46 protein-coding genes (1 of these 46 running past the window's edge) are annotated in these 57,671 nt (G+C 71.9%); 29 read left to right on the plus strand and 17 right to left on the minus strand.

Going from position 1 to position 57,671, the window contains the following annotated elements; all coding sequences use genetic code 11:
* Positions 1-160 precede the first annotated feature (160 nt).
* Positions 161-1,090 (minus strand): RNA polymerase sigma factor SigF, encoded by a 930-nt coding sequence (locus ACIRQH_RS40215; protein WP_388874306.1) that lies wholly within the window; start codon positions 1,088-1,090, stop codon positions 161-163.
* 240 nt (positions 1,091-1,330) lie between these two features.
* Between ACIRQH_RS40215 and ACIRQH_RS40220 the strand changes: the two genes are divergently transcribed.
* The 6 genes from ACIRQH_RS40220 (at position 1,331) to ACIRQH_RS40245 (ending at position 6,959) form a co-directional block, all read left to right on the plus strand.
* Positions 1,331-1,699, plus strand: coding sequence for an STAS domain-containing protein (locus tag ACIRQH_RS40220; protein WP_164373056.1), 369 nt, complete (start codon positions 1,331-1,333; stop codon positions 1,697-1,699).
* Positions 1,700-1,975: 276 nt separating this feature from the next.
* Positions 1,976-2,539, plus strand: a complete 564-nt coding sequence (locus ACIRQH_RS40225) for an ATP-binding protein (RefSeq protein ID WP_358821208.1) — start codon at positions 1,976-1,978, stop codon at positions 2,537-2,539.
* Positions 2,540-2,737: 198 nt separating this feature from the next.
* Complete coding sequence (locus tag ACIRQH_RS40230; RefSeq protein WP_388930805.1) at positions 2,738-3,463, plus strand: LPXTG cell wall anchor domain-containing protein; 726 nt, start codon at positions 2,738-2,740, stop codon at positions 3,461-3,463.
* A gap of 30 nt (positions 3,464-3,493) precedes the next feature.
* The gene (locus ACIRQH_RS40235) at positions 3,494-4,480 is read left to right on the plus strand and encodes a hypothetical protein (protein WP_404230466.1); all 987 of its coding nucleotides are present in this window, start codon (positions 3,494-3,496) and stop codon (positions 4,478-4,480) included.
* 23 nt (positions 4,481-4,503) lie between these two features.
* Complete coding sequence (locus ACIRQH_RS40240) at positions 4,504-5,607, plus strand: hypothetical protein (protein ID WP_388930887.1); 1,104 nt, start codon at positions 4,504-4,506, stop codon at positions 5,605-5,607.
* Positions 5,608-5,669: 62 nt separating this feature from the next.
* Entirely contained in the window at positions 5,670-6,959 is a 1,290-nt protein-coding gene (locus ACIRQH_RS40245; protein ID WP_388874493.1) for a hypothetical protein, read from the plus strand.
* A 470-nt stretch (positions 6,960-7,429) separates the two neighbouring features.
* On the opposite strand, the gene ACIRQH_RS40250 is transcribed toward ACIRQH_RS40245, so the two are convergent.
* Positions 7,430-8,926: an oligopeptide:H+ symporter gene (locus ACIRQH_RS40250; protein WP_358821205.1), complete on the minus strand. Its 1,497-nt coding sequence runs from the start codon at positions 8,924-8,926 to the stop codon at positions 7,430-7,432.
* A 523-nt stretch (positions 8,927-9,449) separates the two neighbouring features.
* On the opposite strand from ACIRQH_RS40250, the gene ACIRQH_RS40255 reads away from it, so the two are divergent.
* The gene (locus ACIRQH_RS40255) at positions 9,450-10,127 is read left to right on the plus strand and encodes a response regulator transcription factor (protein WP_235457590.1); all 678 of its coding nucleotides are present in this window, start codon (positions 9,450-9,452) and stop codon (positions 10,125-10,127) included.
* 200 nt (positions 10,128-10,327) lie between these two features.
* Complete coding sequence (locus ACIRQH_RS40260) at positions 10,328-11,611, plus strand: ATP-binding protein (protein ID WP_358821204.1); 1,284 nt, start codon at positions 10,328-10,330, stop codon at positions 11,609-11,611.
* A gap of 33 nt (positions 11,612-11,644) precedes the next feature.
* Here the strand turns inward: ACIRQH_RS40260 and ACIRQH_RS40265 are convergent, their stop codons facing one another.
* Positions 11,645-12,184 (minus strand): GtrA family protein, encoded by a 540-nt coding sequence (locus ACIRQH_RS40265; protein ID WP_358821203.1) that lies wholly within the window; start codon positions 12,182-12,184, stop codon positions 11,645-11,647.
* A 196-nt stretch (positions 12,185-12,380) separates the two neighbouring features.
* Here ACIRQH_RS40265 and ACIRQH_RS40270 point away from each other — a divergent pair, with 196 nt between their 5' ends.
* From ACIRQH_RS40270 to ACIRQH_RS40285, 4 genes are all read left to right on the plus strand, one after another.
* Positions 12,381-13,541, plus strand: a complete 1,161-nt coding sequence (locus ACIRQH_RS40270; protein ID WP_388874295.1) for a 5-(carboxyamino)imidazole ribonucleotide synthase — start codon at positions 12,381-12,383, stop codon at positions 13,539-13,541.
* Positions 13,538-14,062 carry a 5-(carboxyamino)imidazole ribonucleotide mutase gene (gene purE, locus ACIRQH_RS40275; RefSeq protein ID WP_355872220.1) on the plus strand — a complete coding sequence of 175 codons (525 nt, stop codon included), beginning with the start codon at positions 13,538-13,540 and terminating at the stop codon, positions 14,060-14,062. The genes ACIRQH_RS40270 and purE overlap by 4 nt, the downstream gene beginning before the upstream one ends.
* Before the next feature lie 5 nt (positions 14,063-14,067).
* Positions 14,068-15,282, plus strand: coding sequence for a dipeptidase (locus tag ACIRQH_RS40280; protein WP_404230470.1), 1,215 nt, complete (start codon positions 14,068-14,070; stop codon positions 15,280-15,282).
* A 383-nt stretch (positions 15,283-15,665) separates the two neighbouring features.
* Positions 15,666-16,820 (plus strand): dipeptidase, encoded by a 1,155-nt coding sequence (locus tag ACIRQH_RS40285; protein ID WP_388874288.1) that lies wholly within the window; start codon positions 15,666-15,668, stop codon positions 16,818-16,820.
* 40 nt (positions 16,821-16,860) lie between these two features.
* Here the strand turns inward: ACIRQH_RS40285 and ACIRQH_RS40290 are convergent, their stop codons facing one another.
* Positions 16,861-17,220: a VOC family protein gene (locus tag ACIRQH_RS40290; RefSeq protein WP_388874285.1), complete on the minus strand. Its 360-nt coding sequence runs from the start codon at positions 17,218-17,220 to the stop codon at positions 16,861-16,863.
* A gap of 94 nt (positions 17,221-17,314) precedes the next feature.
* Between ACIRQH_RS40290 and ACIRQH_RS40295 the strand changes: the two genes are divergently transcribed.
* Positions 17,315-17,872, plus strand: coding sequence for a CGNR zinc finger domain-containing protein (locus tag ACIRQH_RS40295; protein ID WP_404230472.1), 558 nt, complete (start codon positions 17,315-17,317; stop codon positions 17,870-17,872).
* A gap of 127 nt (positions 17,873-17,999) precedes the next feature.
* Here ACIRQH_RS40295 and ACIRQH_RS40300 read toward each other — a convergent pair whose 3' ends face one another.
* Positions 18,000-19,343 (minus strand): UDP-glucose dehydrogenase family protein, encoded by a 1,344-nt coding sequence (locus ACIRQH_RS40300; RefSeq protein WP_388874279.1) that lies wholly within the window; start codon positions 19,341-19,343, stop codon positions 18,000-18,002.
* Positions 19,344-19,532: 189 nt separating this feature from the next.
* On the opposite strand from ACIRQH_RS40300, the gene ACIRQH_RS40305 reads away from it, so the two are divergent.
* Positions 19,533-20,690, plus strand: coding sequence for an acyl-CoA dehydrogenase (locus ACIRQH_RS40305; protein WP_388874276.1), 1,158 nt, complete (start codon positions 19,533-19,535; stop codon positions 20,688-20,690).
* A 95-nt stretch (positions 20,691-20,785) separates the two neighbouring features.
* Here the strand turns inward: ACIRQH_RS40305 and ACIRQH_RS40310 are convergent, their stop codons facing one another.
* Positions 20,786-22,084: an LCP family protein gene (locus tag ACIRQH_RS40310; RefSeq protein ID WP_358821196.1), complete on the minus strand. Its 1,299-nt coding sequence runs from the start codon at positions 22,082-22,084 to the stop codon at positions 20,786-20,788.
* A 119-nt stretch (positions 22,085-22,203) separates the two neighbouring features.
* Between ACIRQH_RS40310 and ACIRQH_RS40315 the strand changes: the two genes are divergently transcribed.
* On the plus strand, positions 22,204-22,755 hold the full coding sequence (locus ACIRQH_RS40315) for an acyl-CoA thioesterase (protein WP_358821195.1): 552 nt from the start codon (positions 22,204-22,206) through the stop codon (positions 22,753-22,755).
* A 78-nt stretch (positions 22,756-22,833) separates the two neighbouring features.
* Here the strand turns inward: ACIRQH_RS40315 and ACIRQH_RS40320 are convergent, their stop codons facing one another.
* On the minus strand, positions 22,834-24,201 hold the full coding sequence (locus ACIRQH_RS40320; RefSeq protein ID WP_388930821.1) for an LCP family protein: 1,368 nt from the start codon (positions 24,199-24,201) through the stop codon (positions 22,834-22,836).
* A 315-nt stretch (positions 24,202-24,516) separates the two neighbouring features.
* On the opposite strand from ACIRQH_RS40320, the gene ACIRQH_RS40325 reads away from it, so the two are divergent.
* Complete coding sequence (locus ACIRQH_RS40325; protein WP_358821193.1) at positions 24,517-25,581, plus strand: glycosyltransferase family 2 protein; 1,065 nt, start codon at positions 24,517-24,519, stop codon at positions 25,579-25,581.
* An 88-nt stretch (positions 25,582-25,669) separates the two neighbouring features.
* On the opposite strand, the gene ACIRQH_RS40330 is transcribed toward ACIRQH_RS40325, so the two are convergent.
* The 4 genes from ACIRQH_RS40330 to ACIRQH_RS40345 form a co-directional block, all read right to left on the minus strand.
* Positions 25,670-27,403 (minus strand): LCP family protein, encoded by a 1,734-nt coding sequence (locus ACIRQH_RS40330; protein ID WP_388874269.1) that lies wholly within the window; start codon positions 27,401-27,403, stop codon positions 25,670-25,672.
* A gap of 125 nt (positions 27,404-27,528) precedes the next feature.
* Positions 27,529-29,280, minus strand: coding sequence for an LCP family protein (locus ACIRQH_RS40335; RefSeq protein WP_358821191.1), 1,752 nt, complete (start codon positions 29,278-29,280; stop codon positions 27,529-27,531).
* A gap of 245 nt (positions 29,281-29,525) precedes the next feature.
* Positions 29,526-30,800 carry an LCP family protein gene (locus ACIRQH_RS40340; protein WP_404230480.1) on the minus strand — a complete coding sequence of 425 codons (1,275 nt, stop codon included), beginning with the start codon at positions 30,798-30,800 and terminating at the stop codon, positions 29,526-29,528.
* Positions 30,801-30,936: 136 nt separating this feature from the next.
* Positions 30,937-31,692: a TIGR03089 family protein gene (locus ACIRQH_RS40345; protein ID WP_388874261.1), complete on the minus strand. Its 756-nt coding sequence runs from the start codon at positions 31,690-31,692 to the stop codon at positions 30,937-30,939.
* Between the two features lie 128 nt (positions 31,693-31,820).
* On the opposite strand from ACIRQH_RS40345, the gene ACIRQH_RS40350 reads away from it, so the two are divergent.
* Positions 31,821-33,185, plus strand: a complete 1,365-nt coding sequence (locus ACIRQH_RS40350) for a peptidoglycan recognition protein (RefSeq protein ID WP_388874258.1) — start codon at positions 31,821-31,823, stop codon at positions 33,183-33,185.
* A gap of 187 nt (positions 33,186-33,372) precedes the next feature.
* Entirely contained in the window at positions 33,373-34,455 is a 1,083-nt protein-coding gene (locus tag ACIRQH_RS40355) for a sugar phosphate nucleotidyltransferase (RefSeq protein WP_404230483.1), read from the plus strand.
* A 216-nt stretch (positions 34,456-34,671) separates the two neighbouring features.
* Here the strand turns inward: ACIRQH_RS40355 and ACIRQH_RS40360 are convergent, their stop codons facing one another.
* The 4 genes from ACIRQH_RS40360 to ACIRQH_RS40375 all read right to left on the minus strand — a co-directional run bounded on the left by ACIRQH_RS40360 (position 34,672) and on the right by ACIRQH_RS40375 (position 38,666).
* Positions 34,672-35,673 carry a DNA-3-methyladenine glycosylase family protein gene (locus ACIRQH_RS40360; RefSeq protein ID WP_388930827.1) on the minus strand — a complete coding sequence of 334 codons (1,002 nt, stop codon included), beginning with the start codon at positions 35,671-35,673 and terminating at the stop codon, positions 34,672-34,674.
* A gap of 93 nt (positions 35,674-35,766) precedes the next feature.
* Complete coding sequence (locus ACIRQH_RS40365) at positions 35,767-37,110, minus strand: coenzyme F420-0:L-glutamate ligase (RefSeq protein ID WP_404230511.1); 1,344 nt, start codon at positions 37,108-37,110, stop codon at positions 35,767-35,769.
* 5 nt (positions 37,111-37,115) lie between these two features.
* Positions 37,116-38,099: a 2-phospho-L-lactate transferase gene (gene cofD / locus ACIRQH_RS40370; RefSeq protein ID WP_404230486.1), complete on the minus strand. Its 984-nt coding sequence runs from the start codon at positions 38,097-38,099 to the stop codon at positions 37,116-37,118.
* A 42-nt stretch (positions 38,100-38,141) separates the two neighbouring features.
* Entirely contained in the window at positions 38,142-38,666 is a 525-nt protein-coding gene (locus ACIRQH_RS40375; protein WP_388874246.1) for a cysteine dioxygenase, read from the minus strand.
* A 733-nt stretch (positions 38,667-39,399) separates the two neighbouring features.
* On the opposite strand from ACIRQH_RS40375, the gene ACIRQH_RS40380 reads away from it, so the two are divergent.
* The 3 genes from ACIRQH_RS40380 (at position 39,400) to ACIRQH_RS40390 (ending at position 45,121) form a co-directional block, all read left to right on the plus strand.
* Positions 39,400-39,663, plus strand: a complete 264-nt coding sequence (locus tag ACIRQH_RS40380) for a WhiB family transcriptional regulator (RefSeq protein WP_010986447.1) — start codon at positions 39,400-39,402, stop codon at positions 39,661-39,663.
* A gap of 275 nt (positions 39,664-39,938) precedes the next feature.
* The gene (locus ACIRQH_RS40385) at positions 39,939-43,634 is read left to right on the plus strand and encodes a glycosyltransferase (protein ID WP_404230490.1); all 3,696 of its coding nucleotides are present in this window, start codon (positions 39,939-39,941) and stop codon (positions 43,632-43,634) included.
* Complete coding sequence (locus ACIRQH_RS40390) at positions 43,631-45,121, plus strand: DUF5719 family protein (RefSeq protein WP_404230493.1); 1,491 nt, start codon at positions 43,631-43,633, stop codon at positions 45,119-45,121. The genes ACIRQH_RS40385 and ACIRQH_RS40390 overlap by 4 nt, the downstream gene beginning before the upstream one ends.
* A 72-nt stretch (positions 45,122-45,193) precedes the next feature.
* Here the strand turns inward: ACIRQH_RS40390 and ACIRQH_RS40395 are convergent, their stop codons facing one another.
* A complete protein-coding gene (locus ACIRQH_RS40395) occupies positions 45,194-45,643 on the minus strand; it encodes a metallopeptidase family protein (RefSeq protein WP_358821210.1) in 450 nt (149 codons plus the stop codon).
* 261 nt (positions 45,644-45,904) lie between these two features.
* Between ACIRQH_RS40395 and ACIRQH_RS40400 the strand changes: the two genes are divergently transcribed.
* The 7 genes from ACIRQH_RS40400 (at position 45,905) to ACIRQH_RS40430 (ending at position 54,072) form a co-directional block, all read left to right on the plus strand.
* The gene (locus tag ACIRQH_RS40400) at positions 45,905-46,384 is read left to right on the plus strand and encodes a DUF3499 domain-containing protein (protein ID WP_358821181.1); all 480 of its coding nucleotides are present in this window, start codon (positions 45,905-45,907) and stop codon (positions 46,382-46,384) included.
* A 278-nt stretch (positions 46,385-46,662) separates the two neighbouring features.
* Positions 46,663-48,279 (plus strand): L-lactate permease, encoded by a 1,617-nt coding sequence (locus ACIRQH_RS40405; RefSeq protein WP_358821180.1) that lies wholly within the window; start codon positions 46,663-46,665, stop codon positions 48,277-48,279.
* A 160-nt stretch (positions 48,280-48,439) separates the two neighbouring features.
* Positions 48,440-49,801 (plus strand): phosphomannomutase/phosphoglucomutase, encoded by a 1,362-nt coding sequence (locus tag ACIRQH_RS40410; protein ID WP_404230497.1) that lies wholly within the window; start codon positions 48,440-48,442, stop codon positions 49,799-49,801.
* Between the two features lie 192 nt (positions 49,802-49,993).
* The gene (locus tag ACIRQH_RS40415) at positions 49,994-50,164 is read left to right on the plus strand and encodes a Trm112 family protein (RefSeq protein ID WP_078943765.1); all 171 of its coding nucleotides are present in this window, start codon (positions 49,994-49,996) and stop codon (positions 50,162-50,164) included.
* Between the two features lie 293 nt (positions 50,165-50,457).
* Positions 50,458-51,585, plus strand: coding sequence for an SIS domain-containing protein (locus tag ACIRQH_RS40420; RefSeq protein WP_358821178.1), 1,128 nt, complete (start codon positions 50,458-50,460; stop codon positions 51,583-51,585).
* 213 nt (positions 51,586-51,798) lie between these two features.
* Positions 51,799-52,950: a mannose-6-phosphate isomerase, class I gene (gene manA / locus ACIRQH_RS40425; protein ID WP_404230500.1), complete on the plus strand. Its 1,152-nt coding sequence runs from the start codon at positions 51,799-51,801 to the stop codon at positions 52,948-52,950.
* Between the two features lie 141 nt (positions 52,951-53,091).
* A complete protein-coding gene (locus ACIRQH_RS40430; RefSeq protein WP_388874227.1) occupies positions 53,092-54,072 on the plus strand; it encodes a cation diffusion facilitator family transporter in 981 nt (326 codons plus the stop codon).
* Between the two features lie 102 nt (positions 54,073-54,174).
* Here the strand turns inward: ACIRQH_RS40430 and ACIRQH_RS40435 are convergent, their stop codons facing one another.
* Positions 54,175-56,271 carry a fructose-specific PTS transporter subunit EIIC gene (locus ACIRQH_RS40435; protein WP_404230503.1) on the minus strand — a complete coding sequence of 699 codons (2,097 nt, stop codon included), beginning with the start codon at positions 56,269-56,271 and terminating at the stop codon, positions 54,175-54,177.
* A 462-nt stretch (positions 56,272-56,733) separates the two neighbouring features.
* On the opposite strand from ACIRQH_RS40435, the gene ahcY reads away from it, so the two are divergent.
* Positions 56,734-57,671 carry the 5' portion of an adenosylhomocysteinase gene (gene ahcY, locus ACIRQH_RS40440; protein WP_358822667.1) on the plus strand. It continues 520 nt past the right edge of the window, so the window shows 938 of its 1,458 coding nt (coding positions 1-938); it begins with the start codon at positions 56,734-56,736; its stop codon lies off the right edge, out of view.

Raw genomic sequence — 57,671 nt, forward strand, 5'->3', positions numbered from 1 at the left:
GGGGGGGGGGGGGGGGGGGCGGGGGGGGGCGGCCCGGGGGGGGGGGGGGGGGGGGGGGGGGGGGGGGCCCGCGCCCCGCGGGGGGGGGGCCGGCGGGGGGGGGGGGGCGCGGGCCCCCCCCACCGCTCCGATGCGCGGCCGCACGGGCCGCGAAGCCCTGTCACTCCTCGACGGTCAGTCCCCTGCGGAGTCGCACGAGGGTGCGCGACAGGAGCCGGGAGACATGCATCTGGGAGATGCCGAGTTCGTCGCCGATCTCGGACTGGGTCATGTTCGCCACGAAGCGCAGCGAGAGGATGTGCCGGTCGCGCTGCGGGAGTTCCGCGATCAGCGGCTTGAGGGACTCCACGAACTCGATGCCCTCGAGTCCGTTGTCCTCGTAGCCGATGCGGTCCGCCAGCGCGCCCTCGGAGTCGTCCTCCTCGGGCTGGGCGTCCAGCGAGCTCGCCGTGTAGGCGTTGGACGCGGCCATGCCCTCGACGACCTCGTCGTTGCTGATGCCGAGGCGTTCCGCCAGCTCTCCCACTGTCGGAGCGCGGTCCAGCTTCTGCGCGAGTTCGTCGCCCGCCTTGGCCAGGTCGAGCCGGAGCTCCTGAAGCCGGCGGGGGACCCGCACCGACCAGGAGGTGTCACGGAAGAACCGCTTGATCTCGCCGATGATGGTTGGCATGGCGAAGGTGGGGAACTCGACGCCACGGCTCAGTTCGAACCGGTCGATCGCCTTGATCAGGCCGATGGTGCCGACCTGGATGATGTCCTCCATCGGCTCGCTGCGGGAGCGGAAGCGGGAGGCGGCGAACTTCACCAGCGCGAGGTTGAGTTCGACGAGGGTGTTGCGGACGTACGAGTAGTCGTGCGTGCCCTCTTCGAGGGACTCGAGACGCGCGAAGAGCGTCTTGGACAGGGCCCGTGCGTCCACCGGCCCCACCTCGTCGTACGGGGGGATCTCCGGGAGTCCAGCGAGTCCCACGAGTGCGTCGACTCCGTCGGTGCCGGGGCCGTCGAGGTGCTCCGGGCCCACCGGAGAGGGTGTCGACGTCGCCGTCTGGGTATGCGATGCGTCGAGCCGGGGTGACATGGTGTCCTCCATCGTTCTCGGCATATGGCCGCCGATGCCAATACGTGCACTGTGCGGTGTGCGGCGCCTCCAAAGCCGGCCGGGTCGGATAGGTGTCTCTACTAGCCCTACCCGCTTTTGTGAACTTGTCGCAAGTGCCTTCTGTGACGAAATGTCCGTTTGCGGGGGGTTGTTCGGGTGTCAGGTGACGTAGAGAAGGCGTAGTGTTCGAGTGCGTACATCAGCAGTCGCGACGCTCGGGAGAGAGACGGCATGGACCGCGGGACGGTCGGCAGCGCACAGTCTGGCCGGCTTCTTGTCGAGGTGCGGGAAGAGGGCACTAGTGCCGTCGTGACCCCCGCGGGTGAGTTGGATCACCACACGGCCGATTTGTTGCGTGAGCCACTCGAAGGGTGCCTCGAAAAGGGGTACTCGCGGCTCGTCGTCGACTGTTCGCGCCTGGAGTTCTGTGACTCCACCGGACTGAACGTGCTGCTCGGTGCCCGGCTGAAGGCCGAGGCCGCGGGTGGCGGCGTCCATCTGGCCGCGATGCAGCCGGTGGTCGCACGGGTCTTCGAGATCACCGGGGCGGAGGCCGTCTTCACCGTGCACGACACGCTCGAAGCGGCTCTCGCCGACTGACCGGGCGGCCCGTCGATCATGTCGGCGTCCCGTCCCAGTCGCCCCCGCGTGACCGGCGCGTTACTCGCGTCACAGTTTCCGTGCCGAATAAGTGGGTGTTCGGACGGTTCCGTCGGGCAGGAGACATCCTGGATGCGTCGGCAGCGAGCGGGCCGGCCTCCGGTGCGGCGAAAGTCGTCCGGTCCACACGCGGTGAAAGCCGTTGATCCATCCGTACTGAGTACTGCGTACCGAGTCTTGAATTGTGAACCGGTGAATCGGTGAGGTGAAGCGCTGATGAGCACCACCCGGCCTTGCCCGCCGGGCGACCGCGGCCCTGAGTCGGGCGACGGCGGCGCTTCCGGGGCGTCCGTGGACGACGCGGCGCCCGTGGACGGCGGACCGCCCGGCGACGGAGCCTCTCCGGACGGCGCGGTCCTCGCTGCCCCGGGCCGCCAGGCCCGCAGACTGGGTTTCGAGGGGGAGAGCGGCGTCGTACCGCTCGCCCGCGACTTCGCCCGCCAGGCGCTGTACGCCTGGGGCTGGCTGCCCGCGGAGGGCGCCGACCGGCGTGCCGCCGCCGAGGACGTCCTGCTGGTCGTCTCCGAGCTGGTCACGAACGCCTGTCTGCACGCCGAGGGCCCGGACGAACTCCGGATCTCCGTCGACAACAAGGTGCTGCGCATCGAGGTCTCGGACCGCGGCGCGGGCCAGCCCGCACCGCGCACCCCGCACCGCGCCGGCCGCCCCGGCGGCCACGGCATGTTCATCGTGCAGCGGCTCTGCCTGGACTGGGGGGTCGTCCGCAGCCCGGGAGTCTCCGGCAAGACCGTGTGGGCCGAGCTGGGCGCACCCGCCTGACGCGGCTATCTCCCGCACACATCTCCCGACACCCGCCCCGTACGGCACTCTGCGCGTCGGATCCCCCATGGATCCGGCGCGCACTTTGTCTTCCCTCCGTAAGTCCCCGGGCGTACCTTGACGGCCGATCTGATGTTCCGTCAGGAAATCTCGCCGCGTGTCCCGTCGGGGACGACGTCAGGATTGAGGGGCAGGCCCGTGTCGTACCGGACGTACCAGAAACGAACCGCCGCGCTCGCGTGCGCCGCGGCCCTGGCCGGCTCGGCGGTGCTGATGGCCGCCCCGGCAGCCCAGGCCGACGTCGTCGACGTCAACTACCAGTGCAAGACGCCGATCGGGGACAAGAGCGCCGTGTCGCCCATCGACATCAAGGGCGTCAGGAGCGGCAGCGGCTACAAGCTCACCATGTCCTGGCAGAAGGGCGTCTCCTCCAGCCCGGTCGAACTCGGCAAGGGCGCCATGACGCCGAGCGCCGTCATCAAGGTGGGCGGCGCCGACAGCGGCACCGTGGCGGTCACCGGTGCGGCCAACGCGGCCGCGATCCCCGCCAACACGCCCATCAAGATCAGTGACCTGAGCGGCACGTACACACCGAAGAAGTCCGGCAAGGTCACCTTCACCGCCGGCGTCCTCACCATCAAGGCCCTCGGCACCACGACCACGTGCTCGCCCTCGAACAGCCCGAAGCCCTCGCTGACCCTCGACGTGAAGGCGGCGGGCGGGAGTTCGGGCTCCGGCTCGGGTTCGTCCGGCTCCTCGGGTTCGAGCGGGAGCCAGAGCGGCTCGGACTCCGGCGGGCAGCTACCGCAGACCGGCCCCGCGGACTCCGCGATCGCGCTCGGCACGCTCGGCGGCACGGTCCTGCTCGCGGGCGCGGCGGGCGTGCTGTGGCTGACCCGCAGGCATCAGGCGGTACGCCGCTGACCTCCCCGCACGACGACCTGGAGCCGCCGCATGCCCTACGCACTCCCCACCGCCCGCGTGCTGGGCCTGACGACCCTGGTGCTGCTCGGCGCGGCCCCGGCGGCCTCGGCCGCACAGGACTGGTCCGTCGTCCCGGCCGCGGGCGGGGCGGCCGACGGACGGCCCTCCGTGTACGCGGAGGGCGCGCCCGGCACGGTCCTCCAGGACGCCGTGTCCGTGGTCAACCCGGGAGGCGGGCCGCTCACGGTCCGGCTGCGCGGCGCGGACGCGGACAACGCCGCCGACGGCACCTCCACGGTGCGGGAGCGGGCCACCGACACGGGTGCGTGGATCGCCTTCGCCGGGCGCGCCGACGGCCGGCGGACCGCGGCGCGGGCCCTGTCCGTACGCGTGCCCGCGCACACCCGTGCGGACGTGCCGTTCACGGTGGCCGTCCCGGCGGGCGCGGCGCCCGGTGACCATCCCGGCGCGATCGTCGTGAGCGCGGGAGGCCGCACCGCGGCGGTCCGGGTCCAGCTGCGGGTGGCCGGACCCGCGCTGTCGGCCCTGACGGTCGAACACGTCCGGGTGCGGGGCGGCCGGATCTCCTACCAACTGGTCAACCGCGGCACCACGGTCCTCACCCCGCGCCTCGCCGTGCACGCGGACGGCGTCCTCGGCGGTGTGCTGGACCGTGCCCCGCGCACCCTGCCCGTCGACCTCCTCCCCGGCCGCCGCGTCACGCTCCACGAACCCTGGACCGATCCGCCGGTCCTCGACGCGGTCGACGTGCGGCTGACGGTGACCGTGGCGGGCGGGGCGCGCGGCACGGCGTCGGCGTCGGCCCGGTTCGTGCCGTGGTGGGCGCCGGCCGGAGCGGGGGCCGTCCTGGCGGCGGTGGTCGCCTTCTTCGCCGTACGACGTCGGGGGCGTCCCGCGTGGCCGGGTCCGTGGGGGCGCGGGCGCCGGAGTCGGGAGGCCGCCGCGGCGGTCGAACAGCCCGGCACAGAGGTCGAGTTGACGGGAGCGGTGGCGTGAGCGTCCTGCGCGGCAAGATACGGATGGCGGCGCTGGGCGCCGTTCTGGCCCTTCTCCTGATCCCGCTGGCGGCGACGGCCTCGGCAGGCCCGGCGTCCGCCGACGCGGGGCCGGGCGTGAAGCTGTCCAGATCCCAGGCGGGGGCGGGCGGTTCGGTCACCGTGAGCGGCAGCGGGTGGCGGCCCAGGGCCCTGCTGATGATCCTCATCTGCGGCCAGTCGGTGCCCTCGCGCGGCGTGATCGGCGGCACCAACTCCTGCGCCAACGCCGACGGCCGGGCCGTCACCACCGACGCCGAGGGCGCCTTCAGCAAGAAGCTGCCGGTCGCCGAGCCGCCCAAGCCGTGCCCCTGCGTGGTCCACGTCGCCACCGTCACCGGCGCCAAGGCGGAGGCGGACGCCATCTTCATGGTGGCCGGGCACTCGGTCGAACCGCTGCCCAAGGAGGAGAGCGGGGCCCGGCTCTCGGTGCTCACGGACACCCGCCTCGACGGGTCGAGCGGCCTGCTGACCTGGTTCGGCTCACCACCCGCGCGCACCCTCGTCTTCACGGTCGGCAACGTCGGCACCGCCCCCGTGAAGAACCCGGTCTTCCAGGTCGGCACCTCCCACGGTGTGTTCGCCCCGCAGTGGGAGGAGCAGGAGTGGCGCGGCACCGTCGCGCCGGGCCGGAAGGCCCGGATCAAGCTCCCGTTCGAGCTGTCTGCCGGGGCGCACGGCGACTACACGGTCTCCCTCAAGTACGGCGGGAAGGTGCTCGCCGAGCAGCCGTGGGGCGTGGGCCGCCCCTGGGGTGTGACCGTCTTCTGGATCCTGCTCTGCGTGGTCGTCCCGGCCGCGGTGTTCCGCGTCGGCATGGCCGTGGTGGACCGGGTGCGCCCGCACCGGCCGGCCGGGCGGGCGGGCCGGCACCGGGGCCTGCGCCTGACCGACCTCACGCAACGCCTGCCCCGGCCGGCCCCCGCGCCCGCCGCACAGACTCCGGCGAGCGTCTCGGACGCCCCGCCGGCACCGGCCGCCCTGCCGTGGTTCACCCCGGACAGCGATCCGGGCACCGCGACGAGCGGCCGGCTCTCCGCACCGCACGAGAACGGTCCGACGACGCAGACGAGAGAGGGACATACGTGAGGACGCTACGGAGAGTGGTACCGGACACCGGACGCAGAGCGGGCGCGGCCGGAGTCGCGCTGATGCTCGGCGGTGCGGGCATCCTGCTGGGCGTGGCCGCCGTACCGGCGCAGGCCGCCGAGGTGTCGTACAAGACGGAGTGCATTCCGCCCGCGATCTCCGGGCTGCCCGCCGTGCAGGGCACCACGAAGGTGGAGATCACCGCGCCCGCCGAGGCGAAGGTGGGCGACGAGGTCACCATCACCTGGAAGTTCGCGCAGGCCGCGTCGAAGAACCCGGACGTCCTCGATCTCGACAAGGACACGGTGAAGCCCTCGGGCACCCTCAAGGCGGCCGGCGCGCAGACCGCGAGCGTCGCCATGGAGGGACCGCGGCAGAATCCCGCGATCCCCAAGAACAGCGACATGAAGCTGTCCGACATGACGGGCAAGCTCAAGCTGACCGCGCCGGGTGACGTCACGCTGACCCCGGACGCCTACAACATCAACGTCAGCAAGCCGATCTCCACCGACACCAAGTGCACGCCCAAGGAGACGGTGGGCTCCTCCGCGACCATCAAGGTGACGGCCGCCGGCGGGGGTTCGGGCGGCGGGACGGGCGGCTCCACGTCGACCCCGACGCCGACCCCCACCGGCGAGCCGACCGACTCGACCACCCCGTCGCCGACCGGCAGCGGGACCGGGGGGACGACCGGCGGCGACAGCGGCGGCTCCACCGGAGGCGGTGGGCAGACCGACTTCACCGGTAAGGAGGTCTCCGTGGCCTACGCGTGCAAGACGCCCATCGGGGACAAGGACGCCACCTCGCCGGTGCAGATCAACGCCACGAAGAGCGGCGGGAGTTACGGCCTGACCGTCAAGTTCGGGAAGTCCGTGATGGACAGCCCGGCCGACATCCCCGCCGACTCCGTGAAGCCCTCGATGGAGGTCGCTCTCGGCGGCGCCGACAAGGGGACCGTCCATGTCGAGGGCCCGACCAACTCCGCGCCGATCAAGTCGGGCGACCCGATCGAGATCCCGGACCTGAAGGGCACGTACAAGCCGGGCGCGACCGGCAGTTCGACGCTGTCCCCGGGCGTCCTGACGGTGATGGCCCTCGGCACGACGACGACCTGCACCCCGGCCAAGTCCGAGGTCTCGCTCACTCTGGACACCTCCGAGCAGGCGGGCGGCGCGTCGGGGGGCGGGTCCTCCTCGTCCGGCTCGGGTTCCGCGGGCTCGGCGTCCGGCGGCCTCGCCGAGACCGGCTCCGACAGCCACGGCGCCCTCACGGCGCTCGGCCTGGTCGCGGGCACGGTGATCCTGCTGGGCGGCGCGGTCTTCACCTTCATGCCCCACCGCAGAACGAGGTGACCGTCCGTCGCGCACCGGCCCTGCTCCTCACCCGGATGCGAAACGGGGGGTGAGGGGCACGGCCACGCCGACGAGCGTGCCGGAGCGGTGAGAGGACTCCGCTCCGGCGGGCGTCGTGAGCGGGGTCCTCTGCCTGGTGCTCCGTGTTCGCGCCGCAGGTGCGCCGTCGACCGGACGTTCCCGCTCGGCGCTCTCGTTCACGGTTTGCCGACGTCGACCGCCCGCACCTCCGTGCCGGCGTACGCGTGGGGCGTGGCGGTGAGGACCTGACCCTCGACCGCTCCCGTCGCTGCCGCGTGGCCGACCTGTGCTGCCACGGCCGGGAGTCGCAGGCTCGCGGTCACACGGCACGCGGCGGGAACGTGAGCCCGCCGGCCGGGGCCGTCGACCTCGACGACGGCCGGACCGGAGACGCCGAAGGCCGCCGCACCGGGTGGTGCGGCGGCCCTTCGGCGTTGGTGTGGGCTACGTCAGCGGACGTCGCCCATCAGCTGCTTGACCTTCTTGCGGTACATCCACACCGCGACGCCGGCGACCACGGCGAGCGTGGCCTCCAGGGCCACGATGCCCGTCTTGTTGAGGTCGACGTTGGCGATGGAGAGCAGCCCGGTCGTGGCATCACCCGCGGTGACGGCCAGGAACCAGACACCCATCATCTGGGAGGCGTACTTCGCCGGAGCCATCTTGGTGGTGACCGAGAGGCCGACCGGAGAGAGCGTCAGCTCACCGACGGTCTGGACGAAGTAGATGGCCACCAGCCACATGGCGGCCGCCTTGTGACCGCCCTCGGCGATCGACAGCGGGGCCAGGAAGAGGAAGAACGACGCACCGACCAGGATCAGACCGGAGGCGAACTTGGTGGCCGTGCTCGGCTCCTTGCCGCGCCGGTTGAGCGCCAGCCACAGCCAGGCGAAGACCGGCGCGAGCGCCATGATCATGACCGGGTTGACGGACTGGTACCAGGAGACCGGGAACTCCCAGCCGAAGATGGTGTTCTCGGCCGACGAGTCTGCGAAGATCGACATCGTCGACCCGCCCTGGTCGTAGATCATCCAGAAGACGGCCGCGGCGATGAAGAACCAGATGTACGCGGACATCTTCGACTGGTCGGCGCGGTCCAGCGACTTGTCCCGCTTTATGCGCCCGATGACCATGATCGGGATGATCAGCCCGGCGATGGTGATCGGGACCAGCAGCCAGTTGAGCGTGTAGTGGCCCGAGAAGCCGACGATCGCGTAGAAGACGACGGCCACGGCCGCCCAGAGCGCGGACTTGCGCAGCGTCGCGGTCTTCTCCTGCGCGGACAGGGGCGTGGGGACCTCCTGCGAGCGCGGGCTCAGGTGACGGCCGCCGAGCAGGTACTGCGCCAGACCCACGGCCATGCCGAGGGCGGCGATGGCGAAGCCCAGGTGCCAGTTGACGTTCTCACCGACGGTGCCGATGATCAGCGGCGCTATGAACGCGCCCAGGTTGATGCCGATGTAGAAGAGCGTGAAGCCACCGTCACGGCGCGGGTCGTCCGGACCCTCGTAGAGGTGGCCGACCATCGTCGAGATGTTGGCCTTCAGCAGACCGGAACCTATGGCGACGAGTCCGAGACCGGCGAAGAAGGTCCCGGAGGTCGGCAGGGCCAGCGTGAGGTGGCCGAGCATGATGATCAGACCCGCGACGGCGACCGTCTTGCGGGGGCCGAGCACCCGGTCGGCGAACCAGCCGCCGGGCAGGGCGAGCAGGTACACCAGCGACAGGTACACCGAGTAGATCGCGGTCGCGGTGGCCGCGTTCATGTGCAGGCCGCCCGGTGCCACCAGGTACAGCGGGAGCAGTGCCTTCATGCCGTAGTAGGAGAACCGCTCCCACATCTCGGTCATGAAGAGAGTGGCCAGTCCGCGGGGGTGGCCGAAGAAGGTCTTCCCGGAACCGGGGGTACCCGGGTTCACCGAGGCCTTCGTCAGGCTGGACGCCATGGTTGTTCCTTGCTGTCGGGACGCGCTGTGGGGGTCCCCCGGCCGGACCGGAGTCGAAGGCCTGGAGGAGTCGCGCGCCCAGTGGGGGGCGGCCGGCACCGGCGGTTACGGCGTCCGCCCCCACGCCCACGGGGAGTCCGCTCCGGATTGCGAAGCGGTGGACGGCGACCACCGGGATCCACGCCCGGTGCGCATCAGTGCGTCTCGGGCCCGGCCACAGGTCATTCCTTTCGAGGCTGGCGAACACCAGCCCGCACACAAAAGAGACCTTCAGCATCGAGCACGCGCCAAAGGTCCCCATGTGGTGCTACAGGCGTCCAGTCACCATACGACATGGCAATGCACCATATGGAAGGACTTGAGAGATGGATCACAGGCGATCATGGAACCGCCGGGAGCCATTCGAAGGTGTTCCTCAGGATGGCATCCCACACCCGCAGGTAAGAAACACCCGGACGGAGGGTGTGAATCACGGAGGCCGATCGCTGCCCGAGGCCCGTCCGCGGCGGACTACCATCACCCCATGACCCGTGTACTGCTCGCCGAGGACGACGCGTCCATCTCGGAGCCGCTGGCCCGTGCCCTGCGCCGGGAGGGTTACGAGGTCGAAGTCCGCGAAGACGGACCCACCGCGCTCGACGCCGGGATGCAGGGCGGCGTCGATCTGGTCGTCCTGGACCTCGGGCTGCCCGGCATGGACGGCCTGGAAGTCGCCCGCCGGCTCCGCGCCGAGGGGCACACCGTGCCCATCCTCATCCTCACCGCACGCGCCGACGAGGTGGACACCGTCGTCGGCCTCGACGCGGGCGCCGACGACTACGTCACCAAGCCCTTCCGGCTCGCCGAACTGCTCGCCCGCGTCCGGGCGCTGCTGCGGCGCGGCGCGGCCGAGCCCCAGCAGCCGCCCGCCACCCACGGCGTGCGGATCGACGTCGAGTCGCACCGCGCCTGGATGGGCGAGGAGGAACTCCAGCTCACCGCCAAGGAGTTCGACCTGCTGCGGGTGCTGGTGCGCGACGCCGGCCGGGTCGTCACCCGCGATCAGCTGATGCGCGAGGTCTGGGACACCACCTGGTGGTCCTCCACCAAGACCCTCGACATGCACATCTCCTGGCTGCGCAAGAAGCTCGGCGACGACGCGGCGAACCCCCGCTACATCGCGACGGTACGAGGAGTCGGCTTCCGCTTCGAGAAGAGCTGAGGCCTCACCTCGGGGGCCGGACGACCGTCCGGCCCCCGAGGCGTTCCGCGCACCGCGCCGCGGACGGCTCGCTGCCGCCGAGCCGTGCGGGGAACCGACGGACGGCGACGGAAACCCCGTACCCCGGCCCGGCGCCCCGAGGCGGCGGCCCGGCGACCGTGCACACTGGTCCACGTACCGCCACCTGCCCGGAGGGCCCCGTGCGTCGCCGTCTCATCCAGTCCACCCTCGCCGTCGTGCTCGTCGTGATCGCCGTGTTCGGCGTCTCCCTCGTCATCGTCGAGACCCGCACGATCAGCAACAGCGCCCAGGAACGCGTGGACTCCGAGGCGCTGCGGCTGGCCAGCATCGTGGACAGCCGCATCCTCGGCGACGAGAACATCTCCAGCGACACCTTCCGGAACCAGGTCACCGACCAGCGCTACGCCGTGATCAGGATCCCCGGCCGCGAACCCATCGAGGTCGGCAACGAGCCCACCGGCGACGTCATCCACTACACCGCCGAGGGCGAGGAGGGCGAGTCGGTCACCGTCCAGGAGCCCCGCTCCTCGGTGACCCGCGAGGTCGGCCGCACCCTGCTGATCATCGGCGCCGTCGCCCTGCTGGCCATCATCGCCGCGGTCCTGCTCGCCGTACGCCAGGCGAACCGTCTCGCCTCCCCGCTCACCGACCTCGCCGAGACGGCCGAGCGGCTGGGTTCCGGTGACCCGCGCCCGCGCCACAAGCGCTACGGCGTCCCCGAGCTGGACCGCGTCGCCGACGTCCTGGACGGCAGCGCCGAGCGCATCGCCCGCATGCTCACCGCCGAGCGCCGGCTCGCCGCCGACGCCTCCCACCAGCTGCGCACTCCCCTGACGGCGCTGTCGATGCGCCTGGAGGAGATCACCCTCACCGACGACCCGGACACGGTGAAGGAGGAGGCGACGATCGCGCTGACGCAGGTGGAACGCCTCACGGACGTGGTCGAGCGGCTGCTCACCAATGCCCGCGACCCGCGCACCGGCTCCGCGGTCACCTTCGACCTGGACGAGGTCATCAAGCAGCAGCTGGAGGAGTGGCGCCCCGCCTACCGCAGCGCGGGCCGCGCGATCGTCAGCTCCGGCAAGCGCCATCTCCAGGCGGTGGGCACCCCGGGCGCGGTCGCCCAGGTGCTCGCGGCGCTGATCGAGAACAGCCTCATGCACGGCGGCGGCACGGTCGCGCTGCGGACCCGGGTCATCGGCAACCAGGCCGTCATCGAGGTCACCGACGAGGGACCCGGCGTCCCCACCGACCTCGGCGCCCGCATCTTCGAGCGCACCATCAGCGGCCGCAACTCCACCGGCATCGGTCTGGCCGTCGCCCGCGACCTCGCGGAGGCCGACGGCGGGCGTCTGGAGATGCTCCAGGCCCAGCCCCCGGTCTTCGGCCTGTTCCTCTCCCGGACCCCGCTGAAGCGAGGTCCGCTGATCGGCGAGGACGACGAGGAGCGGACGGTCAGGTAGGGGGAAGCAGGGGAGGGGGCGGTCCCGCCGGGATCAGTTCGTCCGCGCCCGGGCCCGCCGGGGCTCCGGCTCCTCGTCCAGGAACGATTCGGCACTGGCCACGGCCTCACGGGCCGGAAGCGAGCGGAACACCCAGGTGCGGTAGGACCAGAAGCGGAACAGCGTCGCGACCCCGATGCCGAGGAACTTGAAGATGTTGCTCTGGAGCGGGCTGTCCCAGCCGAAGCCGTACGTCGCGGCGTAGAGCACGCCGTTCTCGATGACCAGCCCCACCGCGCTGAACAGCAGGAACAGCGTCAGCTCCTTGGTACGGCCGCCCTTGTCACGGTCCCGGTACGTGAAGTAGCGGAAGCCGACGTAGTTGAAGACGATGGAGACGACCGTCGCGATGACACTGGCGCGCACGACCTGGAGGTCCGTGGTGTGGCGCACGAGGTTGAACACGAGCAGGTTGACGGCCAGCCCCGCTCCACCCACCGCGCCGAACTTGGCGACCTCCCGCAGGAGCAGGTCGAAGCGGCGGCGAACCGCGCTGCGGGGCCCCGCCTGAGGCCCCGAGGAAGCACTGCCCATGGTGTCGCCAGCCCCCGTCGGTGGGTACGTCGTCGATCAAGCGATGGAATACGTCAACCCAGCCATGCTAACCAGCGCCCCCGCGCAGTGCCCGTGCATGACTTCACAGGTAAGAAAAGACCCGGTCACCAGCACGGAAAATCGGGCGTATCGGTGCCGAAACCAGCCAGCGTGGCGTGGCCGATACTCTTGGAGCGTGACGTTCCCGGTAGTCGGCATGGTCGGCGGGGGCCAGCTCGCTCGTATGACACACGAGGCGGGCATCCCGCTCGGCATCAAATTCAAGCTCCTCAGTGACACTCCACAGGATTCCGCGGCGCAGGTCGTCGGCGACGTCGTCATCGGCGACTATCGCGACCTCGACACGCTGCGTGACTTCGCGCGGGGCTGTGACGTGATCACCTTCGATCACGAGCAGGTCCCCACCGAGCACCTGCGGGCCCTGGAGGCGGACGGCATCCCCGTCCGCCCCGGACCCGACGCGCTCGTGCACGCCCAGGACAAGGGCGTGATGCGCGCGAAGCTCGACGCGATCGGCGTGCCCTGCCCACGGCACCGCATCGTGAGGGACGTGGCGGACGTCGCCGCGTTCGCGGCGGAGGGCCTGCCCGAAGGCGCCGTGGGCGACGGTTTCCCGATCATCCTGAAGACCGTCCGCGGCGGCTACGACGGCAAGGGCGTCTGGTTCGTCCGCTCCCCGGAGGACGCCGCCGAGCCCTTCCGCGCGGGCGTCCCGGTCCTCGCCGAGGAGAAGGTCGACTTCGTCCGGGAGCTGGCGGCCAACGTCGTCCGCTCGCCGCACGGACAGGCCGTCGCCTATCCCGTCGTCGAGTCCCAGCAGGTCGACGGCGTCTGCGACACGGTCATCGCCCCGGCACCCGGCATCGCCGAGGAGCTGGCCCTCCAGGCGGAGGAGCTGGCCCTGCGCATCGCCAAGGAACTCGGCGTCGTCGGCCACCTGGCCGTCGAGCTGTTCGAGACCCACGACGGACGCATCCTCGTCAACGAACTGGCCATGCGCCCGCACAACTCGGGCCACTGGACCCAGGACGGCGCGATCACCTCCCAGTTCGCCAACCACGTGCGCGCCGTCCTCGACCTCCCGCTCGGCGACCCGCGCCCGCGCGCGAAGTGGACCGTCATGGCGAACGTCCTCGGCGGCGACTACCCGGACATGTACTCCGCGTACCTGCACTGCATGGCCCGCGACCCCCGGCTCAAGATCCACATGTACGGCAAGGACGTGAAGCCCGGACGCAAGGTCGGCCACGTCAACACCTATGGCGACGACCTGGACGACGTCCTCGATCGCGCCCGGCACGCAGCCGGCTACCTGAGAGGCACGATCACCGAATGAGCCCAGTAGTAGGCATCGTCATGGGTTCGGACTCCGACTGGCCCGTGATGGAGGCCGCGGCCCAGGCCCTCGACGAGTTCGAGATCCCCTACGAGGTGGACGTCGTCTCCGCGCACCGCATGCCGCGCGAGATGATCGCGTACGGCGAGCAGGCCGCCGAGCGCGGACTCAAGGCGATCATCGCCGGCGCCGGCGGAGCGGCCCACCTGCCGGGCATGCTGGCGTCCGTCACCCCGCTGCCCGTCATCGGTGTGCCCGTCCCGCTCAAGTACCTCGACGGCATGGACTCGCTTCTGTCCATCGTGCAGATGCCGGCCGGAGTGCCCGTCGCGACCGTCTCCGTCGGCGGCGCCCGCAACGCGGGTCTGCTGGCCGCCCGGATCCTCGCCACCCACGACGAGGAACTCCTCGGCCGGATGCGGGAGTTCCAGCAGGAGCTGAACGACCAGGCCACCGAGAAGGGCAAGCGGCTGCGCGCCAAGGCCGAAGGCAGCACCGGCGGCTTCGGCTTCGGGAAGTGACGCGCATGTCCTCCGAGTCCCCTCGCCCCGCCGGCTCCTCGATCCCCTCCCTCGACCGCGCCCGCGCCCTGCTCGGCGAGTTCCCCGTCGTCGACGGGCACAACGACCTCCCCTGGGCGTTGCGCGAGCAGGTCCGCTACGACCTCGGCGCGCGGGACATCGCCACCGACCAGAGCGCCCACCTGCACACGGACCTGGCCCGGCTGCGCGCCGGCGGCGTCGGCGCGCAGTACTGGTCGGTGTACGTCCGCTCGGACCTGCCCGGTGCGGTCACCGCGACCCTCGAACAGATCGACTGCGTACGGCAGCTGATCGACCGTCACCCGGCCGACCTGCGGGCCGCGCTGACCGCCGCGGACATGGAGGCGGCCCGCGCCGAGGGCCGTATCGCCTCCCTCATGGGCGCCGAGGGCGGCCACTCCATCGACAACTCCCTCGCCGTCCTGCGCCAGTTGTCCGCGCTCGGCGTCCGGTACATGACCCTCACCCACAACGACAACATCGCGTGGGCCGACTCCGCGACGGACGTACCCGCCGTGGGCGGCCTGTCCGCCTTCGGCCGTGAGGTCGTCCGCGAGATGAACCGCGAGGGCATGCTCGTGGACCTCTCGCACGTGGCCGCGACCACCATGCGCGACGCGCTCGACACCTCCGTCGCGCCGGTGATCTTCTCCCACTCCTCGGCCCGCGCGGTCTGCGACCACCCGCGCAACATCCCCGACGACGTGCTGGCGCGGCTCGCCGACAACGGGGGCGTGGCGATGGTGACGTTCGTGCCGAAGTTCGTCCTCCAGGCCGCCGTCGACTGGACGGCCGCGGCCGACGAGAACATGCGCGCGCACGGCCTGCACCATCTCGACACCACCGCCGAGGGCATGAAGGTCCACCGCGTCTTCGAGGAGGCCAACCCCCGCCCCGTCGCCACGGTCTCCACGGTCGCCGACCACCTCGACCACATGCGCGAGGTCGCCGGCGTCGACCACCTCGGCATCGGCGGCGACTACGACGGCACGGCGTTCACCCCGGACGGCCTGGACGACGTCTCCGGCTACCCGAACCTGATCGCCGAGCTGCTCGACCGCGGCTGGTCGACCACCGACGTCGCCAAGCTGACCTGGCGGAACTCCGTACGCGTGCTGGGCGCGGCGGAGGACGTGGCCCGCGACCTCCAGGCCACGCGCGCCCCGTCGAACGCGACCCTGGAGCAACTGGACGGCTGACGCTTCCCGCCCTCGCGAAGGCGCCCGTGCCGTACGGCACGGGCGCCTTCGGCATACGGGGGACCGGGGACGACGGGACCGATGGGGCGAGTGCTCGGGAACCCTCCGCCGGAGTGGCCGCAACGTACCGACGGGGGCAGGATGCGTGCCGCCCGCGGTCCCTGGGAACCGGCCGTCGGCCGGGCGGGCGAGTCGCCGTTCGCGGGCGGTACGAGGGCGGAGCGCGTCCCGCTCCCCGGGCCCCGGCGGCCGCCGGGACGGCCACCGCCGCACCCGTGGGGCGTACACGTACCCCCGAACGCCCCACCCACCAGGAAGCACCCCGGGCTCCGTGCCACGGTGGCGGTACTGCGATCACCGCCGTCCACCCCCCGGAGCCTGTCATGGCAGACCTGCAGGACGAACTGCACACCACCGTCGAGGTGGGAGAGCTCGATCCGCCCGCTGCCTGGTCCCCGTCCGAGCCGCCGGCCCCCGCGGCCCGTCCCCTCGCCGAGGCCGGCCCCGCCGCCCCGGAGAACGAACCCGGCGCGGACCCCCTCGCGCGCGCCCACGCGTTCCTGGCCGACAACCCCGTCGCCGACGGCTACAGCGGCCTGCCCTGGGCGCTGCGCCACCTCCCCTGGTTCGATCTGGAGCTGGGCGAGAGCGCCGTGGACACCGACCTGCCCCGGCTGCGCGAAGGGCACGTGGGCGCCCTGTTCTGGTCGCTGCACCTGCCGGAGGGTCTCACGGGGGACCGCGCCGTCGGCGCCACCATGGAGCAGCTCGACCTGGTCAACACGGTGGTCCACGCGCATCCCGAGGGACTGCGGAGGGCGCGCGGCGCCGCCGAGATCGCCGACGCCCGCAACTGCGGCCGCATCGCCGTCGTCCCCGGCCCCGCCGGAGCCACAGCGCTCGGCGACTCCCTGGGCATCCTGCGCGCCCTGCACACCCTCGGCCTGCGCATCCTCACGCTCACGGGCGTCTCCTGGGCGAGCGAGGCGGGCCTCACCCGGTTCGGCGAGGAGGTGCTGCGCGAGATGAACCGGCTCGGCGTGCTCGCCGACCTCTCCGGCACCTCGGACGCCACCGTCGGCCGCGTCCTCGCCGTCTCCAAGGCCCCGGTCCTGTTCACCCGCTCCGCCGCCCGCGCCCTGCGCCCCCACCCGTCGAACCTCCCCGACGAGGTCCTCACCGAACTGGGCGCCGCCAAGGGCCTGTGCCTCGTCCCGCTCACCGCCGAGCAGACGGGCCCCTCCGTACGGGACGTCGCCGACCACCTCGACCACGTCCGCGCGCTCGCGGGTTCGGAGTGCGTCGGCCTCTCGGGCACCTACGACTCGGGCGCGGCCCACCCCCAGGACCTCGCCGACGCGTCCTGCTACCCCCATCTCGTCGCGGAGCTGATCTCCCGCGGCTGGTCCTCGTCCGATCTCGCCCTGCTCACCTGGGGCAACGTCCAACGCGTGCTGCGCAGCGCGGAGTTCACCGCCCGCGCCGCCCAGCAGCGGCGGGCGCCGTCCTGCGCGAAGATCGCCGACCTGGACGGCTGACCGGGCCCTCACGCCCCCGCCTCCGCCGTGTGGAAGGCGCTCAGCAGGCGCAGAGGCAGAACGGATGCCCGGCGGGGTCCGCGTACACACGGAACGAGCGGGAGCGGTCCTCGGCGTCGAGTGGCCGGGCACCGAGCGCCAGGACGCCCTTCTCCGCGACGTCCAGGTCCTCGACGGCCAGGTCCAGATGGAACTGCTGCGCGCCGTCGGGCCCGGGCCACCGCGGAGGTACGTACGCGGGCGCGGCCTGGAACGCCAGCTTGCGGCCGCCGGGCAGATCGAGGTCGACCCAGTCGCCCTCGTTCCGGACCGTGCCGCCGAGCACCTCGGCGTAGAACCCGGCCAGCGCGAGCGGGTCGGGACAGTCCAGGACGACGACGTCGAGCGTGGCGAGAGCCATGACTTCCTCCGGGAGAGCACTGACGGTTACTGGTACATCGACTCAAGAGGTAACGGTTACCCCATGCTCTCGCACAGGAGGTAACGTCGCAAGCATGAACGACCGAGCGCCCGCACCCGGCGGCCTCGCCCTGATCCAGTCCCTGGTGAACACCCTGGACGTCGCATCGGGTGCCGACTCCCTGGACACGGCCGACGGCCTCGCCCGCCTCGGTCTCACGTCGGACGAGGTGCCCGGCGCGCGCGAACTACGGGAGTCCCTGAGGGCGGCGTGCCTGGCCCACGCGGGACACCCGGCCCACGCCGTGGTCACCCCGCTCGGAGAACTCCTCGCCCGGGCCCCGCTGCGGGTGACCGTGGACGAGCACGACGGCAGCGCGCGCCTGGCCGCCGCAGGGAACCCCGGTCCCTCCGCCGACCCGAGGCCCCCGGCCTCCCCGGACTCTCCGGCCGCCCGGGTACCCCTGCCCTCCCGGATCGCCGTGGCGGTCGCCGAGTCGCTCGTCGAGGGCACCTGGCCGCGGCTGAAGGCGTGCGAGGCCCCGGACTGCCACTGGGCCTACTACGACCGCTCACCGGCCGGACGCGGCCGCTGGTGCTCGATGTCGGTGTGCGGGGCGCGCGCCAAGATGCGCCGCTACCGCGCCAAGTAGCCCCCGGCCAGGGCCCGGAGGGGAGTCGGACGACCACCGTCCACCGCACGGCGAAGTGGTGCAGAATGCAACCGACGCCGGTCCGGCCGACTGAGCCTCGGCCGGACCGGCGTCGTCCCGACATCCCTCAGGCGGTGGGCCGCCCCATCGCCCGGTACGTCCAGCCCGCCCGGCGCCACACCTCGGGGTCCAGCGCGTTCCGTCCGTCCAGCAGCACCCGGGACGTGACCGCCTCGCCCAGCACCGCCGGGTCCAGCTCGCGGAACTCGCGCCACTCCGTCAGATGCAGGACCACATCGGCGCCCCGCACGGCCTGCACCGCGGTGTCGGCGTAGCCGAGCGTCGGGAAGAGACGGCGCGCGTTCGCCATGCCCTTCGGGTCGTAGACGGTGACCTGGCCGCCCTGGAGGTGGATCTGCCCGGCGACGTTCAGCGCCGGGGAGTCGCGCACGTCGTCCGAGTCCGGCTTGAAGGTCGCGCCGAGCACGGCGACCCGCTTGCCGAGGAACGAGCCGCCGCCGAGCGCCTCACGCGCCATCTCCACCATCTGGCCGCGGCGCCGCATGTTGATGGTGTCGACCTCGCGCAGGAACGTCAGCGCCTGGTCGGCACCCAGCTCGCCGGCGCGCGCCATGAACGCGCGGATGTCCTTGGGCAGACAGCCGCCGCCGAAGCCGATCCCGGCCCGCAGGAACTTCTTCCCGATCCGCTCGTCGTGCCCTATGGCCTCGGCCAGCTTGGCAACGTCGCCGTCGGCGGCCTCGCACACCTCGGCCATCGCGTTGATGAAGGAGATCTTCGTGGCGAGGAAGGAGTTCGCGGACGTCTTCACCAGCTCGGCGGTCGGGAAGTCGGTCACGACGAACGGCGACCCCTCGGTGACCGGCGTGACATAGACCTCGCGCAGCAGCTTCTCGGCCCGCTCGCTGCGCACACCCACCACGATCCGGTCGGGGTGCAGGGTGTCGTTCACCGCGAAGCCCTCGCGCAGGAACTCGGGGTTCCAGGCCAGCTCGGCGTCCTCCCCGGCGGGCGCCAGCTCCGCCAGCCGCTCCGCCAGCCGCGCCGCCGAGCCCACCGGCACGGTGGACTTGCCGACGACGAGGGCGGGGCCGCGCAGGTGCGGCGCGAGCGACTCGAACGCGGAGTCCACGTACGACATGTCGCAGGCGTACTCGCCGTGCTTCTGCGGGGTGTTCACGCAGACGAAGTGAATGTCACCGAAGGCCCCGACCTCGGCGAAGTCCATGGTGAAGCGGAGCCGGCCGGTGGAGCCCTCGATCCCGGCCACGTGCTTGCGCAGCAGCTCCTCCAGGCCGGGCTCGTACATCGGGACCTCGCCCCGCTGGAGCATCTCGATCTTTTCCGGCACCACGTCGAGCCCCAGTACCTCGAAGCCGAGTTCGGCCATGGCCGCGGCGTGCGTGGCGCCGAGGTAGCCGGTGCCGATCACGGTGATCTTGAGGGCCATGGGTGCTCCTGGAGTGTGCGGCGTCGGTGCGCGCCCGAGCATATCCGGGGCTTGGGGGAGGGCTTTCACGGGCAGTTTCCCCCCTGTCGCCAAGCTCACGTATCCCTCGCGTGGGCGGGCCCCTAAAATTTGGGTTACTTAACAGTAGTTAGCGTCGCCGTCACAGCATTCCTTGGAGCGTGAGAGACCTTGGCCGGATCGGCTGATTTCGACCTGTACCGCCCGTCCGAGGAGCACGACATGCTCCGGGACGCGATCCGTTCGCTGGCCGAGGCGAAGATCGCGCCGTTCGCCGCGGCCGTGGACGAGGAGGCCCGCTTCCCGCAGGAGGCGCTGGACGCCCTCGTCTCCAACGACCTGCACGCGGTGCATGTCCCCGAGGAGTACGGCGGCGCGGGCGCCGACGCCCTCGCCACGGTCATCGTGATCGAGGAGGTGGCCCGCGTCTGCGCGTCCTCCTCGCTGATCCCCGCCGTGAACAAGCTGGGCTCGCTGCCGGTGATCCTCTCCGGCTCCGAGGACCTGAAGAAGAAGTACCTGGGCCCGCTCGCCAAGGGCGACGGGATGTTCTCCTACGCCCTCTCCGAGCCGGACGCCGGTTCGGACGCGGCCGGCATGAAGACGAAGGCCGTCCGCGACGGCGACTTCTGGGTCCTCAACGGCGTCAAGCGCTGGATCACCAACGCGGGCGTCTCCGAGTACTACACGGTGATGGCCGTCACCGACCCGACGAAGCGCTCCAAGGGCATCTCCGCCTTCGTGGTCGAGAAGTCCGACGAGGGCGTCTCCTTCGGCGCCCCGGAGCGCAAGCTCGGCATCAAGGGCAGCCCGACCCGCGAGGTCTACCTCGACAACGTGCGCATCCCGGCCGACCGCATGATCGGCGAGGAGGGCACCGGCTTCGCGACCGCCATGAAGACGCTGGACCACACCCGCATCACCATCGCGGCCCAGGCCCTCGGCATCGCCCAGGGCGCCCTCGACTACGCCAAGGGCTACGTCCAGGAGCGCAAGCAGTTCGGCAAGCCGATCGCCGACTTCCAGGGCATCCAGTTCATGCTCGCCGACATGGCCATGAAGATCGAGGCCGCCCGCCAGCTGACGTACGCGGCTGCCGCCAAGTCGGAGCGGGGTGACAAGGACCTCACCTTCCAGGGCGCCGCCGCCAAGTGCTTCGCCTCGGACGTCGCCATGGAGGTCACCACGGACGCCGTACAGCTCCTCGGCGGCTACGGCTACACGCGCGACTACCCGGTCGAGCGCATGATGCGCGACGCGAAGATCACTCAGATCTACGAAGGCACGAACCAGGTCCAGCGCATCGTGATGGCGCGCAACCTGCCGTAGTACGCGGCCCGGCCGGCCGGCACGACGAAAGGTGGGAGGCACCCCCCCCGGGGGGGTGCCTCCCACCTTTCGTCGTCAGCGGGTCCGGCGTGGGCTCAGTTGCCCGTGACCGTCACCTTCTCGTCGTTCTTCAGCTGGCTCACCAGCTCCTTCATCTTCGTCTTGTCCCAGACGAGGTTGCCGCCCGTGGAGCCGGAGATCGGCATGTTCATCGACTTGCCGTCGCCGCCGGTGACACCCTTCATGGCCCAGAACATGTCGGCCAGGTCCCACAGGCCCATGTCCTTGTCGACGACGAGGCTGTCCAGGCCCGCGCCCATGGTCGGGTAGAGCTTGAACGGGTTCAGCACCGTCGACGGGGTCGCCACCTGGTGGGCCAGGGCGGCCAGGAACTTCTGCTGGTTCTTCGTGCGCTCCAGGTCCGAGGCGGCGAAGGCGTGCCGGGTCCGGACGAACGCCAGGGCCTGCTCGCCGTTCAGCGTCTGCTTGCCCGCCTTGAAGTCGGCGCCCGAGTACTTGTCCTTGAAGCCCTTGTCGAGGTTCATCTCGACACCGCCGACCGCGTCGACGATGCTCGCGAAGCCGCCGAAGCCGATCTCCACGTAGTGGTCGATGTGCAGGCCGGTGTTGAACTCGACGGTGCGCACGAGGAGTTCGGGGCCGTCCTCGGCGTAGGCGGCGTTCAGCTTCACGTGCCGGCCGGTGCCCTGGTACGTCTTGCCGGAGTCGGAGCCCTTGAACGTGGGGATCTCGACGTCGGAGTCACGCGGCAGCGAGACCAGCGTCGACCCGTTGCTCCCGGTGTGCAGGATCATCATCGAGTCGGTGCGCTTGCCCTCGGCCGAGCCGGTGTGCAGCTTCTTCTTCTCCTCGGCGGACATGCCGGCGCGGCTGTCGGAACCGACGATCAGGTAGTTCGTGCCCTCGCCGGATTCCGGCCGGTCGATGACCTTGGAGAGATCCACGTCACGGTGCAGCTTGGAGTCCGCCCAGAAGTACGTGCCGACGGAGACCACGACCAGCAGCGTGACCAGCGTGATCGCGGTCCACTTGATCCGGCGCCGCCAGTTCGGTGCCTGCCGCGGACGGCCGGGGCCACCGCCGCCGGGGCCCTGCGGACCGCCGGGGCCGCCCGGCGCGCCGTACACGTGTCCCGTGTTGTAGCCGGAGTCGTACCCGTTGTCGTAGCCGTCGTCGTAGCCCTGCCCGTCGACGTACGACGGCTGCCGGGGCACTCCGCCGCCGTACGGCGGAGCGTCCGGGCCCGGAGCGGGCGCCGACGGTCCACGGCGGACCTGGCGCATGACGCGGGCACCCTCAGGCTGCGAGCCTGCGCTGCCGCGTCCGTAGCGGTTGCCGCCGTTGCCGCGGCTGTCGTCGGGCCAATCGTTCATGCGGACCAGTGTGCAGGGCTCCACCATGTGTCTTACAAGAGAGCCGGGAGATCTGGGTCACGCCTGTTGCAGAGCTGATGCAAAACGACCGTCTGTGCCCCCGGCATAAGGTGGACGTCATGACAGACCTGGCCCCCAACCCGGAATCCGATATTCCGGGCAAGCCGACCTCCGCGTCCCGGACCACCCTGAGCCACATCATGACCCACAACGACACCAACCTGCTGGGCACGGTGCACGGTGGCGTGATCATGAAGCTCGTCGACGACGCGGCGGGCGCGGTGGCCGGGCGGCACTCCGGCGGGCCCGCCGTCACCGCCTCGATGGACGAGATGGCCTTCCTCGAACCGGTCCGCGTGGGCGACCTCGTCCATGTGAAGGCCCAGGTCAACTGGACCGGACGGACCTCGATGGAGGTCGGTGTCCGGGTCCTCGCCGAGCGCTGGAACGAGTCGACGCCCGCCCAGCAGGTCGGTTCGGCCTACCTGGTCTTCGCCGCCGTCGACGCCGACGGCAAGCCCCGCCGGGTCCCTCAGGTCCTCCCCGAGACCGAGCGTGACGAGCGCCGCTGCCAGGAGGCCCAGATCCGCCGCACCCACCGCCTGGCCCGCCGCCGCGCGATCATGGAGCTGCGCGAGAAGCGCGCGGCGGAGGGTCTCGACACCCTCTGACACCCCGTGACGGGTGCCGCCGGCCTCAGGCCGGGCGGCGGGCCCGCCGCCCGCACGTCCCGGCCGCCCGCCTGCTTCTCACGGGCACACCACCTGGTCGCCCGTCACCGCGCCGAACTCGCCCTGGCCCGGGTCGTCCGCGCGGACCCGCGTGACCTTCGTGAAGTCCGAGCCGGCGATCACCTTCAGCAGCGGGCCCTGTCCGGGGACCGCGCGCAGTTCGGAGCCGGGCAGCGCCGTCGAGAGGGACTTCGCCGAGCGGTCCCAGCGCGGGTCGTACGCGACGACGGTGCGCTGCACGGTCCGGTCCTGGGCGCTGGTGGGCTGGTGCGTCGTACGGAATCCGGTGGCGGCCAGCGCACCGTCCACCTGGTCGCCGAGCCCCGGGGCGGCGGTCCCGTTCTCCACCTGGACGCGGATCTGCTGCGGGGCCACGTCGACCCGGACCGCCTGCTGCCGTGGCGCGGCCCTGTGCTCCGCCAGCGGCTTGTCCTCGCGCAGCGCCTCGAAGAGCTTCCGCGACTTCGCCGGGTCCCACTTCAGGGTCGAACCGATGCCCTTGACGACGTACCCCATCTGTCCGATCGGCACGGTCGTGAACTCCGACGAGGACGGCGAGAAGTTCCGCATCGCCCGGCCGAGGTCCAGCAGCTCGTCCGTCCCGAAGCCCTTGTCGGCGCGCACCGAGCCCAGCACGGCCCGCGTCACGTCGCGGAACTTCATCGGGTTCAGCAGTACCCCGGACGAGGTGGCCCGGTCGACGAGGGCCGCGAGGAAGCGCTGCTGGCGCTGCATCCGGCCGAGGTCGGAGGAGCCGTCCGCGTGCCGGGACCGGACGAACTGCAGGGCCTGGCCGCCGCCCAGCACGTGCGAGCCCGGCGCCAGGTCGAGACCGGTGTAGCTGTCCTTCAGGGGCTGCACGGTGCAGACCTTCACACCGCCGAGGACGTCCACCGTCTTCATGAAGCTGGTGAAGTCGACCTCCAGATAGTGGTCGATCTTCACGTGGGTCATGTTCTCGACGGTCCGCACGGTCAGGGTCGGGCCGCCCTCCGCGTACGCCGCGTTCAGCTTGAGGGGGTGCGGCTCGTGCCGCTTGCCGGTGACGGCGTCGGTGTGCGCGGGCGTCTCGGCGTACGAGTCGCGCGGCAGGCTGACGACGCTGGCGCGCTCCCGGTCCTCCGAGATGTGCACCATCATGATCGTGTCGGTGCAGTGGCAGGGCGCGCCGCCCAGCCGGTACTTCCGCCGCTCCGCCTCGGTGATCCTGTCCCGGCCGTCGGTGCCGACGAGGAGCACGTTCATGCCGTTCCCGGCCTCGGGCCGGTTCTTCATGTCCTTGAACGGGTCGACCCGGGCGATGTCCGCGTCCAGGCTGGTCACCACCGCGTGCCCGATGCCCGCCGAGGCGAGGACCACCACGGAGACGGTCGTCACCGCCCGCATGGCCCAGCGTGGCTTCTTGCGCCGTACGGGGCGCAGGGGACGCGTGGGGCGGCCGTCGGACCGGACGGCCGGTCGGCGTGCGGGAGACGGCTGCTGGGGGCGCTGAGGGCGTGCGGGGGAGCGGGGCGGCGTGGGCAAGGGGGGACACCTCCGCGAGGCTGGACGGGGGAGGGACGCGTTCCGCGAGGCTGCGCGACGCCGCGTACCGCTGGGCGTGGGGATCCGTGTGAACGGTAGGCCCATACGATCTGCGGCCCGGTCCTTAGACCGGGCGGCGCGCGCCCGTGTCCCCCGTTCGCGGTAACGTGACGTCCGATGAGCGAGAAGTCTGACGTGCGGTCTCCCGCCGTTTCTGTGATCATGCCCGTCCTCAACGAGGAGCGGCATCTGCGCGGGGCCGTCCAAGCGATCCTGGCGCAGCGGTACGACGGCGAGATGGAGGTCGTGATCGCCATCGGTCCCTCAACGGACCGAACGGACGAGATCGCGGCCGAACTCGTCCGAGAGGACCCGCGGGTCCACACCGTGCCGAACCCGACCGGGCGCACGCCCGCGGCGCTGAACGCCGCGATCAAGGCGTCCCGGCATCCCGTCGTCGTCCGTGTCGACGGCCACGGCATCCTCTCCCCGAACTACATCGCCACCGCCGTACGGCTCCTGGAGGAGACCGGCGCGCAGAATGTCGGCGGCGTCATGCACGCCGAGGGCGAGAACGACTGGGAGCACGCCGTCGCCGCGGCCATGACGTCGAAGATCGGTGTGGGCAACGCCGCCTTCCACACGGGCGGCGACGCGGCTCCGGCCGAGACCGTGTACCTCGGGGTGTTCCGGCGCGAGGCGCTGGAACAACAGGGCGGGTACAACGAGGAGTTCATCCGCGCCCAGGACTGGGAGCTGAACTTCCGGATCCGGGAGGCGGGCGGCCTCATCTGGTTCTCGCCCGAGCTGCGGGTGTCGTACCGGCCGCGGCCGAGTGTGAAGGCGCTGGCCAAGCAGTACAAGGACTACGGCCGCTGGCGGCACGTCGTCGCCCGGTACCACGAGGGCTCCATCAACCTGCGCTACCTCGCCCCGCCGACCGCGGTGTGCGCGATCGCCGCGGGCGTGGTCGTCGGAGCGGTGCTGACGCCGTGGGGCCTCGTCGTCCCGGCCGGCTACCTCGCCGCCATCGCGCTCGGTTCGCTGCCCGCGGGCAAGGGGCTGCCGGCGAAGGCCCGCCTCCAGATCCCCGTGGCCCTGGCGACGATGCACATGTCGTGGGGCTGGGGCTTCCTCACCAGCCCGAAGGCGCTGGCCCGCAAGGTCATCGCGTCCCGGCGTCCGGCGGTCCTCAGCGGTCCGGCCGAGCCCTCGACGGAGCCGTCCACCAGCTCCAACTGAACCGTCCCGCACACGCGTCGGGCCCCTCTCGAAACCGAGAGGGGCCCGACGCGTGTGCGGCCCCGGTCCGGAGCCCGCAGCGCTCGCGCTACCAGGTGTAGTCCGGGTTGACGTGCATGCAGGCTTCGGTGTCCGAGCCCTTGTCGAGCTTGGCCGAGGACGGCGTCGAGTCGTCGTCCTCCGGTGCCTTGTACTTCGTACCGTCCCGCCAGTCCGCTCCGACGACGAGCGTGACCCCGGAGACGTCCGCGGACTTCTCCACCGCGGTCGACGGGACGCCGAGGGCCTTGGCGACGCGCAGGGCGTCACCCTCCAGGTCGGCGCTCGGGTAGCGGATCAGCGTGGTGGCCTCGGCGGTCGCCGTCGTCTGGTCGGCGGTGGTCCGCGTGAAGCCCTTGCCGGTGAGCAGCGCGGTCACCGTGCTCGCCCGTCCGCCGACCGGCGCCAGGGTGTCGGTACGGGTGCCGTTCTGCACCTGGACGGCGATCTGGTCGTCGGCCGCGGCCGGGTCCTTCGACGTCCGCTCCTTGGCCTTCTTCTTCCCGTCGCCGTCGAGCGCGATGTCCTCGCGCAGCAGCCGCCAGACCTTGTCGGCGTCGGTCGGCTTGGGGAGTACCCGGTTGCCGTCGGAGGAGTACACCCACGGCATCGTGGTCATGTTGATGCGGTCCGTCGGGACCTTCTTCAGCTCTTTGCTGAGGTCGTAGAGCTTGGTCACCGTGCCCAGCCCGTCGTCGACGGTCAGCGCGTCGGTGGCGGTCTCGGCGAGGTCCTTCAGCTTGCCCGGGTTGCTCAGCGTGGCGTTCTCCCGCAGCTGGCGCACCATCGAGTTCATGTACTGGTGCTGGGCCTTGGTGCGGCCTATGTCGCTGCCGTCCTCGAAGCCGTAGCGCGTGCGCAGCCACTCCAGGGCCTGCTTGCCCTGGACGGACGTCGTGCCCTTCTCCAGCTTCAGGCCGGAGCCGTGACCGTTGGAGGTGTGCGAGTAGATGTTGGCGTCCACGCACACCGGGACGCCGCCGATCGCGTCGGCCATCGACACCACACCCGCGAAGTCGACCATGATGAAGTGGTCGATGTGGATGTCGGTCAGCTTCTCCCACGTGGCGACCGTGCACCCGGGGCCCCCGCGGCCCAGCGAGTCGTTCGTCATGGTGAGCGAAGTGCTCGCGGCATACGTCTTCTTGGTGTGGGGGTCCGTGCACTCGGGGATCTGCAGCAGCGTGTCGCGCGGCATGCTCACGACCGACATGTTGGTGCGGTCCGCCGACAGGTGCAGCAGCATCTGGACGTCGGCGCGCGGCGCCGAGTTGAAGGTGTCCTTCGCGCCCCCGAGCTTCTGGTCCTCTTTGGAGTTACGGCCGTCGGAACCGATCAGAAGGATGTTCAGCGGCGTCTGACCCGCGGCGTTCGGCTTGGGCGCCGGTGCCCGGTTCTTGTCGTTGCCGATGTTCAGGTCGTCCTTCTTGATGTTGCCGTTCAGATGCCGGTAGTAGAGATAGCCCGCGCCGGCGGTGCCGAGTATCAGCAGCGCCAGGACCATCGCCGACCAGCGGAGTATTCGGCGTCTGCGCCGGGGGCGTCCGCCGCCTCCGTGCCGCCGTCCGCCCCGGCCCCCACCGTTGCGGTCCTGCTTCCGCGGTGCCGCCGACGTGTCGTCGTCGGCCCGCCCGGACGTGTCACCCGCGGCCGGCCCGTGCTCGGTGCCGGCCGTACGAACGGGCTCGCCGCCCTCCTCGTACAGGTTCTCGTCCCAGCCCAGTTCGCCGGCCCGCCGGACACGTGGTCGTGCACTCTCCCCACGCACACTGCTCTGCGCCATCTCCCCAGCCCCTCCCCACCCTGCGCCTGACAAACGGATCCGTCGTGCGTCCGGCCGGACGCGTAAGACGTCCGGCCGGCCGGTCTCTCGCGTCCTGTAGGACGCTTCTCGGACCCGTTAGGTCATCACTTGGCGCACACCGTCTTGTCCGCCGTGGACTTGTCCACGTCAGGCGCCTTCGTCGAAGCCGTCAGCGGCACCCCGGCGCCCTTGAAGTCCTTGCCCAGGGTCAGCACGATCGCCGGCAGCCCCTGAGCGTTCTTCTCGCTCTTGCCCGGCTTCATCGCCGAAGCGGGCAGCCCCATGAGGTCCGCCAGTTTGCGTGCCTGGTCGGCCTGGTCGGGAGAGTACTCCAGGCTCGTCTTGTCGAGTGTTTCGTCGGCGTTTCCGAGCTGGCTGGACTTGAGCACGCCCTCAGTGTTCTGCAGCCAGTTAAGAGTTTCCTGTGCGGAGCCGGCCTCGGCGCCGCCGTTGTAGATGTCGACGCGGACGTCGGAGGCGGACGAGCGGGATCCCTTGAGGCGGGCCGCGACCTCGGCCTTCTCCTTCTTCGCCTTCTGCTTCACGGCGGTGAAGGAGACGTCGTTCTTGATGGCGTCGAAGACCGGCTGGGACGTCGTCGGGTTGACGATCACGGTCTTGTGGATCACGCCGTCGGCGGGGTTGTCGATCACCGGCACCGTCGTGAACGTGATGTTCTTCGGCGGCACCTTCTTCAGCTCCATGGCCATGTCCTTGAGCGTGTCGACCTTGGCGATGCCGGTGTCCACGGTGAGGGCCTTGGTGGCCGCCTCGGCCAGTTTGATCAGCTTGGTGGGGCTGGTCAGGGTGTTGCTCGAACTCATCTTCCGCATCAGGGAGGCCATGAACTGCTGCTGCACCTTGATGCGGTCGAGATCGCCCTGGTTGCCGAAGCTGTGGCGGGTGCGCACGAACGCCAGGGCCTGCTCGCCCTCGATGGTGTGCTTGCCGGCCGAGAGCTTGAGGTGCGAGTCGGGGTCGTCGACGTCCTTGGCGAGGCAGACCTCCACACCGCCCACCGCGCTGGTGAGGGTCTTCACCGCGTTGAAGTCGACCATCGCGAAGTGGTCGACCGAGATGCCGGTGACGGCCTTGACCGTGTCCATCGTGCAGCCGGGGTTGCGGTCCTCCTGCCCGAGGCTCGTGTTGAAGCGGACGTTCTGCGACGGGTTGATGGTCTTCTCGGTGCCGTCGTCCAGCTTCGTCGTGCACTCGGGGATGTCGACGATGAGGTCGCGCGGGATGCTCATCGCGGTCGCGTTCGTCCGGTCCTTGGAGACGTGCAACAAGATGTTCGTGTCGGCGTGCCCGACGCTGTTCTTGTCGCCGTAGCCCTCGTTGCCCTTACCGGTCCGCTTGTCGGTACCGATGATGAGGATGTTGAAGGCCTCGTCCTTGCTGAAGCCGTCCTTGCCGGAGTCGCCGATGTCCGTCGCCTGGACGTTGCCCTCGAGGTGCTTGAGGTAGGCGTACGCGGCGCCCGACGCGGCGATCAGCACGAAGGCCATCGTGCCGCCGGTCCACAGCAGGACCTTCTTCGCCTTCGACTTCTTCTTGGGTTTGGTGCGCCCGCGCCGCCGCCCCGGCTGGGGCTCCGGCGGTTCGCCACGGCGTCGTCGCGGCCCGGGCACGTCGGTGCCCGGCGCCTCACGTTCCCGGCCCGGCGCCGCGCGGTCCCTGCCCGGTTCGGTCCGGGTGCGCGCCTGCGAAGGGGGCGTACCCCTGCGCGGACGCGGCACTCCCGACTGCGCTCCGGAAGGGGTCAGTCGCAGTTCGTATTCGCCGGTGTTCGGGTTGAGCACCCACTGGTCTGCGGGATCGATATTGTCCGCCCGCCCACGGCCTTGCGCGTCCACGGTTGTCTGAATCCTCCGTCGGGGCCACGCGGCGCCTTTCCCCCTCAAAAGGCGCTCGGGTCTCGGTCAGCAGTGCGCGAACCCCAAGGGAAACCTCGTGGCCGGGTGCACCGGGTCGCTCACACTATCCGCCCGGTTCGGCGTCGAGCCACGACCGTGACAAATTCAACGTCCCTACAACCGGGCAATCCGCCCTATTTCTCAGAGACTTCTTAGCTCAGCTGTTCCCCACCTTGGCGCCCCCTTTACCCGCAGGCGTCCTGGGCCGCCGTGTTACCCCGGAAAGTCGGCGCCGGATCAGGCGTTCCTGTAGAGGCGACCGGCCGCAACAGTATCGACCTACCGTTGCTGTTCGACTGCGCCCGGTGACGAAGGGGGGAGTTCTCGTACGGAGTTGCGGAATGCGGGAAAGGACCCTCGGCGGCCTTCTCGGCGGACTCCTTCGTGACCGTCACGGGCTCGTCCGCGCGCAGCCGCTCGAAGAGCTCGGTCGCCTCGGGCTCCACGAGCTGGTCCCGGTTGGCGTTCAGGCTGTACGCGGTCCGCGGCACCGTCAGGAACTGCACGTCCTGCGTGGGGATGTTCCGCATGCCGCGCACCAGGTCGTACAGGCCGCGCAGGCTCGCGAGGCCCGGGTCGGTGGTGAGCGACGAGGTGGCCGCGTCCAGGACCGGATACAGCTTCGCCGGGTTCAGCAGGACGTCGTTGCTGCGCACCTTGTTGACGAGCGCGCCGAGGAACCGTTGCTGGCGGTCCATGCGGTCGGTGTCGCTGCCGTCGCCGATGGTCTTGCGGGCGCGGACGTAGCCCAGCGCCTGCTCGCCGTCGAGCACGACCTTGCCCGCGGGCAGCCTCAGCTTCGCCGCCTTGTCGTCGATGGGCTCCTTCAGGCACACCTCGACACCGTCCACCGCGTCGACCATGTCCTTGAAGCCGTGGAAGTCCACCACCATGTGATGGTCGACACGGATGTTCGTGAGCTTCTCGACGGTGCGGATCGTGCAGGCCGAACCACCCACCTGGAACGCGTAGTTGAACATCGCGAACATGGGCTCGGTGCGGGTGCCGTCCGGGCGCCGGCAGCCCGGCACGTCCACCATCAGGTCGCGGGGCAGCGACATGGCGGTGGCGGTCCGCCGGTCCGCCGCGAGGTGCAGCAGGATCGTGGTGTCGGACCGCTCGGTCCCGGAGTCGCGGCCGTACTTCTTGTTCCCGGCGCCCGAGCGCGAGTCCGACCCGATCATCAGGATGTTCTGCGCGTCGTGCACCAGCGCGGTGGGCCGTTCCTTCTCGTACCGGGCGAGCTCGGCCGCGGCGTCGTCGTCGGCCGTGATGTTCCCGTTCAGCTTCTCGTAGGCGACCCAGCCGGCCGCTGCCGCGCCGAGCACCACCACGGCCACGCCGATGGCGGTGTAGCGCAGCCAGCGCCTGCGCCGGCGTCTCAGCCCGGCCCCGGTGGGCGACGCTCCCGGCACCGGCCCCTCCGGACGTCCGGAGGGAGTTCCTTCGGAGTCGGTCACGTCGGAATCCACCACCCCTCCTGGTGTACGAGCGTGTCTGCTGCTCCTACGACCATGTCCCGGAGTGGCTGGTGAGGGGGGCCGGTGATGGGCCGAACGGGCCACGGCCCCGGGACGCGGGGCCGTAGGGCGGCGGCTAGCGGGCCGTCGCGGTCACCCGCTCGCTCTCGATCCGCTGCGCGAGGCGGTCGTCCCCGAGCTGGTCCAGGTGGCGGCACAGCACCACCGATCCGCCGGTGGCGAGCGGCGCGTAGAGGCCCGCGGACAGGCCTTCCCAGGTCTCGTACGGGAGCGCCGACAGGATCCGCGAGCCGGGTCCCGTCAGATCCAGCCCGGGAGCGTCGGAGCGGGCCTGCTCGACGACCTCCGCGCCGGTGCAGGTGGCCCCGGCGACGATCAGCGCCGGTGCCTCGGGGTCGACCGGCGCGTACGGCGCGAACCGGTCGCCCTGGCTCGGCACCTCCACCGCGTAGTCGGCGTACCCGGCGGGCGGGGTCGGGAAGCGGCGGCCGAGCGGGGCGAGGGACAGGGCGATCCGCTCGCCGGAGCAGGCGAGCCCGTCCTCGAAGCGGCCCGGTCCGGCGACGACGTGGTCCGCCGCGGCAGGGTCGCCCCCGATGTCCGCGACGACACCCACCGACGAGCAGGCGAGCAGCCACACGGCGGTCTGCCAGTGCGCGGGCAGCAGCAGGGCGACGCGCTCGCCGGGTTCGGCGGACAGTTCGCCCTGCAGCAGGTTGGCCGTCTTGGCCACCCAATTGGCGAAGGTGGCCACGGACAATTCGACGCGTTCGCCCGTCGCGTCGTCGTAGAAGGTCACCAGGGGGCGCGCCGGATCCGTGGAGAGCGCGGATCGCAGCAGGTCGGCGGGGGTGCGGTCGGTGGCGTTCACGCGCGCAAGCGTACGCGGGGACGCCACGCGGCACGGACGGCGCGAGCCACCGGTTCGGCGGAACGCGTCCGACGGACCGTCAATTCCGCGATGGACAGATATGTATGACTATGTCCAAGATCAGGGGCATGCGTGGATTCCTTGCTTCCTCGGTCGGCGTCACCTGCGCGGCCGCTCTCGCCCTTCCGCTCGCCCTGCCCGCCCCGGCACAGGCCGGGCCGTCGGCGGTGACGTCCGAGACCTCCGTCCCCGGCAGCACCCAGTCCCTGCCCCTCGTCCCCCTCTCCGGCGACCGCGCCCTCGGTGCCGCCGCACCCGAACAGGGCCTCGACCGCCGGGACGCCCGGCCCTTCTCCCTGGTGGGCGTCATCTGGGACGATCCGGGCAGTGAGCTGCGCGGGCGTGTCCAGGTCCGCGCCCGGGCGGCCGGCACCGGCCACTGGTCGGGCTGGCAGGACGTCGACACCCACAACCACGAGCACGGCGCCGACCCCGACACCGCCGAGGGCGCGTCACGGCGGGTGCGTGGCGCCACCGCCCCGCTGTGGGTCGGCGCCTCGGACGGCGTCGAGGTCCGCGTCGACGCGGACAAGGCGCCCCGGGACAGACAGGAGGGCGAGGAGCGCGCGGGTACGGCCCCGGGCACCCCGCTCCCCAGAGGCCTGCACCTCGAACTGATCGACCCCGGCGGACCCCCGGGGCGCGTGGACGGCAGCGCGGCCGACCGGGCCGGGGGCGCGCCGGGCGCCACGCGCGCCGGGAGCGTACGCGCGGGCGCCTCCGACGGGGCCCCGGCTGCCGACGACACCGAGCTCGGCCCGCTCAGCCAGGAGGAGACGGAGCGCCAGTACCTGCCCGCGGACTCGGCCGCACTGCGCGTGACGCCGTACATCGGCGCCCGCCCGCGCATCATCACCCGCAAGGGCTGGGGCGCGAACGAGAAGCTGCGCGAGCGCGGCTTCGTCTACACGAAGAAGGTCAAGGCGGCCTTCGTGCACCACACGGCGTCGGGCAACAACTACAGCTGCTCCCAGGTGCCTTCGGTCATCCGCAGTATCTACCGCTACCACGTGGTGAGCAGCGGCTGGCGTGACATCGGCTACAACTTCCTCGTCGACAAGTGCGGAAACATCTACGAAGGCCGGGCCGGGGGCGTCGCGAAGGCGGTCCTGGGCGCCCACACCCTCGGGTTCAACACGAACAGCATGGGGATCGCCGTCCTCGGCAGCTTCCAGAACACGAAGCCGACCGACGCGTCGCTCAAGGCCATCGCCCGTCTGACGGCCTGGAAGCTGGGCCTCTACGGTGGCAATCCGCGTGGCAAGACATACCTGAAGTCGGGCGGTGGCAATCTCTACCGAAAGGGAAAGAACGTACGACTGAATGTGATCTCCGGCCATCGGGACGGGTTCGCCACGGAGTGCCCGGGACGGCTGCTCTACGGCAAGCTCGGCTCGGCACGGAAGACGGCGGCCCGCTACCAGGGCCGGTAGGCAGGGCCCGGAACCGGCAGCGCCGGCACCGCCCGGCCGGCCGGGGCCGGGCGGTGATCACCTGACGTCACGACACAGGCCCGTCGACGGAGACCGCACCGCCATCGAAGGCGCCATCGAACAGTCTGCATACACTGGCCGGCCGGAACACAGTTCGGCCGGTCCCGGCAGGAAGCAGAGACGACAGGTGACAGAAGCGATCCTCCTGGTCGGCGGCAGAGGCACCCGGCTGCGCCCTCTCACGGTGCACACGCCCAAGCCGATGGTGCCGGCGGCCGGAGTCCCCTTCCTCACGCACCAGCTGGCACGGGCCCGCGCGGCGGGCGTCGAGCACATCGTGCTGGCGACGTCCTACCTCGCCGAGGTCTTCGAGCCGTACTTCGGCGACGGCTCCTCGCTGGGCCTCCACCTCGAGTACGTCACCGAGGAGGAGCCGCTCGGCACCGGCGGTGCCATCCGCAACGTGGCGTCCCGGCTCCGCTCGGGCCCCGACGACCCCGTCCTGATCTTCAACGGCGACATCCTCACCGGGCTGGACATCCCGGCCCTGGTGTCGACCCACGAGACGACGGGCGCGGACGTCTCGCTCCACCTCACCCGTGTCGAGGACCCGCGCGCGTTCGGGCTCGTCCCCACGGACTCCACCGGCCGCGTCACCGCGTTCCTGGAGAAGCCGCAGACCCCCGAGGAGATCGTCACCGACCAGATCAACGCGGGGGCGTACGTCTTCCGCCGCTCGGTCATCGACACCATCCCCGAGGGCCGTCCGGTCTCCGTCGAGCGCGAGACGTTCCCGGAGCTCCTGGCCACCGGCGCCCACCTCCAGGGCATGGTGGACTCCACGTACTGGCTGGACCTGGGCACCCCGCAGGCCTTCGTCCGCGGCTCGGCCGACCTCGTCCTCGGCCGCGCCCCCTCCCCGGCGGTCCCCGGCCGCTGCGGCGACCGCCTGATCCTGCCGACGGCCACGGTCGCCCCCGACGCCAAGCTCACGGGCGGCACGGTCGTCTGTGAGGGCGCCCGGATCGGCGAGGGCGCGCGGATCTCCGGCAGCACGATCCTCGCCGGAGCCGTCGTCGAACCCGGCGCGGTCGTCACCGACTCCCTCGTCGGTGTAGGCGCCCGCATCGGGGAGCGCACGATCCTCACGGGGGCGGTCATCGGCGACGGCGCGACCGTCGGCGCCGACAACGAACTCCGCGACGGAGTCCGCATCTGGTGCGACGCCCACATCCCCGCGGGAGCACTGCGCTTCTCGTCGGACCAGTAGAAGACCGGACAGCCGGAGGGGCTCATGCAGCCCCTCCGGCGTCTGAGCGGCGTCCGGGCGGAGTCCCGGGGGACGCGAAGGGCAGGGGCCGAGGGGCGAAAGACCGCTGTGCCCGCGGTGCACCCGAGCAGGGGACCCCGGCTCACGGGAAGGCCGGGCGTCGGAACCCGGGGACGGCGGGGAAGCCCGGCGGACGAAACCGGAGGCGGGGCACGCCTAGAGCTTCCCGATGTCACCCCGGGGCATCTTCGGTACGCGCCGCGCCGGCACCCGCCCCGACAGCAGAATCAGCCGAGCCGCCCGATGCCGCTGCCCGGCGTACGGCTCCAGCAGCTCCAGCATCGCCGCGTCGTCCGCGTCCCGGTCTCCCGCGAGCGCGTACCCCACGATCCCCGGGAGATGAAGGTCCCCCACGGTCACGGAGTCGGCCGCACCATGACTGCGCTGTACGACCTCCGCGGAGGTCCAGGGCCCGATTCCGGACACCAGCTCCAGCCGCTCCCGCGCCCGCACGGGATCGAGCCGCACGGCCTCCTCCAGCCGGGGAGCGACCCGTACGGCCCGCAGGACGGTGGACGCCCGCTTGTCGTCGACACCGGCGCGGTGCCACTCCCACGAGGGGATCAGCGCCCAGGTCCGGGGCGCCGGCATGACGTACATGCGCTCGGGCGCGGGTCCCGGCGCGGGCTCGCCGAACTTCCGGACGAGCAGCCGCCACGCCCGGTACGCCTCGTCGGTGGTGACCTTCTGTTCCAGGACGGACGGGATCAGCGACTCCATGACGAGTCCGGTCCGCACCAGCCGCAGCCCCGGGCGCCGGTGCCGGGTGACCGCGACGAGGCGGTGCCGGGGTTCGAAGGCGTCGGGATCGTCGGCCGCGCCGAGCAGTTCGGGGAGCCGGTCGAGCAGCCAGTCGGCGCCTGGTCCCCAGGCCTCGCCCCGGGCCGTTCCGCCCGCCAGGGTCACACGCAGGGTGCCGGGCCCGGCGGGCGTGCGGCAGACCCGCCACACCGAGCCGTCGGGTGTCGTACGGAACGTCGGATCGCCGGGGCCGCGACGCAGCGGCCCGAGCACCAGCCCGAGGTCGAGCGGCCCCGGGGGGGCCCAGGTGCGGACGCGGGCGGGCTCGGCGGCCTGCCGCGGGACTCCGCCGGGCACCACGACATGCCCGCCGCGCACGGTCGTACGCGTCGGCCGGGGAGCGAAACGTCCAGCCACGGATGAGGTCCTAGGGGTGCTCGGGGTGCCCTACGAGGGTAGGCGGTCGCCCGGCCGGAAACGCACCGTTCGCGCGACCGCCCGAAGGACGGCTCACCGCACCTCGACGAACGCCTCCGCGTCCCGCGCCGGGCGGTCCCGGGGTTTTTCGGCCGCGTGGCCCACGGCCACCGCGCCCATCGGGTCCCAGTTCGCCGGCAGGTCGAGCGCCTCGCGGACGACGTCTCGGCAGAACATCGTCGACGACACCCAGGCGGAGCCGAGCCGTTCGCCGGCCAGGGCGACGAGGAAGTTCTGCACGCCGGCGCCGGTGGCGACCACGAACATCTCCCGCTCGGCGCCGTCCCGTCGGGCGTCGCCGTACGTGTGGGAGCCGTCCATGACCAGGCACGGCACCACGAGGTAGGGCGCCCTGCGCAGCACGTCGCCGCGGCGGACCCGCTTGGCGACCGAGTCCTCGCTCTTGCCGTCGGCCCGCAGGTCGGCGGTCCACGCGTCCCGCATGGCGTCGAGCAGCCGCGTCCGCGACTCCTGCGACTCCAGGAGCACGAACCGCCAGGGGGTGGTGTGGTGCGGCGCGGGGGCGGTCACGGCCGCGGCGACCGCCCGGCGCACGGCACCGGGGTCGACGGGCTCGTCCGTGAAGGCCCGGACCGTACGCCGCTGGGTGACCGCTTCCCGTACGGCCTCCGAGGTGCCGAGCCGGAACATGTCGTCGTGGGCGCCCCGGACGATGGCCCGCGCCCCCTCGCCGTCGCCGTCGGCCACCAGGTGGGCGAGCCCGCGCACGACGGCGACGGGCCGTCCGGAGGCCTTGCCCTTGACGAGGTCACCGGCGGCGGCGAGTTCGTCGGCCGTGGCGACGACGGTCGCGCTGAGCGGATTGCCGTGCGCGTCGGTGCCGCCGCGCAGGTCGTCCAGCACATGGACGCCCGCCGCGCCGATGGCGACGTCGGTGAGCCCGGTGCGCCAGGGACGCCCGAAGGTGTCGGTGACGACGACGCCGACGTCGACCCCGAGGGTGTCCCGCAGCCCGTCGCGGATCGCCCGCGCGGACGCGTCGGGGTCCTCGGGCAGCAACAGCACGGTCCCGGTGGGGGTGTTGGAGGCGTCGACCCCGGCGGCGGCCATCACGAGCCCCTGCCGGTTCTCGACGATCCGCAGCGCGCCGCGGCGTGCCACGACCCGGACGGTCTCGGCGTCGATGGCGGCCTCGCGATCGGCGGCCTCGACGATCCGGCCCTCAGCCTTGGAGACGATCTTGGAGGTGACGAGGAGCACGTCCCCGTCGGCCAGGTCGGGGCCGGCGGCCGCGATGAGCTTCGCGAGGTCGTCGCCCGGGCGTACCTCGGGCAGTCCGGCCGGCGCCCAGACCCGGTAGCCGGGCACGGTGTGCTCCGCCGGCTCTCCCGGTCCGGAGGGTCCCGGCGTGTCCACGGTGTTCACGGAGTCCGTACCTCCTCCGCCAGGGCGAGGGCCTCACGGGCCATCCGCGCGGTCGCGTCGAGGTCGGTCATCATCAACGGGATGGCCCGGCAGCGGATGCCGGCGCTCTCGACGCGCTCCACCACGGAGGCGTCCACGGTGTCGACGAGCCAGCCGTCGAGGAGTCCCGAGCCGTAGTGCTCGGCGACCGCGGCGGCCGTGGACTCGACGCCGACCGCGGCGAGCACCTTGTCGGCCATGCCGCGCACGGGCGCGTCACCGACGATGGGGGAGAGGCCGACGACGGGCACGCCCGCCTCGGCGATCGCCTCACGGATGCCGGGCACGGCGAGGATGGTGCCGACGGAGACGACGGGGTTGGACGGCGGGAAGAGGATGACGTCGGCCTCGGCGATGGCTTCGAGGACCCCGGGGGCCGGCTTGGCCTGCTCGGCACCCACCGGCACGATCGCCTCGGCCGGCACGGAGGCCCGCAGCCGCACCCAGTACTCCTGGAAGTGGATCACCTTGCGCTCGCCGGCGGCTCCGGCCGGGTCGCCGTCGGGCAGTGTGACGGCGACGTGCGTCTCGACACGGTCGTCCGACATGGGGATGAGCCGCACGCCCGGCTTCCACCGGTCGCAGAGCGCCTCGGTGACGACGCTGAGCGGATAGCCCGCGCCGAGCATCTGCGTACGCACGATGTGCGTCGCGAAGTCGCGGTCGCCGAGCCCGAACCACTCCGGTCCGACCCCGTACGCCGCGAGTTCCTCCTTCAGATGGAAGGTCTCCTCGGCACGGCCCCAGCCCTGCTCCTCGTTGATGCCGCCGCCGAGCGTGTACATCACCGTGTCGAGGTCCGGGCAGACCTTCAGCCCGAAGAGATGGATGTCGTCGCCGGTGTTGCCGATGACCGTGATGTCCGCGTCCGGGGCGGCCCGCTGGAGACCACGCAGGAACCGTGCACCACCGATACCGCCTGCCAGAACCACAATGCGCATGGGGTTCAGTCTCGCAGGCGGCGGCGACGACGTGTCAGCCGGTCAGGCGACCTCGGCCCCGGCGGGCGCGGCGGCCGGCGCCACGTTCCCGGCGACCGCGCAACGGGCCGCGTGCATCGGCATCTCGGTGAGCCCCGGGTAGTAGACGTGCAGGCTGACGGCCCCTTCGAGCGAGTCGTTGACGACCTCGTGGGCGTAGCCGGGCGCGAACACCCGCTGCGCGCCGGAGCCCAGGGCGCGTGTGCCGCGCTCCGTGCGCTCGGTCAGCGCGCCGTCGAGGACGGTCAGTACGCCGGAGGAGCCGCCGTGGCCGTGCAGCCCGCTGCCCTGGCCGGGCACCCAGGACAGGAGCCAGACCTCGTAGCCGGGTCCGGTGCGCAGCCGGTGGTACCAGCGGGAGGTGGCGTCGTACTCGACGAGGTGCTCCCACTGGGAGCGGTCGGCGGCGATGGAGCGCGCCATGCCGACGAAGTCGGCCACGGTGACGGGGTGTTCGCGCGGCGGCTGGAGCAGGTGCGGTACTTCCAGGATGTCGCCGGCGATCTGGAGGTCGCTGTCGCTGTTCATGGGTGCGGTGGTTCCTCGGCAGGAGAGTGCTGGGGTGTCGCTGGCCGTTTCCGCCCGGGTCGCGGGCGGGGGTTCACGCCCGGGTGAGGGGCGGGAGGGGAGTGCCCTGGTGGGGCGGTCGCCCGGAGGGGGCGGGGGTTTCGCCTCAGTGGCGGCGAGGCAGCCGGAGCGCGGTAGGGCTCAACAGCTGGAACAGCAACAACAGCTACAGCGGACGAGGGCAGCACCGTGGGACCCGGCGGTGCGGGTCGAGGTGGATGCCAAGTTCGCGAGCATGCCCATAAGGTCACCGCTTCACACCCCTACTGTCAACTTCATGTCCGGTATGTGGGGGATGTTTCACCTCATCCGGTTCATCTGGCAGGCGAAAGGTTTGTTCACCAGGCTCTCCGGACACATGGCGCACAACCGGGCGCACAAACCTCAGCGCGAGCCCGTGATCCCTATGTGATCAGGTTCGCTTCGAGGTTCGCGTCGGAACGAGATCGAACTCCTGGCCGTCTTCCCCCGTAAGCGGGAGTGGACGTCCGGCCGGACCCCTTGGGCTGTCAGGGTTTATGCCGATTTGAACACTTTCCGCATAGCCTTGGTTCCGCAGAGTGAATAAGGGGCCCAATAGCAGATCTCGGCTTGACTGGCCCGGATCGGCACACTTGTAATTTCACTCGTGTCGTTCAGCCGAAATCGGTGACGGCAGCATCACGGGGACGCGAAAGACAGACGAGGGGCGCACATGACCGAGCTGGTGCAGCAACTGCTGGTCGACGACGCGGACGAGGAACTCGGCTGGCAGGAGCGCGCGCTGTGCGCCCAGACCGACCCCGAGTCCTTCTTCCCCGAGAAGGGCGGCTCCACCCGCGAGGCCAAGAAGGTCTGCCTCGCCTGTGAGGTCCGCTCCGAGTGCCTCGAATACGCGCTCGCCAACGACGAGCGGTTCGGCATCTGGGGCGGTCTGTCGGAGCGGGAGCGGCGTCGCCTCAAGAAGGCCGCCATCTGAACGACCGCCCGAGGGGCGCTCGCACGAAGAAGGACGCTGTCCGAAAGCAGTCGCACGGAAAAGCGTACGGAAAACAGCCGTACGCACGCGTGGGAGCCGCCGACCAATCGGCACACACGCTCACGTAACGAACGGCCCGTCGCACGTGGGTTATCCACAGGCGGCGGGCCGTCGTCCTGCCCAGCCGTTAGTGTGGGCCCTCGTCCGAGACGTCCCGCTGTCCCCGCCGGACACAGACGTCCACCGCAGTCCATCGAACCGGGGCCCGTACCTCGATGTCCGTGCACAGCCATTCGGCAGCCCGTCACGACGCAGCTGCCGCCCCTGAGTTCCCGCGCCACGTGGTGACCGCGGTGCTCGTCTCCCATGACGGCGCCCGCTGGCTCCCCGAGGCGCTCGCCGGGCTGCTCGGCCAGGAGCGCCCCGTGCAGAACGCGGTGGCGGCAGACACCGGCAGCGCGGACGGCTCCGCCCAGCTGCTCACCGACGCCCTCGGAGCCGAACACGTCCTGCACCTCGCCCGCCGCACGGGATTCGGCCAGGCCGTCGAGGAGGCGACCCGCACCGCCGGTCTGCTGACCCCGGACGACCTGCCCTACCTGAAGCGGCCGAGCGGCTGGGACCCCGTCACGCGGAGCTGGCGCGACGACGCCTACGACCTGCCGGACCTTCCGTACGGCGAGCCCGAGCAGTGGCTCTGGCTGCTGCACGACGACAGCGCCCCGGAGCCCGACGCCCTCGCCCACCTGCTGCGCGTCGTGGAGAACGAACGCGAGCTGGGCCACGAGGTCGCCGTCGTCGGCCCCAAGCTCCGCGGCTGGTACGACCGCCGCCAGCTTCTCGAAGTCGGCGTCACCATCGCCAACTCCGGCCGCCGCTGGACCGGTCTCGACCGACGCGAGCAGGACCAGGGGCAGCACGACCACGTCCACCCGGTGCTCTCCGTCTCCACCGCCGGCATGCTCGTCCGGCGCGACGTCTTCGAGGAGCTCGGCGGCTTCGACCGCCGGCTGCCCCTGATGCGCGACGACGTCGACCTGTGCTGGCGCGCCCAGGCCGCCGGCCACCGCGTCCTCGTCGCCCCGGAAGCGGTCGTACGGCACGCCGAGGCCGCCTCCCGCGAGCGCCGCACCGTCGACTGCGTGGGCCGCACCTCCGCGTCCCCGCACAAGGTCGACAAGGCGGGCGCCGCCTACACCCTTCTTGTCAACGCCCGCACCGCACAGCTCCCCTGGATCCTGGTCCGCCTCGTCCTCGGCACCCTGCTGCGCACCGTCGCCTATCTCGTGGGCAAGGTCCCCGGCCAGGCCGTCGACGAGATCCGCGGCCTGCTCGGCACCCTGCTGCGCCCGGAGCGGATCATCGCAGGGCGGCGCAGGCGCGGCCGCCCCCAGGTCGACAAGGACGAACTGCGGGCGCTGTTCCCGCCGCCCGGCGCGACCGTGCGGGCCACCGTCGAGCAGGTCGCCGGCAATCTGGTGGGCCGCTCCGACGCCGAACTGGTCACGGGCGCCGGCCGGCACGGCGGCGCCGTCGAGTCCGGACCCGGCGGCGACGACGGCGACTTCCTGGAGATCGAGCAGTTCGCCCGGCTCAAGCGCATCGCGCGCAACCCCGGCCCGATGGTCTTCCTGGTCCTCCTGTTCGTCTCGCTCCTCGCCTGCCGCGCCCTGCTCGGCGGCGGAGCACTCGCGGGCGGCGCGCTGCTGCCCGCACCGTCCGACGCCTCCGAGCTCTGGTCGCGTTATGTCGACGGCTGGCATCCGGTCGGCGCGGGCGACACCCAGGCCGCGCCGCCCTACCTCGCGCTCGTCGCGATGCTGGCCTCCGTGCTGCTCGGCTCCACCGGACTCGCGGTCACGGTGCTCCTCGTGGCGTCCGTGCCGCTGGCCGGCTTCGCCGCCTACTTCGCCTCGCGCCCGCTGGTCGAGTCACGCCTGCTGCGCGCCTGGGCCTCCGTCGCCTACGCCTTCCTGCCCGCCGCCACCGGCGCGCTGGCCGGCGGCCGCATCGGCACCGCCGTCCTCGCGATCCTGCTGCCGCTCCTCGCGCGCGCAGGCGCCGCGGCAAGCGGTCTCGCGCACTCCTCGGGAGCGCGCGGCAGTTGGCGCGCCACCTGGGCCTACGCCCTGCTGCTGACGTTCACCACGGCGTTCACGCCGATCGTCTGGCCCATCGCGCTGATTCTCGGCCTCGCGCTCCTCGCCGTGCGCCGCAGGGAACTGCCCGCCTACGGGCTGCGTTTCCTGGCCCAGCTCGGCACCCCGCTGCTGGTCCTCGCCCCCTGGTCGCTCACGCTGCTGCCGTTCGGCTTCTTCAAGGAAGCCGGCCTGGAGTACGGAGCGAGCGCGGCCACCGCGCTCGACCTGCTCGGCGCGAGCCCCGGCGGCCCGGGCACGGTCAGCGGCCTGATGCTCTTCGGTGTCGTGCTCGCCGCCCTCGCGGCCCTGCTGCGCACCGAGCGCCAGGCGGGGATCAGGACCGCCTGGATCGTCGCCCTGGTGGCGCTCGTCCTCGCGGTCCTGTCCAACAGCTCCACCTGGGCCGGCCCCGCCACCCTCGTCTACGGCCTCGCGCTGCTCTCCGCCGCGGCCGTCGGAGCCGACGGGGCCCGCGCGCGGGTGGCCGAGCAGAGCTTCGGCTGGCGCCAGCCGGTCGCCGCGCTCATCGCCTTCGCCTGCGCCGCGGGCCCGCTGCTCATCGCCGCCGGATGGATCATCGGCGGCGCCGACGGACCCGTGGAGCGCCGCGACCCGGTGCAGGTGCCCGCGTTCGTCGCCGAGGAGAGCGGCACCCGCGACCAGGCCCGCACCCTCCTCCTCGACAGCCGCTCCGCGGCCCAGGTCGGCTACACGCTCGTCCGCGGCTCGGGCGCCCGCCTCGGCGACGCCGAACTCGCCTCGGCGGGCGGCGAGAACAAGAAGCTCGACAAGGTCGTCGCCAACCTCGTCGCGGGCTCCGGCGCCGACCAGGCCGACGAACTCGGCGGCTTCGCCGTGCGGTACGTCCTGGTCCGCAAGGGCGCGCCCCGCGAGGTGAGCCGCGTCCTGGACGCCACCCCCGGCCTGGCCCGGCTCAGCCAGCAGGACGGCAGTGCCCTGTGGCGCGTCAACCGTCAGGTGTCGCGCGCCGCGATCGTCCCCGCCTCCGGTGAACCGCAGTCCATCGCCGCCGGAGCGGTCGAGGTGCACACCACCGTCCCGACCGGCGCCGAGGGCCGCGTCCTGCGGCTCGCCGACAGCGCCGACCCGGGCTGGACGGCCACCCTGGACGGCAAGCCCCTCACCCGCACCACGCTCGACGGCTGGGCGCAGGGCTTCGAACTGCCCTCGGGCGGCGGCCGGCTGGACGTCACCTTCGACGCCCCGCTGACCCACACCGCCTGGCTGTGGGCCCAGGGCGCGCTCGCCCTCGTCCTCGTCGTGCTCGCCCTGCCGGGCCGCCGCCGGGACGTCGACGACGACCTGCCCGAGGAGCGGGCCGTGCCCGCCCAGGACGCGACGGGAGACGGCCGCCGCGCCCGCCGTCTGCGCGCTCAGGCGGAGGCGGATGCCGAGGCATCCGACGAGGACCTCGACGGCGCGTCCGCCGTGGACGAGGAGGTCCCGGCCGGCGCCGTCCCGCACCAGCAGACGTACGGCGAGTGGGACGCCCCGAGCTACGCGGGCGCCGAGTACGGCACCTACGGCGCCGAGCAGTACGACGGCACCGGGGAGTACGCGAGCGGCGGCTACCAGCAGCCGTACCAGGCGGACCCCTACCAGGGCGGCCAGTACGACCCGTACGCCTACGGCGGCACGACGCCCTACGACCCGGCGTACGGCCAGGGCTACGACGCGAACGGCCGGCCGTACGACGCCCACGGCCAGGGCTACGGCACGGGCGAGCAGGGCTACGACCCGGCCTACGACCCCACGCAGTCCCCGCCGCACGGCAACGACAGCGAGCGCCCCGACGGGAGCCAGCAGTGAACCGCACCACCCTGTCCCTGATCGCCGGCGCGACCGCGCTCGCCGCGGTCACCGGATTCGCCACGCTGCAGTCGCCGGACGCCTCCGGGGACGACACGGCACGGGCGGCCGCGCGGCTGCCCGTGGAGCGCACCAGCCTGCTCTGCCCGCAGCCCAGCACCTCCGAAATCGCCGACACCGCGTACACGTCGTTCACCCCCGTCGCGGAGGGCGCGGGCGGCAGCGGCAAGGCCGAACTGGCAGCGGCGACCGAGGAGTCGGACGGCGGCAAGAAGAGCGGCGGCAAGGCGTCCAAGCCCGTCGTGCGGCCCAAGGAGCCCGGCAAGCCCGCCACCGGTGACGCCTCGGGCTCCCAGGCACCCGCACTCGTCGGCACCGCGGAGGGCAAGTTCGCGCCCGGCTGGACGGTCCAGGAGACCACCGACGTCGCCGTGGGCACCGGACGCGGCCTGCTCGGCACCAACTGCACCGCTCCGGACACCGAGTTCTGGTTCCCGGGCGCCAGTACGGCCGACGACCGCACCGACTATGTGCACTTGACCAACCCGGACGACTCGGCGGCCGTCGTCGACATCGACCTGTACGGCAAGGACGGCACCCTCAAGTCCACGGTGGCCGACGGGATCACGGTCCAGCCGCACGCCAGCGAGCCGATCCTGCTGAACACGCTGACCGGCGACCCGGAGACCAACCTGACGGTGCACGTGACGGTCCGCAGCGGCCGGGTGGGTGCCGCCGTGCAGGCGCTGGACGACAAGATCGGCGGCGACTGGCTGGCCGCCTCGGCCGACCCCGCCGGCAGTCTCGTCCTGCCGGGCATCCCCAAGGACGCCACCTCCGTCCGCCTGGTCGCCTTCGCGCCCGGCGACACGGACGCCGACCTGAAGGTCCGCCTCGCCTCGCCCTCGGGCCTCATCACCCCGGCGGGCCACGAGACGCTGCACGTGAAGGCCGGCATGACCTCCGCCGTCGACCTCGGGGACGTCACCCGCGGCGAGGCGGGCTCGCTGGTGCTCACGCCGAGCGATGCCTCCGTCCCGGTCGTCGCCGCCCTGCGGGTGGTGCGCGGCAAGGGCGACAGGCAGGAGACCGCGTTCATCCCGGCCACCGCCCCCGTCGGCACCCGCGCGACGGCGGCCGACAACAGCGCCAAGGGCTCCACTCTCGCCGTCACCGCGCCCGGCAAGGCGGCCACGGTCAAGATCACCGCGTCCGCGGGCAGCGGCGGCGGCACCGCGGTGTCGAAGACGTTCACCATCAAGGGCGGCACCACGCAGAACGTCGAGGCACCGGTCCCGAGCGCCCTCAAGGGCACGTACGCCCTCACCGTCGAGCCCGTCTCCGGAGGCCCGGTCTACGCCTCCCGGATGCTGGCCGCGACGCAGGACGGCGTTCCCGCGTTCACCGTCCAGACCCTCCCGGACGACCGGGGCACGGTCTCGGTGCCGGAAGCGGAACAGGACCTCTCGGTGCTGCTCGGCAAGTGAGGCGGGGCGGGTGACCGCGTACGGGTGATCTCGGGCCGGTGACGCGGCTCGGGGGGTGGTCCGGCCCTGCGCTCAGTCCTCGCCGTACCGGGGATCGACCGTCTCCGGGGTCAGCCCCAGCAGTTCCGCGACCTGTTCCACGACGATCTCGTGCACCAGGGCGGCGCGCTCGTCGCGGCTCTTCGTGCGGATCTCGACCGGCCGGCGGTAGACCACCACGCGCGCGGGGCGGCCCTCGCGTGCGGCGATCGTGCCGCCCAGGGGCACCGCCTCGTCACTCCACTCGTCGCCCGGGCCCTCCAGGCGGGGCACCTCGAGGACCATGAAGTCGATGTCGGCGAGCTGCGGCCAGTGTCGCTCCAGCCGCTCCACGGAGTCCTGCACCAGGTCCGCGAACACTTCGGCACGGCTCGCCGCGAGCGGCACCTGGGGTGGTGCCACGGGGCCGCGCATGCCTCGGCCATGGCGGTCACGGCGGCGGGGACCGGCTGGTGCGGCGCGGGGCGGTACGGGGTTGTCCATCACTGACGAAGAGTAGTCCCCACCCGGCCCGGCCGCCCGGCCCCACGCTGCGGCGGATCACCGACCGCCCGGCCGACGCCCGGCGGTCCGGCTTCCGTTCCGGATGTCGCCCGATGACCATTCCGGCCAAGGTTGGGCTCGATTCCGTATCTTTCCAGGACCGTCACTGACATGGCAATTGACATGATTTGCGCCAAGTGGTGACCGGACACAGGTCTGTTCGGTGCCGTCGGCGGTGATGTCCCCCCAGGTCAGGGGGTGATGATCGAAAAGCGGTGTGGGCGGTCTCACAGGACGACACGGTGGGGTGACCTGGGGGAGAGTCGTCGCGGCCCGCTCAAGAGTGCGGTACCGTCCAACGTCGTGAGCCTTGTACGTCGCTGTTCGCGCACCGCTTGCGGCCGTCCCGCCGTCGCGACGCTGACGTACGTCTACGCCGACTCGACCGCGGTCCTCGGCCCGCTCGCCACCTACGCCGAACCCCACTGCTACGACCTGTGTGCCGAGCACTCCGAGCGCCTCACCGCGCCGCGTGGCTGGGAGGTCGTGCGGCTCGCCGACTCCTCGGGTCCCGCCCGTCCCAGCGGTGACGACCTGGAGGCGCTGGCGAACGCGGTGCGCGAGGCGGCCCGCCCGCAGCGGCGTACGGCCGAAGCCGGCGGCGGCAGCGCCCGCTCGGCCGACCCGATGGAGGTCGCGCGCCGCGGCCACCTGCGCGTCCTCCGCTCGCCCGACAACTGAGCCGCCCCAAGCAGCCCTCCGTGGCTCGCCGGCCCACCTCCCGTGGCCGCCCCGAGAACCCCGGCACCGTCCCCGCGCGCGGAAGGCCAACGCCTCCTCGTCGCCCTCCCGCCCACCGGCTCGGTGAGGCGGCGGCCACCCGTTCCGGGAGCCGCGCCCGCCCCTTTCCCGATTCCATCGAGCGGCGCACACCCATTGACGCGAAGTTGTCGCGGACACGACGATTCCGTTTGCCGTGAGAAACCGCTTTCGCAGCACGGAATCCCGGGGAGGCATCCGTGTACGTCCAGGAGCTGGAACCCGTCGCCGACTCGCTCGGCCTGTCCGCCCTCGTGGCCGCCCTGCCCCTCGTCGTCGTGCTGGTCCTGCTCGGCGGCGTCCGCGTGAAGGCCCACCTGGCGGGCCTGACCGGCCTCCTGGCGGCCGTGCTGGTCGCCTGGCTCGCCTACGGCATGCCGGTCGGCCAGGCGCTCTCCAGCGCCGCCCAGGGAGCCGTGTTCGGTCTCTTCCCCATCCTGTGGATCGTTGTCAACGCCCTGTGGGTGTACCGGATGACCGTCCGCACCCGGCACTTCGACATCCTGCGCCGCTCCTTCGGGCGGCTCTCGGACGATCCGCGCATCCAGGCGCTCGTCGTCGCGTTCTGCTTCGGCGCGCTCCTCGAAGCCCTCGCCGGCTTCGGCGCACCGGTCGCGATCTGCTCGGTGATGCTGGTCGCCCTCGGCTTCGACCCCGTGCGCGCGGCGGTCGTCGCCCTCGTCGCCAACACCGCCCCGGTCGCCTTCGGCGCGATGGGCACCCCGGTCGTGACCCTCGCCCAAGTCACCGGCCTGCCACTGGACTCGGTCGCCTCCGTGGTCGGCCGGCAGACCCCACTGCTCGCGCTGGTCGTCCCCCTGGTGCTGGTCGGGCTGGTCGACGGCAGACGCGGACTCCGGGAGACCTGGGTGCCCGCCCTGGCGTGCGGAGTCGCCTTCGCCGCCGCCCAGTTCGCCGTCTCGAACTACCTCTCCGCGCAACTCGCCGACATCGCCGCCTCCTTGGCCGGTGCCGCCGCCCTGGTCGCCGTGCCCCGCGCGCGCGTGCCCGCCGCCGAGTCCGTACGGGCGTCGGTCCTGACCGGCACCCGCAGCGAGGACCTCGACGAACGGGACCCGCGCCGCGAAGTCCTGCGCGCCTACGCCCCGTACGCCCTCATCGTCGTGATCTTCTCGGTCGCGCAGATCCCGGTCGTGAAGGACTGGCTCGCGGGGGCGACCCGGACGTACGACTGGCCCTTCCTGGACGTCGTCGGCCCGGGCGGCGAGCCGGTGGGCGGGAACGTCTTCACCTGGCCGATCGTGGCGACCGGCGGCACGCTCGTCCTGATCGCCGGGCTGTGCACGGCCGTCGTGCTCGGGGTGCACGCGCGCGTGGCGGTACGGGAATGGCTCGCCACCGTCCACGAGTTGAGGTTCGCGATCCTCACCGTGACGTCCGTGCTGGCGCTCGCCTACGTCATGAACCTCTCCGGACAGGCCGCGACCATCGGCCAGTTCGTGGCGGCCGCCGGGGCGGGGCTCGCCTTCCTGTCACCCGTCCTGGGCTGGTTCGGCGTGGCCGTGTCCGGCTCCGACACCTCGGCGAACGCCCTCTTCGGCGCGCTCCAGGTGAGCGCCGCGAAGGAGTCGGGTCTGTCGCCCGAACTCCTGGCGGCCGCCAACAGTTCGGGCGGGGTCCTCGGCAAGATGATCTCGCCGCAGAACCTGACGATCGCCTGCGCGGCGGTCGGGCTCGAGGGCCGCGAGGGCGACCTGCTCCGCAAGGTCCTGCCCTGGAGCCTCGGTCTCCTGCTGGTGATGTGTCTGATCGTGGCCGGACAGAGCTCGCCGGTGCTGTCCTGGATGCTCCCGTGAGCCGCTCGCGGACCCGTCCCGGGGCGGACGCGTTCCCTCCCGGTCGGGAAAGGACGGTCCCGCAGGTCGCGGTGGTGCTCCACGGGGGCTCGGTACGGCACCCCGTCGGCGCGGAAGGGTAGTTTGGGCCGACCGAAGTGGACTTCTGGAGGGTTGGCCCGTGACTGCTGATCTGTCGCAGCTCGTGAAGGCGTACGACGTGCGCGGGGTGGTCCCGGACCAGTGGGACGAGCCGCTGGCCGAGCTGTTCGGCGCCGCCTTCGTCCAGGTGACCGGAGCCGACGCCATCGTGATCGGGCACGACATGCGGCCCTCCTCGCCCGGACTGTCCCGGGCCTTCGCGCGCGGGGCCGCCGCCCGCGGTGTCGACGTCACCGAGATCGGCCTCTGCTCGACGGACCAGCTGTACTACGCGTCGGGTGCGTTCACCCTCCCCGGCGCCATGTTCACCGCCTCGCACAACCCCGCCCGGTACAACGGCATCAAGATGTGCCGGGCGGGCGCGGCCCCCGTCGGCCAGGACACCGGCCTGTCCGACATCCGCCGGCTCGCCGAGTCCTGGCTCGACTCCGGCGCCCCGGCCTCGGACGCGACGCCCGGCACGATCACGAGCCGCGACACGTTGGAGGACTACGCGGCCTACCTCCGCTCGCTCGTCGACCTCACCTCGATCCGCCCCCTGAAGGTCGTGGTCGACGCGGGCAACGGCATGGGCGGACACACCGTCCCGACCGTCTTCGCCGGTCTGCCGCTGGAGCTCGTCCCGATGTACTTCGAGCTGGACGGCACCTTCCCCAACCACGAGGCCAACCCGCTCGACCCGGCGAACATCGTGGACCTCCAGAAGCGCGTCCGCCAGGAGGGCGCCGACCTCGGCATCGCCTTCGACGGCGACGCCGACCGCTGCTTCGTCGTGGACGAGCGGGGCGAGCCCGTCTCCCCCTCCGCGATCACCGCGCTGGTGGCCGCCCGCGAACTCGCCCAGCACAGCGGCGGCACCGTCATCCACAACCTCATCACCTCCTGGTCGGTCCCCGAGGTCGTCCGCGAGCACGGCGGCACCCCGGTCCGCACCCGCGTCGGCCACTCCTTCATCAAGGCCGAGATGGCCACGTCCGGTGCGATCTTCGGCGGCGAGCACTCCGCCCACTACTACTTCCGCGACTTCTGGAACGCCGACACGGGCATGCTGGCCGCCCTCCACGTCCTCGCCGCCCTCGGCGGACAGGACGGTCCGCTCTCCGGCCTCGTCGCGGAGTACGACCGCTACTCCGGTTCCGGCGAGATCAACTCCACCGTCGACGACCAGGCCGCCCGCCTCGCCGCCGTCCGGGCCGCCTACGAAGGCCGCGAGGGCGTCATCATCGACGAACTCGACGGCCTGACGGTCACCACCGAGGACGCCTGGTTCAACGTCCGCCCCTCCAACACCGAACCCCTCCTCCGCCTCAACGCCGAGGCCCGTGACGAGGCGACGATGGCGAAGGTCCGCGACGAGGTGCTGGCCATCATCCGGGGCTGAGGCGTCCCGCCCGGCGCGCCGCGGAGGCGCCCGGCCCTCGCGGACACGAGGTGCGTACCCGCCGCAACCGCCGCACAGGCCCTGCCCGGTGCGGGCCCGCGCGCCTGACGAACAGGCCCCCGCGCCCCCGCGCCGGGCTCCCCGCAGCGGTACCCTGACCAGGCCGCATCCACTGTTTCGGAAGGACACCCCATGCCGCTCGAAGCCGGCCTCCTGGAGATCCTCGCCTGCCCGGCCTGCCACGCCCCGCTCAAGGAGCAGGAGACCGAGCTGATCTGCACGGGAGCGGACTGCGGCCTCGCCTACCCGGTCCGCGACGGCATCCCCGTCCTCCTGGTCGACGAGGCCCGCCGCCCCGCCTGACCGGCACGGCCGCCCGCACGGGAGGCCCCCGCGGCGCCGTCCCCGTCCGCACGGGCGGGCCGACGGCGCGGCAACCGAACACAACCCCTCTACAAGCGACGACAAGCGACAGCGCCGCCGTCGTCCGCGCGGGACACCGGCGACACCCCGTCCCGCACGGCGACCGGCACAGCACCCGGCCGGTCCCCGGTCCGACCCAGCGCCGCTCGGCACCTCGCGCGAGCGACCCCGTGCACGCGACACCGGCGGCCGGCGCGCAGACGCCGCCCCGGCGATCGGAGGCTCCCGACCCCATGCTCGACGAATCGCTGCTCGACGACCCGGACGCACTCGCCCGGGCCGACCGGCGGGCCCTGCTCCGCGGCGCGGCCGAGGCCGGCGCCCGGGTGCGCACCGCGGTCCGGCACGCCGCCGAGGCCGGGGTCTCCGAGCTGAAGCCGGACGGCCGCCCACGCGCCGTCCTGATCGCCGGCCCCGGCATGGCCGCCACCGGCGTCGCCGAGTTCCTCGGCACCCTCGTCGGAGCGAGCTGCCCCGTCTCGCGGCTCACCCCCCAGGGCGTCGCCCCCGCCGCGGGCGCCCTGCGCTGGGAACTGCCCGGCTGGGCCGGCCCCGTCGACCTCCTGCTGATCGCCACCCCCGACGGCAGCGAACCGGGCCTGGACCTCCTCATCGAGCAGGCCTACCGGCGCGGCAGCACCGTCGCCGCCGTGGCCCCCGCCGGCTCCCCCCTCTCCGGCTGGGTGGCGGGCATCCACGGCCTGTTCGTCCCGATGGCGACCGCCCCGTACGAACCGGAGGAGCCGATCGCGGCCTCCGCGCCCGGCGTCCTGTGGGCGCTGCTCACCCCGCTGCTCGTGCTCCTCGACCGCACCGGGCTCGTCTCCGCCCCTCCGGAAGCCCTGCAGAAGGTCGCCGACCGCCTCGACCGCGTCGCCGAACGCTGCGGCCCCGCGATCGCCGCGTACAGCAACCCCGCCAAGACCCTCGCCGTCGAACTGGCCGAGGCCCTCCCGGTGATCTGGACGGAAGGCACCTCGGCCGGACCGGCGGGCCGCCGTTTCACCGCCGCGCTCGCCGAACTCGCCGGCCGCCCCGCGCTGACCGCCGAACTCCCCGAGGCACTCGCCTCGCACAGCGTGCTCCTCGCGGGTGCCCTCGCCGCCGGCGCGGACCCCGACGACTTCTTCCGCGATCGCGTCGAGGAGGCACAGGCGCTGCACGCGCGCGTGGTGCTGCTCCGCGACCGGCCCCTCGGCGGCATCAGCGCGGCCCCCGCCGCCCGCGAACTCGCCCTCACCCACGACACCGCGATCAGTGAGCTCGAACCCGAGGAGGGCGCCGAACTGGAGACCCTCGCCGAGCTGATCGCCACCACGGATTTCGCCGCCGTTTACCTGGCGCTCGCCTCGGGGGCCTGACCTGGAACCTGTCGTCACATCCCCGTCTGCCCGGCGGCGCCCCGCACGTTCTCCGGGCGAGCGACGCGGAGATGACGACAGGACCTGGAGCGGGTCCCGCGACCGGCACCCCCGGACGCCGGGTCCCACCACCGCAACCCCGACGCCAGGCCTCCTCACCGGCCCTCCGCACGGAGCGGGCCGCGCAGCGCACGTATGGAGAAGAAGACACCGATGGACCGCCTCGACAACACCGTCCGCCCCTACGCCTGGGGCTCCACCACGGCCATCCCGCACCTGCTCGGCGTGGAGCCGACCGGCGAGCCGCAGGCGGAGATGTGGATGGGCGCCCACCCGGGCGCACCCTCCCGCACCGAGCGCGGTCCGCTCGACGAGGTCGTCGCCGAGGACCCGGAGAGGGAACTCGGCCGCGCCGCCGTCGCCAAGTTCGGCCCCCGCCTGCCGTTCCTCCTCAAGCTCCTCGCCGCCGACGCCCCCCTCTCCCTCCAGGTCCACCCCGACCTCGAACAGGCCCGCGAGGGCTACGAGGACGAGGAGAGCCGCGGTGTCCCGATCGACGCCCCGCACCGCAACTACAAGGACGCCAACCACAAGCCCGAACTGATCTGCGCTCTCACCGAGTTCGACGGATTGTGCGGCTTCCGCGCCCCCGAAGCGGCGGCCGACTTCCTCGCCGCCCTCGACGTCGACGCCCTCAAGCCGTACGTCGACCTGCTGCGCGCGCACCCCGAGGAGGCCGCCCTGCGCGAGGTCCTCACGGCCGTCCTCAGCGCCGACCCCGACGACATGGCCCACACGGTCACCGAGGCCACGGCCGCGTGCGCCCGCCTCGGCGGCGACCACGCCCCGTACGCCGACCTCGCCCACCACTACCCGGGCGACCCCGGGGTCATCGCCGCGATGCTCCTCAACCACGTCCGGCTCCAGCCCGGCGAGGCCCTGTTCCTCGGCGCCGGCATCCCGCACGCGTACCTGAACGGCCTCGGCGTCGAGATCATGGCCAACAGCGACAACGTCCTGCGCTGCGGTCTGACCCCCAAGCACGTCGACGTCCCCGAACTCCTGCGCGTGGTCCGCTTCGAGGCGAGCGACCCCGGCGTCCTGCGCCCCGAGGCGTCCTCCGACGGCGAAGAGCTCTACGCGACCCCCATCGACGAGTTCCGCCTCTCCCGCTACGCCCTCGCCGAGGGCGCCGCCCCCCGCGACCTCACCCGCGGCACCCCGCAGATCCTGCTCTGCACGGCGGGTTCCGTGCGCGCCGACGGCATCGATCTCACGCCCGGCCGCTCGGTGTTCGTACCGGCCGGCGAAAAGGCCGAAGTGTCCGGTTCCGGCACGATCTTCCGTGCGACAGTGGTCGCCTGACGGGACGACAGTGCCGCCCTGGGGCGCCGCGGTCGGACCGGGCTGCAAGAATGGCCCACCGCAAAGGGCGGGCAAAGCCCGGACCGGGGTACGAGGGTACGAACGGGGTCCGGACGGCGTACGAAGGGACAGCAGGAGCAGATGAGCGCTTCAGGCGGCACCAAGGCGATCATGGCGGCACTCGGCGCCAACCTCGCCATCGCGGTAGCGAAGTTCGTGGCGTTCGCGTTCAGCGGCTCCTCCTCGATGCTCGCGGAGGGCGTGCACTCACTCGCCGACTCCGGCAACCAGGCACTCCTGCTGATCGGCGGCAAGAAGGCCAAGCGTGCGGCGACCCCGGAGCACCCGTTCGGCTACGGCCGCGAGCGCTACATCTACGCGTTCCTCGTCTCGATCGTCCTGTTCTCGGTCGGCGGCATGTTCGCCGTCTACGAGGGCTACGAGAAGATCAAGCACCCGCACGCGATCGAGCACTGGTACTGGCCGGTGGGCGTCCTGATCTTCGCGATCATCGCCGAGGGCTTCTCCTTCCGTACGGCGATCAAGGAGTCCAACCAGCTCCGCGGGACGCACTCCTGGTCCCAGTTCATCCGCCGCGCCAAGGCCCCCGAGCTGCCCGTCGTCCTCCTGGAGGACTTCGGCGCGCTCATCGGTCTGGTCCTCGCCCTGTGCGGCGTCGGCATCGCCCTGCTCACCGGCGACGGCACCTGGGACGGCATCGGCACCGTCTGCATCGGTGTCCTGCTCATCCTGATCGCCCTGGTCCTCGCCGCCGAGACCAAGTCGCTGCTGCTCGGTGAGTCGGCGGGCCCGGAGAACGCCGCGAAGATCGAGGCCGCGATGGTCGACGGCGACACGGTCACCCGCATCATCCACATGCGCACGCTCCACCTCGGCCCCGAGGAACTCCTCGTCGCGGCGAAGATCGCCGTCCAGCACGACGACACGGCCACCGAGGTGGCCTCCGCGATCAACGCAGCCGAGGCCCGTATCCGCGCGGCCGTCCCGATCGCCCGGGTGATCTACCTGGAGCCCGACATCTACAGCGAGGCGGAGGCCGCCAAGGGCGCCGACCGCGACGCCACCCCCGGCGGACCGGCCCCGTCGCCGTCCGACCACTGACCTCTCGTCCCTACGACGTCGGGGCCCGCCTGAGATCTCAGGCGGGCCCCGACGTCGTACGGCGGCCGGGCGCCCGGGGTGTCGCCGGCGCCTCGGTGTGCGCTAGTTGATCTCGCTCAGCACCCCGAGGACCGCACGCTCGTCCGCCGCGGCCGTCAGCCGCCCCCGGAAGACGGGGTCCATCAGCTTGCGCGACAGCAGCGCCAGAATCCGCAGGTGCTCGTCACCCGCAGCGGCCTCCGGCACGGAGATCATGAACACCAGCCGAGCCCTGGTCCCGTCCGGCGCACCCCACTCGATGCCCTCGTCGGACCGCGCGAACCCGACGATCGGGGCGCTCACCGCGTCCGTCTTGGCGTGCGGGATCGCGATCTCGTCGCCGAGGCCCGTGGTGCCCTGCTCCTCACGGCGCAGCGCCGTGCGCACCAGCTCATCGACGTCCCGGACCTTGCCGGTGGCCGCGAGCAGTCCGGCCATCTCACGGATCGCGGACTCCTTGTCCTCGGCCGCGAGCCGGACCCGGACGGTCTCCCCGGTGAGATACCCGGAGAGGACTTCGGGCTCGTCGGCGACAGCGGTGGCCGTCGAACCCGAGCCGTCGGGGGCGGACACGGCGGCCGGGTCGCCGCCCTTCGACGAGCCGGCGCGCCCCGGTCCCGTACCGCCGCCGGCCCCTCCGACGGCCACCGCACCGGCGAGAGCCGGCTCGGGCGCCCGCGCCGAGGGGATCCGCACCGCGCCGCCGCGCCGCCGGCGCTCACTGATGTCGACCAGCGTGACGGTCGTCAGCGCGGTCAGCGCCGTACCGACGGCGACGGCCACGAAGAACATCGGTACGCCGCCCACGGCCCCCAGCACCGCCACGATCGGCCCACCGTGCGGCACCGCGTCGCTGACCCCGGCGAGTCCGGCGACCGCACCGGCCACGGCACCGCCGAGCATGTTCGCCGGAATGACCTGCGCGGGCCGCGCCGCGGCGAACGGGATGGCGCCCTCGGAGATGCCGAAGCAGCCCATGAACAGCGAGGCCAGTCCCGTCTCCCGCTCCTGCTCGGTGTAGAGGCGCTTGCGGATCAGGGTGGCCACGCCCTGGCCGAGCGGCATCACGGGAATGGCGGCGGCGCACATGCCCATGACGGTCTGGTTCCCGGTCGCGATGAGGCCGGAGCCGAAGAGGAAGGCCGTCTTGTTGACCGGCCCGCCCATGTCGAACGCGATCATCAGGCCCAGGATCGCGCCGAGCAGCACCGCGCTGGTCCCGGTCATCCCGCTGAGCCAGCTGGTCAGGTGCTCGAAGACCCACGAGATCGGCTTCCCGATGACGTAGATGAAGAAGAGGCCGAGTGCCGTCGTCGCGACGATGGGGATCACGATGATCGGCATGATCGGCCGGGCGAACTTCGGGACCTTGACCTTCTTGATCCACAGGACCAGATAACCGGCGAGGAAGCCGGTCACGATCGCCCCGATGAACCCGGCGCCCGACTTGGAGTCGTACAGCGTGCCGGTGTTGGCGATCCACCCGCCGATCATGCCGGGCACGAGTGCGGGCCGGTCGCCGATCGCGTAGGCGATGTAGCCGGACAGGATCGGCACCATCAGCGTGAAGCCGATGACACCGATGTTGTTGACGTCCATCCAGAAGGAGTCCTTCGGGATGACCAGGCCGCCGGAGGGATCGGTGTGCCCGCCGAGCGAGAGCGATATCGCGATCAGCAGCCCGCCGACCACGACGAACGGGATCATGTAGCTGACCCCGTTCATCAGCGCCTTGTACGGCAGGCTCCGCTCCTTGCCGCCGCCCGTCCCGGACGCCGGCGCGGGGCCGTCCGCAGTGTGCACGGGCGCCGACCGGACCTGCTCGATCAGCCGCTCGGGGTGGTGGATCCCCTCGGCCACCCCGACGGTGACCACCCGCTTGCCCGCGAACCTGCTGAGGTCCACATCCTTGTCGGCCGCGACGATGACCCCGTCAGCGGTTCTGACATCGTTGTCATCGAGGACGTTCTCGGCCCCGATGGAACCCTGTGTCTCCACCTTCATGTCGATCCCGAGGCGCTCCGCGGCCTGCGAGAGCTTCTCGGCCGCCATGTAGGTGTGGGCGATGCCGGTCGGGCACGCGGTCACCGCCAACAGCTTCAACCGCTGCCGTTCGTCACCGTCGTCGCCCGTGGGGGGAGGGCCGGCCGGACTGGTCACGTCGATCTCCTAACGTCTACGGCGTCCTGGACGCCTCGGTCACGCGGGCCTTCCGGACGCCCGCCGAACCACTGGCAGCACCCCTGCCCACGATCAAAGAGGCCGAACATCACCGAACCCCCAGGTCCGGCGCCCGCCCCCCGGCCGCTGTGGCCCTTGGCGGAGCACCGGCGGGACACCTCGGCCCCCACCCCTCGACACCGTCCCTTCCGGAGGCGGACTGGGGACGGGCGGGCTCACCGGTGTAGCTTGGGTGACTGAGCCAGACGTCGCTGCTGATGGCGGTCGGGCGGTCCCACCGCGGACCGGCCGAGGGAGAGAGGGCCTCCGACGGACTGCGCTGCGCGCACCGGGCACTCCTGTGTCCTGCCGAGGCACGTCCGTGCCCCTGTCGGGCATACGTATGTGTCCACCGCCGCGCAGAACAGCCCAACTCGCCCCGAATCCGAGGAGCAGCTCTTCATGACGACTGTCGACAGCCGACAGGACTTCAAGGTCGCCGATCTCTCACTGGCCGACTTCGGCCGCAAGGAGATCACCCTCGCCGAGCACGAGATGCCCGGCCTGATGTCGATCCGCAAGGAGTACGCCGCGGCGCAGCCCCTGGCCGGCGCCCGTGTCACCGGATCCCTGCACATGACGGTGCAGACCGCCGTCCTCATCGAGACCCTCGTCGCCCTCGGCGCCGAGGTCCGCTGGGCCTCCTGCAACATCTTCTCCACCCAGGACCACGCAGCCGCCGCCATCGCGGTCGGCCCGAACGGCACGCCGGACAACCCACAGGGTGTCCCGGTCTTCGCCTGGAAGGGCGAGACCCTGGAGGAGTACTGGTGGTGCACGGAGCAGGCGCTGACCTGGCCGAACACCCCCACCGGCGGCCCGAACATGATCCTGGACGACGGCGGTGACGCCACCCTCCTCGTCCACAACGGCGTGAAGTACGAGAAGGACGGCAAGGTCCCCTCGGCCGACACCGCCGAGAACGAAGAGCACCGCGTCGTCCTCGAACTCCTCAACCGCACCATCAGCGACGGTTCGCAGAAGTGGACCCAGCTCGCCTCGGAGATCCGCGGCGTGACCGAGGAGACCACCACCGGCGTCCACCGCCTGTACGAGATGCACCGTGACGGCAGCCTGCTGTTCCCGGCGATCAACGTGAACGACGCCGTCACCAAGTCGAAGTTCGACAACAAGTACGGCTGCCGCCACTCCCTGATCGACGGCATCAACCGCGCCACCGACACCCTCATCGGCGGCAAGACCGCCGTCATCTGCGGTTACGGCGACGTGGGCAAGGGCTGCGCGGAGTCCCTGCGCGGTCAGGGCGCCCGCGTGATCATCACCGAGATCGACCCGATCTGCGCCCTGCAGGCGGCGATGGACGGCTACCAGGTCGCGAC

This window comes from Streptomyces sp. NPDC102279, from assembly GCF_044766365.1.
Classification (GTDB): Bacteria; Actinomycetota; Actinomycetes; order Streptomycetales; family Streptomycetaceae; genus Streptomyces.

What these genes read in the sequence shown, in the direction of transcription:
- ACIRQH_RS40215 (WP_388874306.1), bottom strand. Translation starts at nt 1,090, where the DNA reads ATGGAGGACACCATGTCACCCCGGCTCGACGCATCGCATACCCAGACG.
- ACIRQH_RS40220 (WP_164373056.1), top strand. Translation starts at nt 1,331, where the DNA reads ATGGACCGCGGGACGGTCGGCAGCGCACAGTCTGGCCGGCTTCTTGTC.
- ACIRQH_RS40225 (WP_358821208.1), top strand. Translation starts at nt 1,976, where the DNA reads ATGAGCACCACCCGGCCTTGCCCGCCGGGCGACCGCGGCCCTGAGTCG.
- ACIRQH_RS40235 (WP_404230466.1), top strand. Translation starts at nt 3,494, where the DNA reads ATGCCCTACGCACTCCCCACCGCCCGCGTGCTGGGCCTGACGACCCTG.
- ACIRQH_RS40240 (WP_388930887.1), top strand. Translation starts at nt 4,504, where the DNA reads ATGGCGGCGCTGGGCGCCGTTCTGGCCCTTCTCCTGATCCCGCTGGCG.
- ACIRQH_RS40245 (WP_388874493.1), top strand. Translation starts at nt 5,670, where the DNA reads ATGCTCGGCGGTGCGGGCATCCTGCTGGGCGTGGCCGCCGTACCGGCG.
- ACIRQH_RS40250 (WP_358821205.1), bottom strand. Translation starts at nt 8,926, where the DNA reads ATGGCGTCCAGCCTGACGAAGGCCTCGGTGAACCCGGGTACCCCCGGT.
- ACIRQH_RS40255 (WP_235457590.1), top strand. Translation starts at nt 9,450, where the DNA reads ATGACCCGTGTACTGCTCGCCGAGGACGACGCGTCCATCTCGGAGCCG.
- ACIRQH_RS40265 (WP_358821203.1), bottom strand. Translation starts at nt 12,184, where the DNA reads ATGGGCAGTGCTTCCTCGGGGCCTCAGGCGGGGCCCCGCAGCGCGGTT.
- purE (WP_355872220.1), top strand. Translation starts at nt 13,538, where the DNA reads ATGAGCCCAGTAGTAGGCATCGTCATGGGTTCGGACTCCGACTGGCCC.
- ACIRQH_RS40280 (WP_404230470.1), top strand. Translation starts at nt 14,068, where the DNA reads ATGTCCTCCGAGTCCCCTCGCCCCGCCGGCTCCTCGATCCCCTCCCTC.
- ACIRQH_RS40285 (WP_388874288.1), top strand. Translation starts at nt 15,666, where the DNA reads ATGGCAGACCTGCAGGACGAACTGCACACCACCGTCGAGGTGGGAGAG.
- ACIRQH_RS40290 (WP_388874285.1), bottom strand. Translation starts at nt 17,220, where the DNA reads ATGGCTCTCGCCACGCTCGACGTCGTCGTCCTGGACTGTCCCGACCCG.
- ACIRQH_RS40295 (WP_404230472.1), top strand. Translation starts at nt 17,315, where the DNA reads ATGAACGACCGAGCGCCCGCACCCGGCGGCCTCGCCCTGATCCAGTCC.
- ACIRQH_RS40300 (WP_388874279.1), bottom strand. Translation starts at nt 19,343, where the DNA reads ATGGCCCTCAAGATCACCGTGATCGGCACCGGCTACCTCGGCGCCACG.
- ACIRQH_RS40310 (WP_358821196.1), bottom strand. Translation starts at nt 22,084, where the DNA reads ATGAACGATTGGCCCGACGACAGCCGCGGCAACGGCGGCAACCGCTAC.
- ACIRQH_RS40315 (WP_358821195.1), top strand. Translation starts at nt 22,204, where the DNA reads ATGACAGACCTGGCCCCCAACCCGGAATCCGATATTCCGGGCAAGCCG.
- ACIRQH_RS40320 (WP_388930821.1), bottom strand. Translation starts at nt 24,201, where the DNA reads ATGCGGGCGGTGACGACCGTCTCCGTGGTGGTCCTCGCCTCGGCGGGC.
- ACIRQH_RS40325 (WP_358821193.1), top strand. Translation starts at nt 24,517, where the DNA reads ATGAGCGAGAAGTCTGACGTGCGGTCTCCCGCCGTTTCTGTGATCATG.
- ACIRQH_RS40330 (WP_388874269.1), bottom strand. Translation starts at nt 27,403, where the DNA reads ATGGCGCAGAGCAGTGTGCGTGGGGAGAGTGCACGACCACGTGTCCGG.
- ACIRQH_RS40350 (WP_388874258.1), top strand. Translation starts at nt 31,821, where the DNA reads ATGCGTGGATTCCTTGCTTCCTCGGTCGGCGTCACCTGCGCGGCCGCT.
- cofD (WP_404230486.1), bottom strand. Translation starts at nt 38,099, where the DNA reads ATGCGCATTGTGGTTCTGGCAGGCGGTATCGGTGGTGCACGGTTCCTG.
- ACIRQH_RS40375 (WP_388874246.1), bottom strand. Translation starts at nt 38,666, where the DNA reads ATGAACAGCGACAGCGACCTCCAGATCGCCGGCGACATCCTGGAAGTA.
- ACIRQH_RS40380 (WP_010986447.1), top strand. Translation starts at nt 39,400, where the DNA reads ATGACCGAGCTGGTGCAGCAACTGCTGGTCGACGACGCGGACGAGGAA.
- ACIRQH_RS40385 (WP_404230490.1), top strand. Translation starts at nt 39,939, where the DNA reads ATGTCCGTGCACAGCCATTCGGCAGCCCGTCACGACGCAGCTGCCGCC.
- ACIRQH_RS40395 (WP_358821210.1), bottom strand. Translation starts at nt 45,643, where the DNA reads ATGGACAACCCCGTACCGCCCCGCGCCGCACCAGCCGGTCCCCGCCGC.
- ACIRQH_RS40400 (WP_358821181.1), top strand. Translation starts at nt 45,905, where the DNA reads ATGATCGAAAAGCGGTGTGGGCGGTCTCACAGGACGACACGGTGGGGT.
- ACIRQH_RS40415 (WP_078943765.1), top strand. Translation starts at nt 49,994, where the DNA reads ATGCCGCTCGAAGCCGGCCTCCTGGAGATCCTCGCCTGCCCGGCCTGC.
- ACIRQH_RS40420 (WP_358821178.1), top strand. Translation starts at nt 50,458, where the DNA reads ATGCTCGACGAATCGCTGCTCGACGACCCGGACGCACTCGCCCGGGCC.
- manA (WP_404230500.1), top strand. Translation starts at nt 51,799, where the DNA reads ATGGACCGCCTCGACAACACCGTCCGCCCCTACGCCTGGGGCTCCACC.
- ACIRQH_RS40430 (WP_388874227.1), top strand. Translation starts at nt 53,092, where the DNA reads ATGAGCGCTTCAGGCGGCACCAAGGCGATCATGGCGGCACTCGGCGCC.